46 protein-coding genes are annotated in these 49,572 nt (G+C 69.6%); 31 read left to right on the top strand and 15 right to left on the bottom strand.

The window, feature by feature from the left end; genetic code table 11:
* Positions 1-136 precede the first annotated feature (136 nt).
* Positions 137-1,624 carry an integrase gene (locus CCN37_RS09295; protein WP_143261522.1) on the bottom strand — a complete coding sequence of 496 codons (1,488 nt, stop codon included), beginning with the start codon at positions 1,622-1,624 and terminating at the stop codon, positions 137-139.
* Between the two features lie 382 nt (positions 1,625-2,006).
* On the opposite strand from CCN37_RS09295, the gene CCN37_RS09290 reads away from it, so the two are divergent.
* The 3 genes from CCN37_RS09290 (at position 2,007) to CCN37_RS09280 (ending at position 5,155) form a co-directional block, all read left to right on the top strand.
* A complete protein-coding gene (locus CCN37_RS09290) occupies positions 2,007-2,777 on the top strand; it encodes an NYN domain-containing protein (protein ID WP_246842911.1) in 771 nt (256 codons plus the stop codon).
* Between the two features lie 148 nt (positions 2,778-2,925).
* Positions 2,926-4,359: an adenylosuccinate lyase gene (purB, locus tag CCN37_RS09285; protein ID WP_086820285.1), complete on the top strand. Its 1,434-nt coding sequence runs from the start codon at positions 2,926-2,928 to the stop codon at positions 4,357-4,359.
* A 202-nt stretch (positions 4,360-4,561) separates the two neighbouring features.
* On the top strand, positions 4,562-5,155 hold the full coding sequence (locus tag CCN37_RS09280) for a TetR/AcrR family transcriptional regulator (RefSeq protein WP_086820284.1): 594 nt from the start codon (positions 4,562-4,564) through the stop codon (positions 5,153-5,155).
* Positions 5,156-5,159: 4 nt separating this feature from the next.
* On the opposite strand, the gene CCN37_RS09275 is transcribed toward CCN37_RS09280, so the two are convergent.
* Both CCN37_RS09275 and CCN37_RS09270 read right to left on the bottom strand, forming a co-directional pair.
* Positions 5,160-5,594 carry a hypothetical protein gene (locus CCN37_RS09275; protein ID WP_086820283.1) on the bottom strand — a complete coding sequence of 145 codons (435 nt, stop codon included), beginning with the start codon at positions 5,592-5,594 and terminating at the stop codon, positions 5,160-5,162.
* A 126-nt stretch (positions 5,595-5,720) separates the two neighbouring features.
* Positions 5,721-6,125, bottom strand: coding sequence for a hypothetical protein (locus tag CCN37_RS09270; RefSeq protein WP_143261521.1), 405 nt, complete (start codon positions 6,123-6,125; stop codon positions 5,721-5,723).
* 194 nt (positions 6,126-6,319) lie between these two features.
* On the opposite strand from CCN37_RS09270, the gene CCN37_RS09265 reads away from it, so the two are divergent.
* Positions 6,320-7,210, top strand: a complete 891-nt coding sequence (locus CCN37_RS09265; protein WP_086820281.1) for a phosphoribosylaminoimidazolesuccinocarboxamide synthase — start codon at positions 6,320-6,322, stop codon at positions 7,208-7,210.
* Between the two features lie 74 nt (positions 7,211-7,284).
* Complete coding sequence (locus CCN37_RS09260) at positions 7,285-7,968, top strand: hypothetical protein (protein ID WP_086820280.1); 684 nt, start codon at positions 7,285-7,287, stop codon at positions 7,966-7,968.
* Here CCN37_RS09260 and CCN37_RS09255 read toward each other — a convergent pair.
* Positions 7,910-8,545 (bottom strand): MBL fold metallo-hydrolase, encoded by a 636-nt coding sequence (locus CCN37_RS09255; protein ID WP_086820279.1) that lies wholly within the window; start codon positions 8,543-8,545, stop codon positions 7,910-7,912. The genes CCN37_RS09260 and CCN37_RS09255 overlap by 59 nt on opposite strands.
* A 51-nt stretch (positions 8,546-8,596) precedes the next feature.
* A complete protein-coding gene (locus tag CCN37_RS09250) occupies positions 8,597-9,589 on the bottom strand; it encodes an NAD-dependent epimerase/dehydratase family protein (protein WP_086820278.1) in 993 nt (330 codons plus the stop codon).
* Positions 9,590-9,777: 188 nt separating this feature from the next.
* On the opposite strand from CCN37_RS09250, the gene purS reads away from it, so the two are divergent.
* The 4 genes from purS to CCN37_RS09230 all read left to right on the top strand — a co-directional run bounded on the left by purS (position 9,778) and on the right by CCN37_RS09230 (position 13,562).
* Positions 9,778-10,017, top strand: a complete 240-nt coding sequence (gene purS / locus CCN37_RS09245; RefSeq protein WP_086820277.1) for a phosphoribosylformylglycinamidine synthase subunit PurS — start codon at positions 9,778-9,780, stop codon at positions 10,015-10,017.
* Positions 10,014-10,691 carry a phosphoribosylformylglycinamidine synthase subunit PurQ gene (purQ, locus tag CCN37_RS09240; protein ID WP_086820276.1) on the top strand — a complete coding sequence of 226 codons (678 nt, stop codon included), beginning with the start codon at positions 10,014-10,016 and terminating at the stop codon, positions 10,689-10,691. Before purS ends, purQ begins: the two co-directional genes overlap by 4 nt.
* Positions 10,688-12,979 (top strand): phosphoribosylformylglycinamidine synthase subunit PurL, encoded by a 2,292-nt coding sequence (gene purL, locus CCN37_RS09235; protein ID WP_086820275.1) that lies wholly within the window; start codon positions 10,688-10,690, stop codon positions 12,977-12,979. The genes purQ and purL overlap by 4 nt, the downstream gene beginning before the upstream one ends.
* A 64-nt stretch (positions 12,980-13,043) precedes the next feature.
* Positions 13,044-13,562: a flavoprotein gene (locus CCN37_RS09230; protein WP_086820274.1), complete on the top strand. Its 519-nt coding sequence runs from the start codon at positions 13,044-13,046 to the stop codon at positions 13,560-13,562.
* On the opposite strand, the gene CCN37_RS09225 is transcribed toward CCN37_RS09230, so the two are convergent.
* Entirely contained in the window at positions 13,552-14,547 is a 996-nt protein-coding gene (locus CCN37_RS09225; protein ID WP_086820273.1) for a hypothetical protein, read from the bottom strand. The two genes, CCN37_RS09230 and CCN37_RS09225, sit on opposite strands and share 11 nt — an antisense overlap.
* A gap of 130 nt (positions 14,548-14,677) precedes the next feature.
* On the opposite strand from CCN37_RS09225, the gene CCN37_RS09220 reads away from it, so the two are divergent.
* From CCN37_RS09220 to CCN37_RS09195, 6 genes are read left to right on the top strand one after another with little or no spacing between them, the layout of a single operon-like run.
* A complete protein-coding gene (locus tag CCN37_RS09220) occupies positions 14,678-15,490 on the top strand; it encodes an SAM-dependent methyltransferase (RefSeq protein ID WP_086820272.1) in 813 nt (270 codons plus the stop codon).
* Positions 15,491-15,505: 15 nt separating this feature from the next.
* Positions 15,506-16,321: an SAM-dependent methyltransferase gene (locus CCN37_RS09215; protein WP_086820271.1), complete on the top strand. Its 816-nt coding sequence runs from the start codon at positions 15,506-15,508 to the stop codon at positions 16,319-16,321.
* A 45-nt stretch (positions 16,322-16,366) separates the two neighbouring features.
* Positions 16,367-17,173: an SAM-dependent methyltransferase gene (locus CCN37_RS09210; protein ID WP_086820270.1), complete on the top strand. Its 807-nt coding sequence runs from the start codon at positions 16,367-16,369 to the stop codon at positions 17,171-17,173.
* Positions 17,174-17,201: 28 nt separating this feature from the next.
* Positions 17,202-18,005 carry an SAM-dependent methyltransferase gene (locus CCN37_RS09205; protein WP_210407936.1) on the top strand — a complete coding sequence of 268 codons (804 nt, stop codon included), beginning with the start codon at positions 17,202-17,204 and terminating at the stop codon, positions 18,003-18,005.
* A gap of 19 nt (positions 18,006-18,024) precedes the next feature.
* Positions 18,025-18,690 (top strand): SAM-dependent methyltransferase, encoded by a 666-nt coding sequence (locus tag CCN37_RS42305; protein WP_371503854.1) that lies wholly within the window; start codon positions 18,025-18,027, stop codon positions 18,688-18,690.
* Between the two features lie 41 nt (positions 18,691-18,731).
* Positions 18,732-20,867, top strand: coding sequence for a bifunctional diguanylate cyclase/phosphodiesterase (locus tag CCN37_RS09195; protein ID WP_246842909.1), 2,136 nt, complete (start codon positions 18,732-18,734; stop codon positions 20,865-20,867).
* Positions 20,868-20,876: 9 nt separating this feature from the next.
* Here the strand turns inward: CCN37_RS09195 and CCN37_RS09190 are convergent, their stop codons facing one another.
* The 4 genes from CCN37_RS09190 to CCN37_RS09175 all read right to left on the bottom strand — a co-directional run bounded on the left by CCN37_RS09190 (position 20,877) and on the right by CCN37_RS09175 (position 28,039).
* Positions 20,877-21,920 (bottom strand): glucose 1-dehydrogenase, encoded by a 1,044-nt coding sequence (locus CCN37_RS09190; protein ID WP_086820268.1) that lies wholly within the window; start codon positions 21,918-21,920, stop codon positions 20,877-20,879.
* A gap of 5 nt (positions 21,921-21,925) precedes the next feature.
* The gene (locus CCN37_RS09185) at positions 21,926-22,552 is read right to left on the bottom strand and encodes a superoxide dismutase (RefSeq protein ID WP_086820267.1); all 627 of its coding nucleotides are present in this window, start codon (positions 22,550-22,552) and stop codon (positions 21,926-21,928) included.
* A gap of 101 nt (positions 22,553-22,653) precedes the next feature.
* A complete protein-coding gene (locus tag CCN37_RS09180) occupies positions 22,654-25,332 on the bottom strand; it encodes an exo-beta-D-glucosaminidase (protein ID WP_143261519.1) in 2,679 nt (892 codons plus the stop codon).
* Positions 25,333-25,432: 100 nt separating this feature from the next.
* Complete coding sequence (locus CCN37_RS09175) at positions 25,433-28,039, bottom strand: glycoside hydrolase family 2 TIM barrel-domain containing protein (RefSeq protein WP_086820265.1); 2,607 nt, start codon at positions 28,037-28,039, stop codon at positions 25,433-25,435.
* A 188-nt stretch (positions 28,040-28,227) separates the two neighbouring features.
* On the opposite strand from CCN37_RS09175, the gene CCN37_RS09170 reads away from it, so the two are divergent.
* From CCN37_RS09170 to CCN37_RS09155, 4 genes are all read left to right on the top strand, one after another.
* Positions 28,228-29,877, top strand: a complete 1,650-nt coding sequence (locus tag CCN37_RS09170) for a glycosyl hydrolase family 28-related protein (RefSeq protein ID WP_086820264.1) — start codon at positions 28,228-28,230, stop codon at positions 29,875-29,877.
* A gap of 27 nt (positions 29,878-29,904) precedes the next feature.
* The gene (locus tag CCN37_RS09165; RefSeq protein ID WP_086820263.1) at positions 29,905-30,288 is read left to right on the top strand and encodes a sterol carrier family protein; all 384 of its coding nucleotides are present in this window, start codon (positions 29,905-29,907) and stop codon (positions 30,286-30,288) included.
* 46 nt (positions 30,289-30,334) lie between these two features.
* A complete protein-coding gene (locus CCN37_RS09160) occupies positions 30,335-31,630 on the top strand; it encodes an MFS transporter (protein ID WP_246842908.1) in 1,296 nt (431 codons plus the stop codon).
* 77 nt (positions 31,631-31,707) lie between these two features.
* Entirely contained in the window at positions 31,708-32,196 is a 489-nt protein-coding gene (locus tag CCN37_RS09155) for a hypothetical protein (protein WP_143261518.1), read from the top strand.
* On the opposite strand, the gene CCN37_RS09150 is transcribed toward CCN37_RS09155, so the two are convergent.
* The gene (locus tag CCN37_RS09150) at positions 32,169-32,753 is read right to left on the bottom strand and encodes a VanZ family protein (RefSeq protein ID WP_168200593.1); all 585 of its coding nucleotides are present in this window, start codon (positions 32,751-32,753) and stop codon (positions 32,169-32,171) included. The genes CCN37_RS09155 and CCN37_RS09150 overlap by 28 nt on opposite strands.
* A 174-nt stretch (positions 32,754-32,927) precedes the next feature.
* Here CCN37_RS09150 and purF point away from each other — a divergent pair, with 174 nt between their 5' ends.
* The 4 genes from purF to CCN37_RS09130 all read left to right on the top strand — a co-directional run bounded on the left by purF (position 32,928) and on the right by CCN37_RS09130 (position 37,243).
* The gene (gene purF / locus CCN37_RS09145; protein WP_086820260.1) at positions 32,928-34,478 is read left to right on the top strand and encodes an amidophosphoribosyltransferase; all 1,551 of its coding nucleotides are present in this window, start codon (positions 32,928-32,930) and stop codon (positions 34,476-34,478) included.
* A gap of 28 nt (positions 34,479-34,506) precedes the next feature.
* On the top strand, positions 34,507-35,586 hold the full coding sequence (purM, locus tag CCN37_RS09140) for a phosphoribosylformylglycinamidine cyclo-ligase (protein WP_246842907.1): 1,080 nt from the start codon (positions 34,507-34,509) through the stop codon (positions 35,584-35,586).
* Between the two features lie 260 nt (positions 35,587-35,846).
* Entirely contained in the window at positions 35,847-36,380 is a 534-nt protein-coding gene (locus CCN37_RS09135) for a SigE family RNA polymerase sigma factor (protein ID WP_256388028.1), read from the top strand.
* Positions 36,377-37,243 (top strand): hypothetical protein, encoded by an 867-nt coding sequence (locus CCN37_RS09130; protein ID WP_086820259.1) that lies wholly within the window; start codon positions 36,377-36,379, stop codon positions 37,241-37,243. The genes CCN37_RS09135 and CCN37_RS09130 overlap by 4 nt, the downstream gene beginning before the upstream one ends.
* Here the strand turns inward: CCN37_RS09130 and CCN37_RS09125 are convergent, their stop codons facing one another.
* Genes CCN37_RS09125 through CCN37_RS09115 form a run of 3 tightly spaced genes read right to left on the bottom strand, consistent with a single transcriptional unit; the run spans position 37,244 to position 40,977 of the window.
* Entirely contained in the window at positions 37,244-37,903 is a 660-nt protein-coding gene (locus CCN37_RS09125) for a response regulator (RefSeq protein ID WP_086820258.1), read from the bottom strand.
* On the bottom strand, positions 37,900-39,486 hold the full coding sequence (locus CCN37_RS09120; RefSeq protein ID WP_086820257.1) for a sensor histidine kinase: 1,587 nt from the start codon (positions 39,484-39,486) through the stop codon (positions 37,900-37,902). The genes CCN37_RS09125 and CCN37_RS09120 overlap by 4 nt, the downstream gene beginning before the upstream one ends.
* Positions 39,487-39,510: 24 nt before the next feature.
* On the bottom strand, positions 39,511-40,977 hold the full coding sequence (locus CCN37_RS09115; RefSeq protein ID WP_168200592.1) for an alpha/beta fold hydrolase: 1,467 nt from the start codon (positions 40,975-40,977) through the stop codon (positions 39,511-39,513).
* A gap of 169 nt (positions 40,978-41,146) precedes the next feature.
* Between CCN37_RS09115 and CCN37_RS09110 the strand changes: the two genes are divergently transcribed.
* The 3 genes from CCN37_RS09110 to CCN37_RS09100 all read left to right on the top strand — a co-directional run bounded on the left by CCN37_RS09110 (position 41,147) and on the right by CCN37_RS09100 (position 44,496).
* Positions 41,147-42,247: a sensor histidine kinase gene (locus CCN37_RS09110; protein ID WP_168200591.1), complete on the top strand. Its 1,101-nt coding sequence runs from the start codon at positions 41,147-41,149 to the stop codon at positions 42,245-42,247.
* Positions 42,244-42,891, top strand: a complete 648-nt coding sequence (locus CCN37_RS09105) for a response regulator transcription factor (protein ID WP_086820255.1) — start codon at positions 42,244-42,246, stop codon at positions 42,889-42,891. The genes CCN37_RS09110 and CCN37_RS09105 overlap by 4 nt, the downstream gene beginning before the upstream one ends.
* A gap of 81 nt (positions 42,892-42,972) precedes the next feature.
* Complete coding sequence (locus CCN37_RS09100; protein WP_143261515.1) at positions 42,973-44,496, top strand: GGDEF domain-containing protein; 1,524 nt, start codon at positions 42,973-42,975, stop codon at positions 44,494-44,496.
* Here CCN37_RS09100 and CCN37_RS09095 read toward each other — a convergent pair.
* Positions 44,473-45,399 carry a polyprenyl synthetase family protein gene (locus CCN37_RS09095; RefSeq protein ID WP_086820253.1) on the bottom strand — a complete coding sequence of 309 codons (927 nt, stop codon included), beginning with the start codon at positions 45,397-45,399 and terminating at the stop codon, positions 44,473-44,475. The genes CCN37_RS09100 and CCN37_RS09095 overlap by 24 nt on opposite strands.
* 278 nt (positions 45,400-45,677) lie before the next feature.
* Between CCN37_RS09095 and CCN37_RS09090 the strand changes: the two genes are divergently transcribed.
* The 5 genes from CCN37_RS09090 to CCN37_RS09070 all read left to right on the top strand — a co-directional run.
* A complete protein-coding gene (locus CCN37_RS09090; RefSeq protein WP_086820252.1) occupies positions 45,678-46,670 on the top strand; it encodes a tripartite tricarboxylate transporter substrate binding protein in 993 nt (330 codons plus the stop codon).
* The gene (locus tag CCN37_RS09085) at positions 46,667-47,161 is read left to right on the top strand and encodes a tripartite tricarboxylate transporter TctB family protein (RefSeq protein WP_086820251.1); all 495 of its coding nucleotides are present in this window, start codon (positions 46,667-46,669) and stop codon (positions 47,159-47,161) included. Before CCN37_RS09090 ends, CCN37_RS09085 begins: the two co-directional genes overlap by 4 nt.
* Positions 47,162-48,637, top strand: coding sequence for a tripartite tricarboxylate transporter permease (locus CCN37_RS09080; RefSeq protein ID WP_086820250.1), 1,476 nt, complete (start codon positions 47,162-47,164; stop codon positions 48,635-48,637).
* 78 nt (positions 48,638-48,715) lie between these two features.
* Positions 48,716-49,228, top strand: coding sequence for a SigE family RNA polymerase sigma factor (locus CCN37_RS09075; protein ID WP_086820249.1), 513 nt, complete (start codon positions 48,716-48,718; stop codon positions 49,226-49,228).
* Positions 49,225-49,572 (top strand): hypothetical protein (locus CCN37_RS09070; RefSeq protein WP_210407935.1); only part of this gene is annotated, 348 nt, incomplete at its 3' end. The genes CCN37_RS09075 and CCN37_RS09070, both read left to right, overlap by 4 nt.

Below are 49,572 nucleotides of genomic sequence, written 5' to 3'. Positions count from 1 at the left end.
CTCGGTGTGCACGTGCAGGTGGACGAACGACTCAGCTCCAGCAGTCACCGACAGAACTTATACCTGTCGGCCGGGCTACGCCAAAGATGATCAACGAAGCGGCGTGTTCGTGTGGATGCGTTGTGCCCCAACGGTTTCATGCGACTACTCCAGCAACCTCGTGACCGCTGGTCCGAGCGGGTCTCCGACCAGCGCGAGCGAGTTCTCCGCCCGCGCGGCCAGGTCGAGCGGGTCGACCCCCTTGCTCAACCGCCCGTGCACCACGCGGTCGAGTCCGGCACCGAGCAGCGGCGCGGCCGTGCGCAGTGCCGAGTGCGATGGCGGCGGTGCTGCCCCCGTGCATGACGATGTTGCGCTGTCGGTAGAGCCGCCGGAACACGCCCTGGTAGACCTGCCGCACGTCCGACAGTTGGGCGTACGGTGCCAGCAGCACCGCCTTCAGGCGCTCCGCGGCGGCGATGTCGCTGTACGAGGACGGCGCGAGCGGTGTGCCCGCCGCCAACTCCTCCGCGATCACCTCACTGCGATCGAGGTTGTGCCGACATTGCGCCAGTCGTTTCGAGGTCGGATCTGACGGCTGCGGTTTGTGCTTGTGCGACAAGGCAGTCAGCTCCGCGCGTGGCCACGAGCACGCGACGATCCCGGCGAGTCGGTCTGCGGATACGGCACGCCCTTCCTCGACATCCGCCTTGTCGCCGGGCTGGAACAGCAGCGATTCGATCGCTGCCCAGGCGCCCGCGACCGCCGAAGCCGCCACTCCGGCATTCAGCTGCGCCGCGAGCTCCAGCGCTTCGTCGAGCCGATCGCTGCGGTTGACGGCGTACATGGTCCTTTCCGTTTCCAGCGAGAGGATGTTGACGCCGCGTTCGGGCGGGAGCAGTGGCAGCGGAGTCGAGTGGCCCGCCACCCACGCTTTGCCCACGGGTTCCAAGCGCCTCCTGAAGCTTCGCGAGTACGAACGACGTGCTTCCAGGCGGCGCACGGTGTTCCCTGCCTCTCGTGCCGCTGCCACGACGTCCTTCGCGGTGAACACATAAAGGAAGGCGCCGTTGTGTCGAGGCGGATGGTCGAACTTGTGCTCAGCGAACCACTCGGCCACGCGCCCTGGCGGGCGCCATTCCGGCAGGTGCTCGGCGAGCGATTGCCGGTCAGGTACTGAGATGAAGGGCACCAGCACCTCGAAGTCACGATCTTCCTGTTCCGCCAATCGGCACGCGTCGCGCAGCAGATCGGCCAGGGTGATGTCGCGATTCGCGCCCAGTGCCCGTACCCAGCGGTGCAGGTAGCCCGAGCTGTGTCCGCAGTCCAGGAGATGCGTGGCCACCGCGCGGGCCAATCGCTCAGGGGACGGTGTCTTTGCGGAGTCCGCAGCGCTCGCCCAACGTTCGAGGTATCCGTTGGTGACCAAGGGCATCAGTTGCACCAGACGGCGCCGCTCGCGGCTGTCTGGAGCGAGTCCTGAGCGCAGGAGCGTGGTGAGCTCCTGCCGCAGGCGTGAGTCGCCGAGCCCCAGGTCCGGACCGAGTTGCCGTTCCAGCGCGCGCAGGTACCACGAGACGGCGCCCGGGGAGAGGACGCGCGAGCGGACCCAGTCACCTGCCTCCGCTGCTTCGCGCAGCGCCAACGCGCTGCTGACATCCCACAGCCGCCGAGGCCAAGGGGTGGTGTCAGCGAAGTAGTCCAGAAGTCGGGCTGTCACGTGGCGTGCGTATGGATCAGCGGATAGCGATCCTGTTGATGGAGGTGATGCGGCGGTCATGAGGTGCTATGCTTCCAGTAGCGTTCAACGCCAAACACCTAAAGCCGGGGAGCCGCCATCTGGCCGCTCTCCGGTTTTCTTTTGTGTTGATGCCCGCTGAGCTGCGGCTTTGTCGCTTTATGTGCCGGTTTGGAAAGTGTTATCAGTGATCCGGGTTCGTCTTTCTCGCGAAGTTCCGGGTGAGGTGCACGCTATTGGGCTACAGATTGCCAGGGGCGCAAATGGCGAATGTGACTATCTTGCCCGAGTGATTGATCCGAATGCTGCCCAACGGCCGACCAGGGTGGGCGTCTACGTCGACGCGTTCAACGTCTACTACGGCGCGCGTGCCCACTGCGGGAAGGGCACGGCCGGGTGGCGCTGGTTGGACATCGGCAGCCTGGCGAAGAGCCTCATCAACCCCCGGCTCTGGCCCAACCCCGTCCTCGACCGCATCGTCTACTGCACCGCGCTGCGCGACCGGGAGAACGACCCGAGTTCGCTCGCCGACCAGGAGGCCTACATCGGGGCGCTGAAGCACCATTGCGGCAACGTCCTCGTCGCCTACGGCAAGTACATGCCCCGCACCAGCACAGGCCTGCTCGTCGACAGAAGCGGCGGGCGTCCGCGTCAGCTGATCTCCCCAGGTGGTGATCAGCTGCCGGACTGGCTCACTGTGCGGGAGGTCCCCGGCCCCCAGGGGCAGCCAGGGCTACTGGCGTCGGTCGCCACCTTCGAGGAGAAGGGGTCTGACGTGAATGTCGTCAGCCACCTGTTGATCGATGTGCTGACTCATCAGGTTGACGCGGTCATGCTGTTCTCCAACGACAGTGATCTGAGCCTTCCTGTGCAGATGGCTCGGACGTTGGTTCCGGTCGCCACGGTCAACCCGCATGCGATGCCCACGGCGGGAGACCTTCGCGGTGGTGCTGCCGACGGAGTGGGTGGGCACTGGTGGCGGCGGCTCCGCGCCGACGATTACCGCGCACATCAGATGCCCGCCCAAGTCGGTCCACACACGAGGCCATCTGGGTGGTGAGACGAGATTGATGATCGTGTTGGTCAGTGCTATGGTTTAGCTACCGAACCCGGTTCTTGCGGTAACGCAGGGCCGGGTCTTTTTTTGTTCGCGACCTCACGTCGCAGGTGTTGAGCTGTGCGTTGGGGCCTCGCCTAGGCTTCTCGGCGTGAGCTCGAAGCCCCGCATCCCGAACGTGCTGGCCAACCGCTACGCCTCTGCGGCGCTGGCCCGGATCTGGTCCCCGGAACACAAGGTGGTGCTGGAGCGCAGGCTCTGGCTGGCCGTGCTGCGCGCGCAGGCGGACCTCGGCGTGGACGTGCCGTCGAGCGCGGTCGCGGACTACGAGCGGGTGGTGGAGCAGGTCGACCTGGCCTCGATCGCCGAGCGCGAGCGGGTCACCAGGCACGACGTGAAGGCCAGGATCGAGGAGTTCAACGCCCTGGCCGGGCACGAGCACGTGCACAAGGGCATGACCTCCCGCGACCTCACCGAGAACGTCGAGCAGCTCCAGGTGCGGCTGAGCCTGGAGCACGCCAGGGACCGCGCGGTGGCGCTGCTGGAGCGGCTGGCGAAGCTCGCGGCGGAGAACTCGGAGCTGGTCATCGCGGGGCGCTCGCACAACGTGGCGGCGCAGGCGACGACGCTGGGCAAGCGGTTCGCGACGGCGGCGGACGAGGTGCTGGTGGCGTTCGGGCGGGTGGAGAACCTGTTGGAGCGCTACCCGCTGCGCGGCGTGAAGGGGCCGGTCGGCACGGCGCAGGACATGCTGGACCTGCTGGGCGGTGACGCGCAGAAGCTGCTGGAGCTGGAACGCCGGGTCGCCGAGCACCTGGGCTTCGACGCGGTGTTCACCAGCGTTGGGCAGGTCTACCCGCGCTCGCTGGACTTCGAGGTGGTGACGGCGCTGGTGCAGCTCGCGGCGGGGCCGTCCTCGCTGGCGAAGACGATCAGGTTGATGGCGGGCCACGAGCTGGTGACCGAGGGCTTCCAGCCGGGCCAGGTCGGGTCGAGCGCCATGCCGCACAAGATGAACACCCGCTCCTGCGAGCGCGTGAACGGGCTCGCGGTGATCCTGCGCGGGTACGCCTCGATGGTCGGCGAGCTGGCGGGCGACCAGTGGAACGAGGGCGACGTGTCGTGCTCGGTGGTGCGCAGGGTCGCGCTGCCGGACGCGTTCTTCGCCTTCGACGGCCTGGTGGAGACCTTCCTGACGGTGCTGGACGAGTTCGGCGCGTTCCCGGCGGTGATCTCCCGCGAGCTGGACCGCTACCTGCCGTTCCTGGCAACCACGAAGATGCTGATGGCGGCGGTGCGCGCCGGGGTCGGCAGGGAGACCGGGCACGAGCTGATCAAGGAGCACGCGGTGGCCTCCGCGCTGGCCATGCGCGAGCAGGGGACCGAGCGCAACGAGCTGCTCGACCGGCTCGGGGCCGATGAGCGGTTCCCGCTGGGCCGCGCGGAGCTCGACCGGTTGCTGGCGGACCGGCTGCCCTTCACCGGGGCCGCGTCGGCTCAGGTCGGCGCCGTCGTGGAGCGGGTCCAGGAGGTCATGGACCGGCACCCCAAGGCCGTCGGGTACGCGCCGGAACCGATTCTGTAGCGCCAGGACTCAATCGCTGGGCCGAACGGCCGTCAACCGTGCGTACACCGAATGATCGAGCAGCACTGGTTCGCGTACGTGAACCTTATTCGGTTAAATCAGGACCCTGGATGCAGTGGGGTACCGCGCGGTGGAGCGACCCGACAATGTGTGCGGAGGTCAAGTTCCGCTCAAGCATCGTGGTGTCGAGGGGGTCGTCCGCGTGGTCGCTCGCTTGGAAGGCAAAGCGCGCAACCGCGCCGCCCTGCTCGACGCCGCGCGGGACGTGATCGTCGAGGAGGGCCACCGCGGCGCCTCGCTCGGCATGATCGCCGGGCGGGCCGGGCTGACCACGGGCGCCATCTACTCGATCTTCGGCAGCAAGCGCGACCTGCTGGTCGCCGTGGTGGAGGACATCCACTGGCGGGTGATCGCCGAACTGCGCCAGTTGGGTGACCCCAGGCTCGGTCTGGAACAGGTCATCGGCGTCTACGTGCACGGGCGGCTGCGCGCGGCCGGGACCAAGGAGGCCGCGCAGCTGCTGGCCTTCGAGATGGAGCTGGCCGGGCAGGCGCAGAGCGATCCGGTGGTCAGCACCCGCCTGCGCGAGATCGCCCAGCGCTCGGACCAGCAGTTCGCCGAGGCACTCGTGGGCAGGGCGGACAAGAACGGCGCGGTGATCGGGCCGGAGCGGGCGCGTCAGCTCGCGCTCGGCATCGGCGCGCTGGTGCAGGGCTTCGAACAGCGGAGGCTGCGCGGGGAGGACGTGCCGGACCAGCTGGTCGTGGACCTCTCGGTCGCGCTGGCCCGGCAGTGATCCCTCAGGCGCCGCGTCGTTCCAGCAGTGAGCCGGTGTCCAGCGCCTCGGTGTAGACGACCGGCTCGCCGGACAGCGCGCTGCGCTGACCGCCCGCGTACTCCGCCTGGACCCGCAGGTCGTAGGCGGTGTTGGGGGCGGCCCGGTCGGGGCTGAACTTCTTGCCGACCAGGATCTCGACGAACTGCTCGTCGGTGGCCTTGACGGTGCGGAAGGTCGTCGTCGGCTGCCCGGTCTTCACGACCAGCACGTGGTAGCTGACCGCGCTCTCGACCGGGGACCAACCGATCTTGTCGCTGCCGGGCAGGTGGTAGTAGTCGAAGACGGTGAACGGCGAGACCGGGGGCGGGGTCGCCGCCAGCGCGGTGGGGCCGGTCGCGATCAGGGTGAAGCCGCAGAGCAGGACGGCGAGGCTGCGGAACAGCCGACCTGATGACATGGGGCACTCCCTCGGAGATCAGATTGGTGATAGCGACGTTACTGGCGCAGGCGGAAACCTCGGCCGTCGATGCGGGGCTTCGATCGGTGGAAGTTCTGCCTTGCGCGTCGTCACCCTCTGTGGGAGCTACTTCACGATGTACACCAAGCGCTGCTTGTCGCTGTAGTCCTTGAAAGCAGCCGCCCGCGCCGAGGTCGTGCAGTGCGCGACCAGCTTGTTCCGCGCGATCTGCGCGCCCCAGACCCTGGCGACGGCGTTGTTGTGGAAGTCCATCTCGTGGCTGGCCGGGGGCGCGGGGTTCTCCTCGTGCGCGTCACCCCACCGTTTGGCGTAGGCGCTGCCGTGGTCGGCGCTGAGCAGGGACTGCCACATGCAGTGCCGCGCGGCGTCGCGCTGGGTGCCGTCGTAGGACTGCGAGGGGAACGCGGAGGTGGACTGGTCCGTGGCCACCTTGGCGACGGCGAGCGCGGCGAGGCACCGGATCGGGTTCTCCGCGCAGATCTTGCGCTCGCTCTCGTTGAGCTCGGCCATCGCCTGGGGGCTCGCGGTGGCTGGGGTTGTGAAGCCGAACACTGCGACTGCGGTCAACGCGAGGGCTGAGAGGGGTCGGCGCACGGCGATTTTCCTCCTCTGACGGGGGATTCGTGCTCAAGTCTGTTGCAGGGGAGGGTGATCCCCAAGCCTTTCGGGATCGGGTGAAGGTGTTCGCCGTCTAGGGTTGCCCCGTGCCAACGCTTGCCGAGTACCCGCAGATCGCCGCAGGTAAGGTCCGCCAGCTCCACGCCGTGGACGACGAGCACCTCCTGCTGGTCGCCTCGGACCGCATCTCCGCGTACGACCACGTGCTGGAGTCCGCCATCCCGGACAAGGGGCGCGTGCTCACGGCGATGAGCGTGTTCTGGTTCGAGCTGCTTGCCGACCTGGTGCCGAACCACCTGGTCGCGCACGACGACCCGCGCATTCCCGACGAGGTCCGCGGCCGCGCGCTGCTGGTGCGGCGCTTGACGATGGAGCCGGTGGAGTGCGTGGCGCGCGGCTACCTGACCGGCTCTGGCCTCGCCGACTACAAGCGCACGGGCGCGGTGTGCGGCGTGGAGCTGCCCGCCGGACTGGTGGAGTCCTCGCGGCTGGCTGAGCCGATCTTCACCCCGGCGACCAAGGCCGAGATCGGCGCGCACGACGAGAACGTCTCCTTCGAGGCCGTGGTGAAGGAGGTCGGGCAGGAGAAGGCCGAGCGGCTGCGCGAGCTGACGCTGAAGGTCTACGCGCGCGCGGCCGAGCACGCGCTGGAGCGCGGCGTGATCCTGGCCGACACCAAGTTCGAGTTCGGCACGGACGCCAGTGGCGCGCTGGTGCTCGGCGACGAGGTGCTGACGCCGGACTCCTCGCGGTTCTGGGGCGCCGAGGGCTACGAGCCCGGCCGGGCACAGCTGTCCTTCGACAAGCAGTTCGTGCGCGACTGGCTGACCTCGCCCGCCTCCGGGTGGGACCGCGCGAGCGACACCCCGCCGCCCGCTCTGCCCGCCGAGATCGTCGAGGCCTCCCGCGAGCGCTACCTGCGGGCCTACGAGATGATCACCGGCCGCTCGATGGCGGACTGGCCCTCACCCGCCTGAGAGTTCGCCGCACCGGGCTTCGGCGGTCACCAGGGGTAAAGCCGCTGGTCATCTCGGTCGTGCTCACTGGTGGCGTGGCTACCAGGCTCCTGGTCTCGCTCTCCGGCGTCGACCGCGGCTCGATCGAGCACTGCGCGTCCGTCGCCGACGAGCTGGACCGGCTCCGCGTCCCGTTGTCCCTGCTGGTGAACCCACTCCCTGAACCGTCCACAGTGGACTGGATCAGCTTTCGCCGGAGCACTGGGGACGCCTTGGTGCTCAACGGTTTCGGGCGCGGACCCGTGTTCGTGCCGCAGCAACGCAGAGCCAGGCGCAAGCCTTCGCTGCCCGCGCACGAGGCCGGGCTGCGGCTGATCGCGTCGACGGCGTCCTTCGAGGCGCGCGGCTTGGTGACTGACTGCTTCGCGCTGCTGGACGAGACGGTGTCGCTGGGCACGATGACAGCGTTGCGGCGCAACGGTTTCACGGTCTGCGCCGACGCCAACGGCGTGCACGACCTCAAGGTCGGGACGCACTGGCGCGGGCGCGTGCGGCGCGTCGGACAGCGTGCGGAGTTCGCGGTGATCCCGCGCCGCGCCGAGCTGGTGCGGATCACCGTCGACGCGGCCGACCTCGCCCGCCACCCGTACCGGTGGGCGTTGTTCGACGCCGTGGAGGACGCGCTGCGCGACGGCGCGATCCCGGGGACCTACGCGGAGGTCAGAGCTCCGCTGCTTCGGCGTGCTTCAGCGCACGGACCTCGGTTTTCTCCGCGCTGAGCCGGTCGAACCAGCCGTGGTACAGCTCCGGCCGGGCCAGCAGCGCCTCGTGGATCGGCACCGCGACCCGGGGACCGACCGCGTTCATGAAGTCGACGGCCTCGGCGAGCTTCAGCCAGGGCGCCTCGGTCGGCAGACCGAGCACGTCGATGTCGTGGTCAGGCACGAACAACGCGTCGCCGGGGTGGTAGAACGCGCCGTCGCCGAACACGTAGCCGATGTTCGGAATGCCTGGCAGGGAACCGTAGATCGTGGCGTGGTCACCGCCGACCGCGTCGACCCGGACGTCGCCGATGCTCAGCGTCCCGCCGGGTTCGACGACCTTCAGCGGCGCGCCGAGATCGGTGACCGAAGCGGCGGAACCCTTGTCCAGCACCAGTTCCGCGCGCGGGTTGGCCTTGAGCAGCTTCGGTAGCCGCTCCAGGTCCAGGTGGTCGAAGTGCTGGTGGGTCACCAGGACCGCGTCCAGCTCGGTCAGCTCCTCGAAGCCTGACGAGAAGGTGCCGGGGTCCAGCAGCAGCCGTGCCGACCCGGTCTCCAGCAGCACGCACGAGTGGCCGTGGTGGGTGATCCGCATGCCCGGATTCTAAGAGCGCGGCGGGCCGGCTGAGCGGCCCGCCGCACGTGGTCAGGACAGGAGCAGCAGCTCGGCCTCTTCCTCGTGGGTGAGCCCGGAACGGCGCTCGCGCTCCAGGCCGAGGCTCAGCTCGTTCTCCAGCGCGGCCCTGGTCGCATCGCCCAGCGAGCGGTGGCGGAGCCCGGCGTCGGCCGCGGGCTTCGGGTCGTGGGCGAGCATGCCGTGGTTGCCGGGCACCCACAGCGGCAGCGACCGCGCTCCCGCCCAGGGGTTCACCCCGGCCTCGGCCAGCTTCGACTCGGCGAGCGGGACCAGCTCGATGTCCTGCCCCGCGACCTCGGCGATCTCGGCGATCATCTCCGGCAACGGCGTGATCGGGCCGATCGCGTCGAAGACGCCGCCCAGCCGCTGCTCCGAGGCGTCGACCAGCCAGTTCGCCAGGTCAAGGACGTCGACGTACTGCGCGGGCTGCTCGGGGGAGTCCGGGACCACGGCCCGTCCGCCCTGGTAGAAGCGCGCGGGCCAGTAGCCGAAGCGGTCCGACCAGTCCTCCTGCCCGGTGATCAGGCCGGGGCGCGGGATGAACGCGCGCTCGCCGAGCACGTCGAGCACCCGGTTCTCGCTGGCGACCTTGATCCGCCCGTACGCCGCCGGGTTGTCCGCCGGGGTCCGCGCCTCGGTCGTCTCCAGCAGCGGTTCGAGGGTCTTGGCGGAGGTGTCTTGGCCGAGGGGGCCGTGGTCGGCGTAGACGCTGATCGAGGAGACGAAGGTCCAGTGGCCCGCGTTCGCGGCCAGCGCTTCCAGGGCCTCGTCGACCCAGGTCAGCGACATCGTGGCGACGTCGATCACGGAGTCGAAGCGCTCGCCGGCCAACGGCGCGAAGCCCTCTGGGTCGTTGCGGTCGACGCGTATCAGCTTGGCGCCCGCCGGGACCTCGCCCGAGGCGCCGCGCGCCGCGCAGAGGACGTCGTGGCCGCGCCGCACCAGCTCGGTCGCGACGGCCTTGGACAGGAACTTCGTTCCACCTAGTACGAGTACCCGCATGCGTCCAGCCTGGCTCGCGGAAGGGGGGCGGGCCATCCCTCTCGCGGAGGGCGAACGGACGGCGAACAGGTGAAATTGATCTGCGGCGCAGCTCACGCCCGTCAGCACCAACTCTGGAGAAGGTTCGAACCCGCTGGTCAGGTAGTCTGCGGCTGCCCGCCGAGCCGCAAAACCCGGGAGTGCGACCAGTGGCCCGTGTCGTCGTTGACGTCATGCCCAAGCAGGAAATCCTCGACCCTCAAGGACAGGCGGTGGCCAACGCGCTGCCGCGCCTCGGCTTCGACGGGGTCAGCTCCGTCCGCCAGGGCAAGCGATTCGAGCTGGAGGTCGACGACTCCGTCGACGACGCCGCGCTCGCCAGGATCGCCGAGACCTTGCTGACCAACACGGTGATCGAGGACTTCACCGTCCGCAGGGTCGAATCATGAGCCCACGGATCGGGGTGATCACCTTCCCCGGCACCCTCGACGACGTCGACGCGGCCCGCGCCGCCCGCTACGCCGAGGCCGAGGCGGTGCCGCTCTGGCACGCCGACCACGACCTGCGCGGGGTGGACGCCGTCATCGTCCCCGGCGGGTTCTCCTACGGCGACTACCTCCGCTGCGGGGCCATCGCCAAGTTCGCCCCGGTGATGACCGAGGTGATCGACGCCGCCAAGAAGGGCATGCCGGTTCTGGGGATCTGCAACGGTTTCCAGATCCTCTGCGAGGCGGGGTTGCTGCCGGGGGCGCTGCTGCGCAACGCCGGTCTGCACTTCGTCTGCCGCGACCAGTGGCTGAAGGTGGAGAACGCGGGGACCGCGTGGACCACCCGCTACGAGCCGGACGCGGAGATCCTGGTGCCGCTCAAGTCCGGTGAGGGCCGCTACGTGGCCGATCAGTCCACTGTGGACGAACTTGAGGCAGAGGGCCGCGTGGTCTTCCGCTACGTCGGGGGCAACCCCAACGGTTCGCGCAACGACATCGCGGGCGTCACCGACGCCCGCGGGCGCGTGGTGGGGCTCATGCCGCACCCCGAGCACGCCATCGACGCGCTGACCGGGCCGACCGACGACGGCCTCGGCATGTTCCTGTCCGTTCTCGACGCGGTGGTGAAGGCGTGACGACAACCGAACACCTCGCCGACACCGTCGAGAACGCGGCGGCGAACCCCGACACCCCCCAGCCGTTCCGCGAGCTGGGCCTGAAGGACGACGAGTACGCCAGGATCCGCGAGATCCTCGGCCGCCGCCCCACCGACGCCGAACTGGCGATGTACTCGGTGATGTGGAGCGAGCACTGCTCGTACAAGTCCTCCAAGGTGCACCTGAAGTACTTCGGTGAGACCACCACCGACGAGATGCGCGAGCACATGCTCGCGGGCATCGGCGAGAACGCCGGCGTCGTCGACATCGGCGACGGCTGGGCGGTCACGTTCAAGGTGGAGAGCCACAACCACCCGTCCTACGTGGAGCCCTACCAGGGCGCCGCGACGGGCGTCGGCGGCATCGTGCGCGACATCCTCGCGATGGGCGCGCGCCCGCTGGCCGTGATGGACCCGCTGCGCTTCGGCCCCGCCGACGCCCCGGACACCCGCAGGGTGCTGCCGGGCATCGTCGCGGGCGTCGGCGGTTACGGGAACTGCCTCGGCCTGCCGAACATCGGCGGCGAGGTGGTCTTCGACGCGACCTACGCGGGCAACCCGCTGGTCAACGCGCTGTGCGTCGGTGCGATGCGCGTGGAGGACCTGCACCTCGCGCACGCCTCCGGCACCGGCAACAAGATCATCCTGTTCGGTGCGCGCACCGGGCTGGACGGGATCGGCGGCGTGTCCGTGCTCGCGTCGGAGACCTTCTCCGGGGACGAGAGCACGGGCAAGCGCAAGAAGCTGCCCAGCGTCCAGGTCGGCGACCCGTTCACCGAGAAGGTGCTCATCGAGTGCTGTCTGGAGCTGTTCCAGTCGGGCATCGTGGTGGGCATCCAGGACCTCGGCGGCGCCGGGTTGTCCTGTGCAACCGCGGAACTGGCCTCGGCGGGCGACGGCGGCATGCACGTCGACCTCGACCTGGTCCCGCTGCGCGCCGAGGGCATGACCCCGGCCGAGGTCCTCTCCAGCGAGTCGCAGGAGCGGATGTGCGCGGTCGTCGAACCGTCCAATGTGGACGCCTTCATGAAGGTCTGCGCGAAGTGGGACGTGATCGCCACCGTCATCGGTGAGGTCACCGACGGCGACCGCCTGGTGATCGACTGGCACGGGCAGACCGTCGTCGACGTGCCGCCGCGCACCGTCGCGCACGAGGGCCCGGTGTACGACCGGCCGATCGAGCGCCCCGCCGACCAGGACGCGCTGATCGCCAACGCGCCGGACGCGCTGGCTCGACCGTCCACACCGGAGGAACTGCGCGAGACGATCCTGAAGATGATCGCCTCGCCGAACCTGTGCTCGCGCGGCTGGGTCACCGAGCAGTACGACCGCTACGTGCGTGGCAACACGGTTCTGGCGCAGCCCAACGACACCGGCGTGCTGCGCATCGACGAGGAGACCGGTCGCGGCATCGCGCTGGCGACCGACTGCAACGGCCGCTACTGCAAGCTCGACCCGTACGTGGGCGCGAAGCTCGCGCTGGCCGAGGCCTACCGCAACGTGGCCGTCTCCGGCGCCGCCCCGCTCGCGGTCACCAACTGCCTGAACTTCGGCTCGCCCGAGGACCCGGCGGTCATGTGGCAGTTCGAGCAGGCCGTTCGCGGCTTGGCCGACGGTTGCGTCGAGCTGGGCCTTCCGGTCACCGGCGGCAACGTCAGCTTCTACAACCAGACCGGCAGCACGGCGATCCTGCCGACTCCGGTCGTCGGTGTGCTCGGCGTCCTCGACGACGTCCGCAGGCGGCTGCCCTCGGGCATCGGCAACGAGGCGGGGGAGACCCTGCTGCTGCTCGGCGAGACCCGCGACGAGTTCGGCGGCAGCGAGTGGGCGCACGTGGTGCACGGCCACCTCGGCGGTCAGCCGCCCAAGGTGGACCTGGCCCGCGAGAAGCTGCTCGGCGAGATCCTGGCGGCCGGTTCCCGCGACGGCATGCTCTCCGCCGCGCACGACCTCTCCGAGGGCGGCCTCGCGCAGGCCCTCGTGGAGTCGTGCCTGCACGGGGAGACCGGCGCTCGCGTCGTCCTGCCCGAGGGCTCTGACCCGTTCGTGGCGCTGTTCTCCGAGTCGGCCGGCCGGGTGCTCGTCGCGGTGCCGCGCAGCGAGGAACTGCGCTTCACCGACATGTGCACCGTTCGCGGCCTGCCGTGGACGAAGATCGGCGTGGTCGACCCCGACGCCGCGGCCCTGGACATCCAGGACGTGGCCACGCTCGGCCTCGACGAACTGCGCACCGCTTGGGAGAGCACGCTTCCCGCGCTGTTCGACTAGCACTCGCACCACCCCACGACGGGGCCGCCTCCACCACCGGAGGCGGCCCCGACGTCGTGGTGGGATGGGGAGTGTGGCGAGGGTTCTGGGGTTGATGTGCAGCGCGACGTTCAGCGTGCTGGAGGTTCGGCAGCGCGTGGTGGTGCCCGCGGTCGCGGCGGGGTGGCGGGTGGCGATCACGTTGACGCCCAACGCTTTCACCTGGTTCGAGGCCGCGGGGGAGGTTGAGGTGCTGCGCGAGCTGACGGGGCTTCCCGTGCGGGGTGCGTCGCGGTTGCCGACGGAACCGCGCCCGCACCCCGTCGTGGACTGCTACCTCTGGGCTCCGGCGTCCGCGAACAGCGTCGCCAAGCTCGCGTTGGGGCTGGGCGACAACCAGGCGCTGACCACGGTGACGGAAGCGATCGGGTCGGACACCCCCGTTGTCGTGCTCCCGCAGGTCAGCGAGGCCAGCGCGCGGCATCCGGCGTGGGAGGGGCACCTCGCGACCCTGCGCGCGGGCGGCGTGGAGCTGCTGCACGGCGTCGGCACGGATCTGCCGTGGGAGTCGGCGTTGGCGGGCGTCGAGCGCGTCACGAGGTGACGAGCTCGCCGTCCTCGATCCGCCAGTTCTCGGGCAGTTGTTGACGGTCGAGCTTGCCGAAGCTGAGTCCTTCGTGCTGGATCTGCGGCGCGGTGACGCGGAGGTCTGCCCAACGCTCGACCAGCGCGTGCCGGATGTTCAGTTCTCGTTCGCATTTTGCGTCCAGCAAAGAGATTCCGGCGCGGAACTTCGCGTGGTGCAGTTCGGCCCTTCCCTTGAACACCGCACTCGTGAGCAGGACCTCGCCGGTGAATTCGGCGCCGTTCCACCGCGTGATGCCGTAAAAGGTCGTGTAGCGCGCGATCAGCTTGCCCACACGGCGATTGCTCAGCTCCAGGTACTCGATGTGAGCACCTGTCAGATCCAGGTCGTAGGTCGTGCCCTCGGTGTCCCGAGCCGGGAGCAGGTCGTGGATCAGCCGCTGCGCGGTCTCGCGGACCTGGCGTTCGCGGTCCGCCTCCGCGTCCTGCTCGACGTGGCGGTGCGGGTCGTCGGCCCGCCATTCGAACGAGACGTGGGTGAAGGGACGGCGGAGGTACGAGCACAGGATGTCGAGCACGGTCTGCGTGTAATCGGCCCTGGTCTTTGCCAGGCCCGCAAGCGCGTGAAGTGCGCCGACGCGCACTTGGTCGGCCTCGTTGCCGAGCATCTCCACCGATCTGGCGAAGCGTTCGTCGGACACCCGCTCGCGGTCGTGCTCGTTGCGGTCCTCCTCCGCGCGGCGCTTCCGGTCGTTGAGCCAGAGCGCGTAGAGGGCCACCACCGCGCCCCCCGCCAAGCCCCCCGTCTTGATCGCCTCGGTCAGCCCGGAACGCGGGTCCGCGATCAGCAACCAGCCTCCTACCAGGAACAACAGGCCGAGCGCCGCGAGCACGGCCCCGGTGAGCAGCAGTCCCTGGCGGTGTCGCAGCCAGCCGATGAGCACCACCGAGACCGCCGCCACCGAGATCACCGATCCGGCGATCAGAATCACCCATTTGTCCACCGGAAGATTGTCCAGATGACCGCTCGGCGGACAACAGGGCACGCTCACCTTTTGCATCGCCGCGATCCCGGTGAGTGACCGTCGAGCTGTCATATCCTCGCCACAGTGGCAAAAACGGGGAGGGGCATCGGTGGATCGTCCTACCTGGGTGTGCGGTGACATCGACCTCACGAAGCCGAGCACCGCACGCGTTTACGACTACTACCTCGGCGGCTCCCACAACTTCGCGGTGGACCGGCGGCAGGCCCGGCAGGCGATCGCGCTCTGGCCGGAGCTGCCCAAGATCATGCAGGCCAACCGCGCCTTCCTCCGCAGGGCCGTTCGGCACTGCGTCTCCCTTGGTGTGCGCCAGTTCCTGGACGTCGGCTCCGGCATTCCGACGGTGGGCAACGTGCACGAGGTCGCCCAGCGCGCCAACCCCGACTGCCGCGTCGTCTACGTGGACATCGACCCGATCGCGGTCGCGCACTCCAGGGCGCTGCTGGCCGAGTCCCGCGCGCCGCGCACCGCGACCGTGCAGGCGGACCTGCGCAAGCCGGAGCAGGTGCTCGACGACCCCGCAGTGCGCGAGCTGCTGGACTTCGACGAGCCGGTGGCGCTGCTGATGGTCTCGGCGCTGCACTTCGTCTCGCCCAACGACAACCCGGCGGCGCTGCTCGCGGAGTACTCCGAGGTGCTCGCCCCCGGCAGCCCGCTGGTCATCTCGCACGGCACCGCGGACGGCCACCCGGACCGCGCCACCGCGCACGAGCAGCTCTACCACCGCACCGGGACGCCGATCTGGATGCGCCCGGCCGCCGAGATCGCCGGGTTCTTCACCGGCTTCGACCTGGTCGAGCCCGGATTGGTCTACCTGAGCCAGTGGCGGCCGGAGTCGCCGGACGAGGAGTGGGAGCACCCGGAACGGCTCAGCGGGTACGCGGGTCTCGGAATTCGGAACTGAGTGGAGCGGCGGGAGATGACAGCGGTCTCGGTTCGGAGCACGGCGCCAGGTCAGATCGACCTGACGCGGCCGAGCTGTGCCCGGCTCTACGACTACTACCTCGGCGGCTCGCACAACTTCGCCATCGACCGCGAGTACGGCAGGCGGGCGATCGCGCAGTGGCCGCAGCTGCCCGCGATGGTGCGCGCCAACCGGGACTTCCTGCGCAGGGCGGTGCGCTGCGCGGTGCGCAACGGCATCCGCCAGTTCCTGGACATCGGCTCGGGCATCCCGACCGCGGGCAACGTGCACGAGGTCGCCCGCCGCGCCGATCCCGGGGCCCGCGTGGTCTACGTGGACATCGACCCGGTCGCCGTCGCGCACTCGCGGGCGATGCTCGCGGGCTGCGCCGGGGTCACCGTGCTGCAGGCGGACCTGCGTGACACGCAGACGATCCTGCGGGACAGCGAGGTCCGCAGGGTGATCGACTTCAGCCGCCCGGTCGCGCTGCTCACCCTCGGGGTGCTGCACCAGATCCCGGACGCGGACGACCCGAGGGGCCTGGTGCGCGAGTACCACGACGCGCTCGCCCCCGGCAGCCTGCTCGCGCTCTCCCACGGCGCCGACGACATCGAGCCGGAGCGGGCCTTCGCGCACCAGAGCCTCTACGCGGGCTTCGGCACACCGCTGTGGTTCCGGGGCCGCTCTCAGGTCTTGGATCTGTTCGGTGACTTCGAGTTGCTCGAACCAGGGGTGGTCCCACTGCCGGAGTGGCGACCAGACTCCTTCGAGGTCGACGCACTCGACCCGCACCGGATGAGCGTGTACGGGGGAGTGGGCCGCAAGGGCTGAACGCACGGGAAGCCGGAACCAACGAGTCGGAGGGACGGAGCAGCGGTGGCACTGCCGAGCTGGGCGCCAGCGGAGATCGACCTGTCGAAGCCGAGTGCCGCGCGCGTCTACGACTACTACCTCGGCGGGTCGCACAACTTCGAGGTCGACCGCAACCAGGCGGACGAGGCGATCCGCCAGTGGCCCGACCTGCCCAAGATCATGCAGGAGAACCGGGGCGTGCTCAGGCGCGCCGTGCGCTACTGCGTCTCCCAGGGCATCCGGCAGTTCCTGGACATCGGCTCCGGCATCCCCACGGTCGGCAACGTGCACGAGGTCGCCCAGCGCGCGGACCCGAGCTGCCGCACCGCCTACGTGGACATCGACTCCATCGCGGTGGCGCACTCGCGGGCCATCCTCGCCGACAACCGCAACACCACCGTGGTCCAGGCCGACATGCGCTACCCGGACCAGATCCTGCACGACCCCGACGTGCGCAGGCTCATCGACTTCGACCAGCCGGTCGCCGTGCTGATGCTCGCCGTGCTGCACTTCGTCTCCGACGAGGACGACCCGCAGGACATCACGCGCTACTACCGCGAGGCCCTCGTGCCGGGCAGCATGCTGGCCATCTCGCACGCGACGTTCGAGGGCCAGCCGGAGAAGGCGCTCAAGCACTCGGAGCTCTACCGCAGGACGGGAACGCCGATGTGGTGGCGGTCCAAGGCGGAGATCACGGCGATGTTCGGCGAGTTCGAGCTCGTCGAACCGGGACTGGTCTGGTTCGGGCGCTGGCGGCCGGACCCCGAGGACGAGGTGGACACCGATCCGCAGCGGGCGACCGGCTACGCCGGGGTGGGAGTCAAGCGTTGAGGGCAGGAAGGGAGGAGGTGTGTCGGTGATGCGGCCAACCTGGGCGCCGTCCGAGGTCGATCTGAGCAAGCCGAGCCAGGCTCGGATGTACGACTACTTCCTCGGTGGCGACAACAACTTCGCGATCGACCGCGAGGTCGCGCGGCGCGCCATCGACCTGCTCCCCGACCTGCCGATGATCATGCGGGCGAACCGGGCCTTCCTGCGCAGGGCGGTCCGCTTCTGCGTCGCGCAGGGCATCACGCAGTTCATCGACCTCGGCTCCGGCATCCCGACCGTGGCCAACGTGCACGAGGTGGCGCAGGAGCAGAACCCGGACTGCCGCGTCGTCTACGTCGACGTGGACCCGGTCGCGGTGACCCACAGCGAGGCGATGCTCGTCGGCAACGGCAGGGCGGCCGCGATCCAGGCGGACATGCGCAACCCGAGGGCCGTCCTGGTCTCGCCCGAGGTGCGCTCGCTGATCGACCTCGACCAGCCCGTCGCGCTGCTGATGCTGGCCGTTCTGCACTTCATGCCGGACGACGAACAGCCGTACAAGGTGGTCGAGCAGTACCGCGACGCCGTCGCTCCCGGGAGCTACCTCGCGATTTCGCACGCCTCGTTCACCACGAGCGACGACACCGCGCAGGATCGCGTCGAGCTGATGGAACGCGCCGGGCTCGACCTTGTTTCGCGCACTTCCGAGGAGATCTCCGAGTTCTTCTCGGGTTTCTCGCTCGTGGAACCGGGTTTGGCCAGATTGCCGCTGTGGCGTCCGGACTCGGTACGGGATCTCGCATACGAACCGGAGCGTTTTGCGGGCCTCGTCGGCGTGGGGTATAAGGTCTAGACCACAATCGGCGTGGAACGTGAGAATTGCATACCTTGTGACCTGTCTCGGCCTGACCGGGCGGGTTACGCTTCTAACCCCGAGTAACGAGGGGTGTGCGGTGGGCGAGCACGGATGGGCAACGGGTCATCATGGCTTGACGCGTTCCCCTGGCGTCCGCACTACCGGGTGTCGGCAGTTCCCCAAGGCGCACTTAGGAATACCTAGAGTCAGCAACGTGCACGAAGTAGCCCGGAAGGCTGACCCTGGCTGCCGGATTGTCCGTGCTGACGGCCACCCCGTAACCTTCGCCCACGGCCCTGCCGGGAGCCCTGGTGGTGACCGCGCGAGGCCCCCGGCGAGTGGACGCGTCGTGGCTCCGCATTTCGTTCCCGATTCCGGGGACCCCGTGGGAAGCATTCGAACTCGCCACGGGCCAGTGGTCCCTGGAAGTGTTCCGTTACAGCCGCGCAGTGCTGGGGAACACACCGCGGAAGAAGGACAAGGCGTGTCGGATCTGTACCGGTTGGATGGGCATCGGCCCTGGTCCGGTGAGTGTGGCGAGAGCGCCCTCCGCCATCCCGGCTTCGAACTTGTTGAACAGGGTGTCGTCTTTTCGGCGCTATCCCGGCCAGACTCCCAAGGGGAGGTCGGAAAAAAGCCCGAGAGATCCGGTTCGCACACCACGGTCGGGCTGAGAATATGAGTGGTTCGCACAACGAGTCATTTCCTGTCGGGAGGCTGCTGGTGACCCCGGCCGCCGAGTCCGAGCAGCCCGCGTGCGCCCGGTTCGCCCGCACCTGGGTCCGGTCCATCGCGGGCACGAGCTACGTCTCGCTGAGCCTCGCCGAGACCGAGCAGCTGCTGCTGCTCTACACCGAGCGGCTGGTGCAGGCGCTGTTCGCCGAGCCCTTCCGCTCGACGCCTGCCCGCGAGGTCGGTTTCCACCTCGTCAACGCGCACTTCACCGGGATCGAGACGTTGAGCCGCAGCGTCGCCCTGCTGGGCGATGAGCTGCTGAGCGAGCTCGGCCTGGAGGGCGACGAACGGCTCCAGGTCCGCGTCGCCGCCCTCCAGGGCGCGCTCTCCGCCGGCTACGCCCAGGCGCTGCGCGAGCGCACGCTCGACGAGCAGGAAGCCATCCGGCAGGCCGTTCTCGACGCGCGCGACGCCGCCGAGCAGGCGCGCAGGGCCAGCGAGGCCCGCTTCCGCGCGGTGTTCGCCGAGGCCGCGATCGGCATCGCCATCGGCGACGTGCGCGGCCGGATCGTCGAGGCCAACGCCTCGTTGCAGCGGATGCTCGGCTACGGCCTCGACGAGCTGCGCAAGCGCCGCGCCCGCGACTTCATGCTCTCCGACGACGCCGCCGAGGTGTGGCGCCTCTACAACGAGCTGGTGCGCGGGCACCGCGAGCACTTCCGCGTGGACAAGCGCTTCGTGCGCGGCGACGGCGCGGAGATCTGGACCAACCTCACCGTCTCGCTGATCAGGGACGAGCAGGGCGCGCCGAACTACGTCGTGGTCATGGTCGAGGACGTCACCGACCGGCACCTGTTGCAGACCCGGCTGCGGCACCAGGCGCTGCACGATCCACTGACCGGTCTGTCCAATCGTTCACTGTTCATGGACCAGCTGGCCAGGGTCTTCGAGAACGCGGACGGCGAGACCCGTGTCGGCCTCTGCTACCTGGACCTCGACGGCTTCAAGGTGATCAACGACAGCCTCGGCCACGACGTCGGCGACCAGCTGCTGGTCGCGGTGGCGCAGCGGCTGGACACCTACGTCTCCGGGCGGGGCCGGATGGTGGCCAGGATGGGCGGCGACGAGTTCGTCATCCTGATCGAGAACACCCGGTCCACCGAGGACGTCATCACCGTCGCCGACCAGGTGCTGCACGGGCTGACCAAGCCGATCAAGGTCGGCAAGCACGAGCTGACCGTCTCCGCCAGCATCGGCCTGGTCGAGCGCGAGGTGGTCGGCACGACGCCCGCCGACGTCATGCGCGACGCCGACATCACGCTGTACTGGGCCAAGGCCGACGGGCGCTCGCGCTGGGCGCAGTTCGACGCCGAGCGCAACGCCCGCGAGGTCGCCAGGTTCACCCTCTCCGCGACCATGCCCTCGGCGTTGGAGCGCGGCGAGTTCTACGTGGACTACCAGCCGCTGGTGCGCTTGGCCGACATGCGTGTCGCGGGTGTGGAGGCGCTGGTCCGCTGGCAGCACCCGGAGTTCGGCAGGCTCGCCCCTGACCGCTTCATCGAGCTGGCCGAGGAGACCGGGATGATCGTCCCGCTCGGCCTGTGGGTGCTGGAGCAGGCGTGCGCGCAGGCCAAGGACTGGGAGGAGCGCTTCGGCGCCGACGCCCCGTTCGTCAGCGTCAACCTGGCCGTGCGGCAGCTGCGCGATCCTCGGCTGGTCTACGACGTCGCGCGCATCCTGTCCAAGGTCGGGCTGCGCCCGCAGCGGCTCCAGCTGGAGCTGACCGAGAGCGCGATCATGGGCAACGCGGACGAGCCGCTGGACGCGCTGCGCTCGCTCTACGACATGGGCGTGCGGATCGCCATCGACGACTTCGGCACGGGCTACTCCAACCTCGCCTACCTGCGCAACCTCCCCGTGCACGAGCTCAAGATCGCGGGCTCGTTCGTGGAGGGCCTGCGCACGCACTCCGGGCCCGACGCGGGTGACGTGGACCAGCAGATCGTGGCGACGCTGGTGTCGCTGGCGCACACGCTCGGGCTGACCGTGACGGCGGAGAACGTGGAGACCGCGCCCCAGGCCCAGCGCCTGCGCGCGATCGGCTGCGACTCCGGCCAGGGGTGGTTCTTCGCCAGGCCGGGCCCGCCCGCGCAGATCGATGAGCTGATCACCGAGCACGCGTAGCGGGAGTCTTCACCGGCGGAGGTCGATCACGACCTTGACGTCGTCCTCGGCGCGGGTGAGCGCGTCGGTCCACGAGGACAGCGGCACGCGGCGGGTGATCAGGCGCTCCAGCCACGCCGGATCGGCGGCGGAGAGCGCCCGCGCGGCCTCGCGGTAGTGCTCGATCCCGGCGTTGACGCTGCCCACCACCGCGGTGTTGCGCAGCACCATGGCGTCGTTGATCGCCGCGCCCGGCACGGGGATCTCGTCGGTGTCGCCGGAGATCCCGGTCAGCACCATCACGGCGTTGCGCGCGGTGCGGCCGAGCACGTCGAAGACCAGTCGGGCGGCGCCCGTGCACTCGATCACCACGTCCGGCTGGACCGGGACGGCGTCGAGGTCGTGGTGGTAGGTGGCGCCGAGCTCCCGCACCAGCTCGGGCTTGCGGCCGTCCCGCACGCGGTCGAGCACGTGCACGTCCAGACCGCGCTGCGTGCCGATCATGGCTGCCAGCAAGCCGATCGGGCCCGCCCCGGTCACCAGCGCGGTGCGGGGCGCGGCCTCGATGCGTGCGCCGACGCGGTCGACCTGGTCCCACGCCTTGGCCACCACGGACGCGGGCTCGGTGAGCACCCCCAGCTCACCGAGCGCCGAGTCCACGTGCACGGCGAACTCCGGCGGCACGATCCACCGCTGCGCGCCGTAGCCGTCCAGTTCGGTGATCCCGCGCTCGGTGTACTCCCCGTTGGCGCAGAACTCCCACTGTCCGTTCGAACACGGCTCGCACGGTCGCGGGTCGGGGCGGCGCACCACGCCCACGACGTGATCTCCGATCGCGAAGCCGCTTTCCGGTGGCGCGTCGAGCACCCGGCCGAGCGATTCGTGGAAGAGCACCATCCGGTCCTTGCCCGGCGGGACGCGGCCGAAGCCGTCGTGCACGATCTCGGCGTCCGTCGCGCACACCCCGACCAGCAGTCCCGCGACCAGGAGTTCTCCTTGCGCGGCAACGGGATCGGGAAGTTCGCTGATGTCGGCCAGTTCGGGCTTGCCGGGTACAACCGTCGCCGCTCTCACACCGCTCAGGGTTCCAGCAGCAGCCCGTTCTTGCCAGCCCGTGCGGCTTCGAAGCGCTTGTTGACGTCGTTCCAGTTGATGACGTTCCAGAGCGCGTTGAAGTATTCGGCCTTCACGTTGCGGTACTGGAGGTAGTAGGCGTGCTCCCAGGCGTCGAAGGCCAGCAGTGGGGTGGTGGCGATCGACAGGTTGGAGTGGTGGTCCTTGAGCTGCTGGGTGACCAGGCGCTGACCGACCGGCTCCCAGGCGAGGATGCCCCATCCGGAGCCTTGGATGGTGGAGGCGGCGGCGTTGAGCTGGGCGCGCAGGCCGTCGAAGGAGCCGAAGAATTCATCGACTGCCGCGGCGAGCTCGCCGGTGGGCTTGTCGCCGCCGTTGGGGGAGAGGTTCTTCCACCAGACCTGGTGCAGGGCGTGTCCGGCGAGGTGGAAGGCGAGGGTGGTTTCCAGGCCGACGATGGAGCCGAAGTCTTCCTTGTCCCGGGCTTCGTCGATCTTCTCCAGCGTCTGGTTCGCGCCGGTGACGTAGGCCTGGTGGTGCTTGGAGTGGTGCAGCTCGTTGATCTCGCCGATGATCGCCGGCTCCAGAGCCGAGTAGTCGTAGTCCAGGTCGGGCAGGGTGTAGAGGGCCATTGATGATCTCCTCATCCGCGACAGCGCTGACGAGGAGATCATCGGACCTCCACCTCGCTTGAGGTCAAGCGTGACCGGGGCCACCCAACCCCGAACGGCGTTCAGCGGAGCGGGGCGGCTACCTCCCTTGCTGCGCTGTTCCATCCGGAGAGCTGGATGTGGGGAGTCCTGCCGCCCAGATCGGACATTCGGTACTCGGCGTGGATCGTGGTCTGCTCGCCGGGCCAGAGCGTGACGTAGTTGTCGCTCCACGTCGCGGGCGTCAGTTGCTCGCCACCGGTGCCCTTGCGCAGGCTTGCGCGCTGGAAGAACGCGACGGTCTTGGAGTCGTTGCGCAGGGTCACCTCGGTGACGGCCTTGTCGCCGCGCACCCGCGACCGAGCGTCCTTTGTAGACAGTTGGGTGGCCGGGAGGTCCTGGAGCCCCTTCATGTCGCCGTACTCGACGGTCGGGGAGTGCCACCAGGTGACCTTGCTGTGGTCCACCTTGTCGTCCTTTGTGGACAGTGCGTAGACGTTGCGGTCGACGACGTTCCCGCGCGCGTCCTTCATCACCAGGCGCACGAAGTACCCGCCGCTGACCGAAGCGGGCTTCGCCACGGTCATCGCCCGCACCGACGCGTTGGCCTTCGCGGTGACCTGCATGGTCTCCGACGAGAGCACGGTCCCCGCGAGGTCGAGCGCGGTCGCCTCCACGGTCAGTCCGGAGACCTCGTCGAGACCGGTGTTCACCACGGCGATCGACCTGTCGTCGTAGGAGTACTGCGCGTGCAGCGGGCGCAGCCCCTTCTTGGCGCCGAAGTACGAGCCGTTGGTGCCCAGCTCGTAGTCGTAGAGGTGCCAGTACAGCGTCGGCCACGCGTTGTTGAGCATCCAGTAGATGACGCCGGTCGCAGGCTTCTCCGCGGCGGAGAAGTCCCGCCCGTACGCCTCGAACTGCGCGCGGTTGGCCTCGTAGTTGGACAACTGGGCCTTGCGGAGGAAGTCCTCGCGGTCCTTGATCGGTCCGAACCGGTTGGTCATCGCCTTGGTGAGATCGGTCAGCTTGGAGAAGACCTCCTTCTTCGCCAGGTGGTAGTGCGCCTGGTCCGGCTTGCGCCAGAGGTCGTCGATCTCGGACTCGGTGAGGAACTTCCGCAGGCTGTCCAGCTCCGGGATCATCGGGCCGGGCCCGGTCTCGGAGGCGAAGCCGTAGTTGCCGCCGTTCTTCTTCTCGTACCAGTAGTTCGGTGGGATCCACCAGTACGGCCCGTCCATCTTCATCCCGGCCTCGCCGGTGATCGGCGGCGGCTGCTGGGAGGACGGCCTGCGCGCGGCCGACGGCATTACCGGCACCCGGAAGTCGACCTTGTGGAAGGCGTCCAGGTACAGCTTCTCGATGGCGGCGGTGGCGTAGTTGTCGCTGCCGATGAAGAACGCCAGGATGCTCGGGCTGTTGACGAACCGGCGAGCCTCGGCGGTGGCGGACTCGGCCGCGACGCGGTCGTCCTCGGCCGTCCACGGGTGCGTCGGGTTCTTCTTCGCCCACGCCTCCCACTTCGTGCAGCACTCCCAGCCCGGCATGAGCATGAGGCCCATGCTGTCGGCCAGCTCCAGCAGCTCATGGTCCTCTTCCTTGCCCTCGAGGCGGATGGTGTTCAGCCCGAGGTCCTTGACGTAGCGCAGCTGGTCGGCGAGCCGGCCGGGCTGCGTGCGCAGGAAGAGATCCGATGCCCAACCGCCACCGCGGACGCCGAAGTCCTTGCCGTTCACGGTGAACTTGCGGTAGCCCTCCGGCGTCAGGAACGAGCCGACGTCGCGGATGCCGAACTTGCGGCTGGCGCTGTCCGAGCCCGCCACGCGCAGGTTCAGCGTGTACCTGGGCTGCTCGCCGAACTGGGCCGGCCACCACACGCGCGGGTTGTCGATGCGGACGGGCTCGAACTCGACGGTCCTGGTTTCCTTGGGCGCCAAGGTGATCCGCTGCTCGAAGCGCTCGCGCTCGATGTCCCCGCCGACCGTGGTGGTGATCGGCCGGTCGGTGTTGTTGCGCACCTCGGCCTTCACCGTCACGTCGGCCCTGCGCATGTCGGGCAGCTGGAGCTTGGGCAGCGCGCGCGGGTCGAGCAGCGACACCGGCCCGGTGGAGGTGAGGTTCACGTCCCGCCAGATGCCCATGTTGTTGTCCGGCGCGAGCGGGCTCCAGTCCAGGAAGCTCACCGTGAGGTCGCGGAACGGGTCGGCGGGCATCGCCTTGATCGCCAGCGCGTTGCGGCCGGAGCGCAGCAGCTTGGTGACGTCGAACTCCTGCATCGGGTACGCGCCGACGACCTTGTCGGTGCCCGCGAGCTTGGTGCCGTTGAACCACACCTCACCGCGCGAGATCACCCCGCCGTTGAGCCGCAGGAACGTGTGCCTGCCGGGGACCGGCACGGCGATCAGGTCGCGCCGGTACCACCACGGGACCTGGAAGTCCTTGGCGTCGACCTGTTGCAGGTTGGTGGAGTGGTTGACGTCCGGGAACTTGTGGTTGGCGATCAGCCCGGCCATCACGGTGGAGCGGGCGGGCACCCGCAGCCAGCCCCGCTCCGGGAAGCCGGGCACGGAGATGTGGTCGCCCTCGACGGTGAGTCCTGCCGAGGAGCGCATGCGCCAGTCCGGCACGGTTGCCGTCTGACCGAGAGCGGTTGGCGCGCTGAAGCCGACCGCTCGCTCGTCCTGCTGCGCGAGCGCGGCGGGGACGGGCGCGAGCAGGGCGAGGCCGAGCGCGGCGGCGAGCCATGGGGCCTTGCGTCGGAACATGAGCGGCACTTTTCCCGCGTGAACCGATTTCGACAAGGCTCCTAACGAAGTAAATCTTTAACTCACCGCCGCGCGGGCTCAACCCGGGTTCAACCTGGGATCAGCGGACCTCCACCTTCGGCACGTTGTGCCCGGAGACCTGGAAGTGCGGGGTCTTGCCGCCCAGGTCGGAGGCGCGGTACTCGGCCGTGAGCGTGGTCGACTCGCCCGGCCACAGGGTCACGTAGTTGTCCGACCACGTCGTCGGGTGGACTTCCGGCCCACCGGCTCCCGCGCGCAGCGAGGCCCGCACGAAGAACGCGACCTTGGCACCATTGTTGGTGATGGTGACCTTGTTCCCGGCCGTCGTCGCGGTCACCGAGCCCTGCGGGAGGTCGTTGAGCCCCTTGAGGTCGGCGTACTCCGTCTGCGGCGTGTGGTACCAGGTCGAGTCCGCGTAGTTCAGCTTGTCGGCCTTGGTGGACAGCCAGTAGACGTTGCGGTCGACGACCTTGCCCGAAGCGTCCTTGAGCAGCAGCCGCACGAAGTACGTGCTCGACAGGCCACTCGGCTTGGGCAGCGTTCCCGTGCGCACCGACGCGTTCGCCTTCGCGGTCACCGGCTGCGAGACGTCGGCCTTCTGCGTGCCGTCCAGGTTGAACACCGTCGCCTGCACGGTCAGCCCAGTGGTGTCGCGCAGTCCGGTGTTCACGACGGCCAGCGAGTTGTCGTCGTAGGAGTACTGCACGTGCAACGGCCGCAGCGCGGTCTTCGCGCCGAAGTACGAGCCGCCCGTGGCCAGGTTGTGGTCGATCAGGTTCCAGTACAACGTCGGCCACGCGCTGTTGAGCATCCAGTAGATGACGCCGGTGGACGGCCTGTCGGCGTCGGAGAAGTTGCGGCCGAACGCCTCCAGCTGCGCGCGGTTGACCTCGTAGTTGGCCAGTTGTGCCTTGCGCACGAGGTCTTCGGTGCTCGTGGGCTTGCCGTAGCGGCCGTCGAGCGCGGTTCCCCAGAACGACAGCTTGCTGAAGGTGTCGGAGGGCGCCAGGTGGTAGTGCTTCGCGTTGTAGTCGCGGAGCGCGTCGATCTCGTTGGGCGGCAAGAACTTCCGCATGCTGTCCAGCTCGGGGATGGTCGGGCCGGGGCCGATCTCCGACGCGAAGCCGGACGCGCCGCCCTTCTGCTTGTTGTACCAGTAGTTCGGCGGGACCCACCAGTACGGCCCCTCCATCTTCATCCCGGGACTGCCGAGCTGCGGCGAGCTGAGCGCCTTGGCGGAGGAGATGATCGGCAGGTTCCACTCGGCCCGCTTCAGCGCGTCCAGGTAGATCTTCTCCTGCGCGGCGGGCGGGGCGAAGTCGCTGCCGATCAGGAAGCCGATCATGCTGGGGTGGTTGCGAATCCGCCGCGCCTCGCTCTCCGCCGACTCCCCGGCGACGCGGTTGTCCTCGGCGGTGAACGTGTCGTAGGACTCCCACTTCGAGCAGCACTCCCAGCCGGTGAGCAGCATGATGCCCATCCTGTCGGCCATGTCGTACAGCTCGTCGTTCTCCGGCTTGCCCTCAAGGCGGATGGTGTTCATCCCCATCGCCTTGGTCAGCTTCAACTGGTCCTCGATCTTGCGGAGATCCGTGCGCAGGAACAGGTCCGACGCCCAGCCGCCACCGCGCACCAGGAACGGCTGCCCGTTCACGAAGAACTGCCGACCACCCTGAATAAGCTTCGAGTCGATCTCACGAATTCCGAAGGTCGTCCTCGCAGTGTCGGATGCCGCTCCGCCGACCGTCGCGGCGACCGACGCCTCGTACAGCGGCTGCTCGCCCATCTGGAACGGCCACCAGACACGCGGCTTGTCGAGCTTCAGCGTGAACGCGGCGGTCCTGGTTTGCTTGGCGGACAAGGAGATCTGCTGCTTGAACGCCCTGCCGTCCACGGTGCCGGAGACCTCGGTGGTCTGCGGCTTGTCGGTGTTGTTGCGCGCGTCGACCTTCACGGTGACGTCAGCGCTGGCCATGCTCGGCAGCGGCAGGTCGCTGTCCACGCGGAGGTTGCGCAGCGACACGGCTCCTGAGCTGGCCAGCGTGACATCGCGGAAGATGCCCTGGTTGCGGTCGGGCGGGAACTGCGCCCAGTCGATGAAGTGGATCGTCAGGTCCCGCTGCGGGTCGACGGAGTCCGCGCGCAGGGCGATCGCGTTGTCCCCCTTGCGGATCAGGTTCGTCACGTCGAACTCGCGGATCGGGTAGGCGCCGATGACCTTGTCCGTGCCCGCGATCTTGGTGCCGTTGAGCCAGACCTCGCCCCTGGCCAGCACGCCGCCGTTGAGCTTGAGGAACGTGTGCCTGCCGGGAACCGGGTCGGCCGTGAACCCCTTGCGGTACCACCACGGCACGGCGAAGTCGGCCGCGTTGACCTGCTTCATGTTGGTGGAGTAGTTCAGGTCCGGGTACTTCCGGTTGGCGATCAGCCCGGCCATCACGGTGGAGCGCGCGGGGACCTTCAGCCAGTTCACGTCGGTGAACCCGGGGCGGGAGATCACGTCACCGCCGCCGGAGACCGAGCGCGAGGTCTGCATCCGCCAGTCGGGGATCGTGCGCACGCCGCCGGGCTGGTCCGGGGCGGCTGTGACGGTGTGCTCCTGGGCGACCGCGCTGGTCACCGGTAGTAGGGGGACGACCAGGCTCAGGCCGACGACGGCCACGAGCCAGCGGGAACGTCGGGACATCAGGACTCCTGGCAACCATGGCGGCGGTGGACAGGGGGTATCCGTTAACACCCTTGCCTGTTTCCCGGCGCTTTGACAAGACGTCTTACGAAGGACCCGCCTGCGGGAAAGCCCTTCCCAAACGCGCTCGGGTTGGGGAAACTGCCGGTCAACCAAACCGCCGCCCCGTGTTTGGGACCAGGAGACTCATGCTCTCTCGCAGGACGTTCCTCTCCGGTGGTTTGGCTGCGGCAGTCGGCTACCACCTGCTTCCCGCCCCTTCGGCGGCGGCCCCGGAATCTCCGTTGTGGCGCGAGTTCGTCAAGGCGCCGTACACCCACCCGCAGATCCCCAACGTCTCGTTCGCGGGCTACCGCTACGGCGCCGAGCCGCCGCGCGGACCCGTGCGCGCCAACGTCCTGGACTACGGCGCGAAGCGCGACGGCTCAGCCGACTCCGCGCCCGCGATCAACCGCGCGATCGCCGACGTCGGCCAGCGCGGCGGCGGTGTCGTCACGCTCCCCGCGGGCACCTACCGGATCGACGACATCGTGCAGCTCGGCTACGACAACGTGGTGCTGCGCGGCGCGGGCAGCGGCAAGACGATCTTGCACGGAACGCGCTCGCTCGAACAGATCATCGGCATCAACCGCAGCCGCTACGGCTCGGAGAACTCCGCGTGGAGCTGGGCGGGCGGCATCGTGTGGGTCTGCCACCGCGACCGCTACCGAGACTTGACGGCAGCCGTCAAGGCGAAGAAGTGGCCGATGGAGGGGTGGATCGGCAACGAGGGCGACAAGGCCTCGCTGATCACCACCGTGTCCGCTGCCGCCAAGCGCGGTGACTTCGAACTGACCGTGGCCGATGGCAGTCGCCTCGTCGCGGGACAACGGGTTCTGCTCCAGATCGACGACGACGCCGAATTCGGGCTGCTCAAGCACATGTGCGGCGACGTCCCCGGCACCGCGAGCTACACCTGGGCCGACAAGGACAAGCTGCTGTCCTATCGCCCGTTCCAGTGGCCCGTGCGCGTGGAATCCGTGCAGGGAAACAAGGTTCGGCTTCAGCAACCGCTCCCGCTCGACGCGCGCCTTGGGTGGAAGCCGCGCCTGACCACGCTCACCCCGCCCGTCGTCGGTGTCGGGGTCGAGGGTTTGACCATCCGGTTCGTGAAGACTCAGCGCCCGGTTCACTTGCAGGACAAGGGTTACAACGGCCTTGTGTTCCAGTGCGCGTGGGACTGCTGGGCCGACGACGTGTCCGTTGTGGACAGTGACAACGGCTTCCTCTTCGTGGCTTCGAAGAACGTCACGCTGCGCCGGACCAGGGTCGACGGGCGCGGCCAGCACCACTCGTACGCGTGCCGCGAGCAGGCGCACGACAACCTCGTCGAGGACTTCGCCATCGGCAAGTTCACCGAGCCCGCCCCGCCCGGCGCCGGGCACCACGGCATCAACGTGGAGGGCCTGTCCTGCGGCAACGTGTGGTCGCGCGGGCGGATGGCGGCGGGCACCTTCGACACCCACCGCGGCCTGCCGTTCCACAACGTGCGCACCGAGGTGGAGATCTTCAACGACGGCAACCACGGCGGCAGCGCCAACGCGGGCCCCTTGTACGGCGCCCGGTTCACGCACTGGAACGTCAAGGTCACCAACGAGCGCGCGGGCTGTGTGAAGATCGACCACGTCGCCCCGTGCAGCGCCACCGTCGGCATCTCCACCGTCCGCGAGTTCGGCCAGGTCGACAAGCCCGACTTCACCGGTCCCCTCAGTTCGCGCATCGAGAGCTACGGCAGCACCGCAGTCACCCCGCCCAACCTCCACCAGGCCCAACGCGCACTCCGCCTCCGCCGCCGCTGATCCGTGGAGCCGGGTTAGCCTTGGCGGGTGGCGTTGAGGAGGGCGGTCGACCCGCACGAACTGCGTGACGCGGTCGCGGCCGTGGTGCCGTGGCTGAACGGCGGACCACGGCCCGACCGCAAGGCGCTCGCGGCGGCGGTGCGGTTGAGCCTGCGCACGTTGGAGCTGGCCGCGCCGGGCAACAGCGTCGAGGTCAGGGTGCCGCCCTTCGCCGCCGTCCAGTGCGTTCTCGGGCCGCGGCACACCCGGGGCACTCCGCCGAACGTGGTCGAGACCGATCCGCAGACCTGGCTCGAACTCGTGCTGGGCCGTCTCACCTGGGGCGAAGCCCTCGAAGACGGGCGCATCGACGCCTCGGGGACCCGCGCGGACGTCTCGCAGTGGCTGCCGTTGGTGACCTTGAAACACTGATCCGGAGATCGTTGTCCTCGCGCCGCCGCTGGGGAAGAGTGGCCGCGTGGCGGAACAGGTCAGTGTGCGAAGTGATCATGGCGAGCGGCCGTCGTTCCGGCGGCTCGCCGTTGCGTGCGGGGTCGGAACCTCCTTGGAGTACTACGACTTCTTCGTCTACGGCACCGCGTCCGCGCTGGTGTTCGGGACGTTGTTCTTCCGCGCGCAGGACCCGCTGGTGGCCACGATCCTGGCGTTCTCCACGTTCGCGGTCGGCTTCCTGGTGCGCCCGCTCGGCGCGATCGTGTTCGGCCACTTCGGCGACCGCATCGGCCGGCGTCGAATGCTCGTGCTCAGCCTCAGCCTGATGGGCGTGACCACCGCGCTGATGGGCCTGCTGCCGACCTACGCGGCGATCGGCGCCGCGGCCCCGCTGCTGCTGGTGCTGCTGCGCGTCGTGCACGGGTTCTCCGTCGGCGGCGAAGCGGGTGGCGCGGCGCTGATGGCGGTCGAGCACGCGCCGCCGGGAAAGCGCGGGCTCTACGGCAGCCTCGTCACGATCGGCTCGCCGATGGGAGCCTTCCTGGCCAACGGCTCCTTCGCGCTGGTGATGTTGCTCCCCTCGGAGGACGTGCTCTCGTGGGGCTGGAGAATCCCTTTCCTGGCCGGGGTTCTCGTCGTTCTGGTCGGTGTTTTCGCCCGCCGCAAGCTGCACGAGACGCCGGTTTTCCAGGACCTGTCGGAGAACAAGGCCACCGAGCGGATGCCACTGATGACGGTGCTGCGCAAGGACGGCAAGCGCGTGCTGCTCACCGCGGGCGTGAACCTCGGCTTCAACGCCTTCGTCTTCATCCTGTTCGTCTTCCTGCTCACCTACGGCAAGGAAGCGCTGAAGCTGCCGAGCTGGGTCATGCTCGTCGCCACGCTCATCGGCTGTGTGGTCTCGGTCGCCTGCATCGTCGGGTTCTGCGCGCTCACCGACCGCATCGGCCGCAAGCCGGTCATGCTCGGCGGAGCGATCTTCTGCGTGCTGTTCCCGTTCCCGCTCTTCTGGATGGTCGACACCGCCGACCCGACGCTGATCGTGCTCGCGGTGACGATCGGCTTCGCCGGGTCCTCGGCGATCTTCGGCCCGATGCTGAGCTACTTCTCCGAGCTCTTCGGCGCCGCGCACCGCTACACCGGCGTCGGCATCGGCTACCAGCTCGGCGCGGTGCTCGGCGGCGGGTTCTCGCCGCTGATCGCCACCTCGCTGCTGAAGGCGGGCGGCGGTTCGATGGCGGTCGCCAGCTACGTCGCGGCCGCGTCGTTGATCAGCGTCGGCTGCATGCTGGCGCTGCCGGAAACTGTGCGTCGCCGATGACCGGAACGAGTTAAACCGATATTGCCCACCCGATCGCGGAGTCGCCGACGTTCGCGAGTGCCCGCATGATGATCGGTATGTCCCGACGCTTGCTGATCGTGCTCGCCGCGCTCGTCCCGTTCCTCGGTCTCGCGACGCCCGCGTTCGCCGCCGCCGAGGACCCCAAGGAGTTCTGCGCCGCCGAGTTCACCGACGAGGACCAGCAGAACGCGCGCTTCGTCGGCAGGGCGTGTCTGCTGCTCACCGACAAGAAGCTCAAGGTCGCGGTGAAGGGCACCTGCGTCTGGAACTACAGCTTCTACTGGGGAAAGCCGCTGAACTGCCGCACGGTGGACGGCAAGTACAAGCTCACCACGCCGCTCGGCGCCGCCGCCGAGGCATCGCTGAGCGGCCGAGAGAGCGGTATCGGCAAGGACCAGGTCGACGCGCTCGGCGAGGATTTCCCTTGCCTGGCAGGGAAGTACAAGCTCGACGTCTCCTACAAGGCGGAGATGATGGGGCTGTCCTTCCAGTGGTCCCGTTCCGTTTCCAAGCAGCATCAGGTGGAGATCGAAGCCACCTGCTGATGCTGGTGTGACTCCGGTGGAGTGGTCGTCCGGTGCCTCCGGCCACTCCACCGGTCTTTTCCGGTGAACAGCAACGCGATCCCCGCTGCGAGCACCCCGCCGAGGGCGTTGTTGATCATGTCCTGCGTCTCGCAGGCGCCGAGCCCGGTCAGCCCCTGGAACAGCTCGATGCCCACGGCGATGCCGACGCAGGCGAGCGCGACCGGCAGGAACCGGCGCACCGCGAGCACTCCGAAGAAGGCGAACGGCATCAGCATCACGAAGTTCAGCCGCGCCCAGGAGCCGGTGAGCGAGAAGTCGTTGTGCCTGCACATCGCCCACGCCTCGCCGAGCGAATCGGCGCCGTACCGGTTGCCGCCGCGCACGAGGGTCGCGGCCAGCACCCCGCCGAGCGAGGCGAGCGACAGCGCGCTGGCGATCTTGCGCCAGCCCAGCAGCCAGCCGAGCGCCATGCCGGCCACACCGAGCACCAGGCAGCCCACGAGCGCCGCGAAAGCGACCTTGGGATTGCCGAAGATCCGCTCGAACAGGTCGAGGTCCCGCGTCAGGTGCCGCATGCGCCACCCCCTTCCGTTAACTCGGACGTGTGGTGCCGCCGGGCGTTGCCCACGGGCCGTTCGCAGGTCGGGGGTGGCGGGGTCCACAAAGACTGAGGGTCTCCTTGGCTCGGAGCAGCGCCGCCGACACTTACACTTCAGGGGCAGTTCCACCCCGTCACGAGGGAGTTCTCGGTGCTCACCGACCCGACCCCATCGGATTCGGCCACACCCGACGCGCATCAGCACGACGATCCCGAGCGCGACATCCCGCGCGAGGAATGCGGTGTCTTCGGCGTGTGGGCCCCAGGCGAAGAGGTGGCGAAGCTCACCTTCTACGGCCTCTACGCACTTCAGCACCGCGGCCAGGAGGCGGCGGGCATTTCCGTCGGCGACGGCTCCAAGGTGGTCGTCTTCAAGGAGTTGGGCCTGGTCAGCCAGGTCTTCGACGAGCAGGTGCTGTCCTCGCTGCGCGGTCACGTCGCGGTCGGGCACACCCGCTACTCCACGACCGGCTCCACCACGTGGGAGAACGCCCAGCCCACCTTCCGCACCACCGCGACCGGCAGCGGCCTCGCGCTCGGCCACAACGGCAACCTGGTGAACACCGCCGAACTGCTGGCCAGGTGCAAGGAGCAGGGCGTCAAGGCCACGGCGGGCGCGACCAGCGACTCCGACCTGATGTGCGGCCTGCTCGCGGCGGCGGCCGCCGACACCGGCATCGAGCAGGCGGCGCTCGAACTGCTGCCCACGCTGCGCGGTGCGTTCTCGCTCTGCTTCTCCGACGAGTCGACGCTCTACGCCGCGCGCGACCCGCAGGGCGTCCGGCCGCTGTGCCTCGGCCGCCTCGAACGCGGCTGGGTGGTGGCCAGTGAGACGGCCGCGCTGGACATCGTCGGCGCGTCCTTCGTCCGCGAGGTCGAGCCCGGCGAGCTGCTGGCGATCGACGCCGACGGCCTGCGCTCGACCCGCTTCGCCAACCCCGAGCCCAAGGGTTGCATCTTCGAGTACGTCTACCTGGCGCGCCCGGACACCGCGATCTCCGGTCGCTCGGTGCACGCCACGCGCGTGGACATCGGCCGCAGGCTCGCCGAGGAGCACCCGGTCGAAGCGGACCTGGTCATCCCGGTCCCGGAGTCCGGAACCCCGGCCGCGATCGGCTACGCGCAGGCCTCCGGCATCCCCTACGGCTCCGGTCTGGTGAAGAACGCCTACGTCGGCCGCACCTTCATCCAGCCGTCGCAGACCATTCGCCAGCTCGGCATCCGGCTCAAGCTCAACCCGTTGCGCGAGGTCATCCGCGGCAAGCGCCTGGTGGTCGTGGACGACTCGATCGTGCGCGGCAACACCCAGCGCGCGCTCGTGCGGATGCTGCGCGAGGCGGGCGCGGTCGAGGTGCACGTGCGCATCGCCTCGCCGCCGGTGAAGTGGCCGTGCTTCTACGGCATCGACTTCGCCTCGCCGGCGGAGCTGGTGGCCAACGGCCTCGACCTGGACGGCGTGCGGCGCTCGATCGGCTCGGACTCGCTGGGCTACGTCTCGCTGGAGGCGCTGGTCGCCGCGACCGAGCAGCCGAGGACGCGGTTGTGCTCCGCCTGCTTCGACGGCGAGTACCCGATCCCGCTGCCGGACGACATGAAGATCGGCAAGCACCTGCTCGAAGGCATCGAGAAGGGCGTCGCCGGACCGGCGGCCCCGCTCTCACCCAGCGGCTACGGTGCCCAGGACGCACTGCAGCGCCCCTGAACACCCTCTTTGGACGGAGCTCGAAGACGTGATCGCCCACACGGACAGCCAGAAGGCCACCTACGCCGCGGCCGGGGTGGACATCGAGGCAGGTGACGAGGCAGTCGAGCAGCTCAAGCCCTGGGCGGAGAAGGCGACGAGGCCCGAGGTGCTCGACGGCATCGGCGGCTTCGCCGGGCTGTTCAAGCTGAAGCTGGACCGGTGGAAGGAGCCGGTGCTCGCCTCCTCGACGGACGGCGTCGGCACCAAGCTCGCGGTGGCGCAGGCCATGGACATCCACGACACCGTCGGCATCGACCTGGTGGCGATGGTTGTTGATGATCTTGTGGTCTGCGGTGCGGAACCGCTGTTCCTCCAGGACTACATCGCGGTCGGCAAGGTCGTTCCCGAGCGGATCGCGCAGATCGTCAAGGGCATCGCGGACGGGTGCGTGCAGGCGGGCTGCGCGCTCATGGGCGGCGAGACCGCCGAGCACCCCGGCCTGATGGCGCCCGACCACTACGACATGTCCGCGACCGGCGTCGGCGTCGTCGAGGCCGACGCGGTGCTCGGCCCGGACCGGGTGCGGCCCGGTGACGTGGTGATCGCGATGGGCGCCTCCGGCCTGCACTCCAACGGGTACTCGCTGGCCAGGCACGTGCTGCTGGACATCGCCAGGATGCCGCTGACCGGGCACGTCGAGGAGCTCGGCCGCACGCTCGGCGAGGAGCTGCTGGAGCCGACCCGGATCTACGCCAAGGACTGCCTCGCGCTGGCCGCCGAGACCGAGGTGCGCACCTTCGCGCACGTCACCGGCGGTGGGCTCGCGGGCAACCTGGCCCGGGTCATCCCGCAGGGCCTCGCCGCCGAGCTGGACCGCGGCACGTGGACCCCCGCCCCGCTCTACGCCCTCATCGCCCAGCGCGGCCGCGTCGAGCGCGAGGAGATGGAGCGCACCTTCAACATGGGCGTCGGCATGGTCGCCGTCGTCGCCGCCGAGGACACCGACCGGGCGCTCGCGGTGCTGACCGCGCGGCACGTCCCGGCCTGGGTCATCGGCGAGGTCGGCAAGACCACCGAGACCGACACCCCGCGCGCCCTCCTCCGCGGCGACCACCCCCGCTTCTGAGGCCGCTTATGTGCTGAATGAGTCATTGACCACGCTCAACCACCTCAATGACTCATTCAGCACGTTCAACCACCTGAATGACTCGTTCAGTCCGTTCAACGGACCGAACGAGTCATTGGCGTTTGGCGGGGTGCCGCTCGGTGTGCGGGGGAGGCGGTGGTGAGCGACCATGCGGCGTGTGACCGGCCTCGCTGTTGCGGGTGGTCGGCAACCTCGCGGTGGGCCGCACCGTAGTAGCAGGTGACTGGAGGGAGTGCCCAGTGGCCGCTGATCGCGACAGCGAGTTCGCCGAGTACATGGAGAGCCGGGCGAACGTCATGCGTCGCACGGCTTATCTGCTGTGCGGTGACTGGCACCGGGCCGAGGACCTCGTGCAGATCGCGCTGACGAAGATCTACGTGGCGTGGCCGAAGCTGAACCGCAACGGTTCCGTCGACGCCTATTCGCGTCAGGTCCTCGTGCGCAGCGCCATCGACGAGTCGCGCAGGGCTTTCCGCCGCCGGGAGACCCCGGTGGACGCCCTGCCCGAAGTGCCAGCCGACGCCAGGCGGATCGACGAGGCGATGGACGTGCGCAAGGCGCTGGCGGCATTGCCGGCCGGACAGCGCGCGGCCGTGGTGCTGCGCTACTGGGAGGACCTCTCCGTCGAGGAGACCGCGCGCGCGATGCGCTGCACACAGGGAACGGTGAAGAGCCAGGCGGCCAAGGGGCTCGCCGCGCTGCGAAAGCTGTTGTCCCACACCGAGGTCTTCGACAACCCTGCCGACAAGACCGTTTTCGAGGAGCAGCGATGAACCGCGAGTTCCGCGACGAGGACATCCGCGACCTCCTGGGTGGAGCGCTGGGCTCCGAGCCGCCGATGACCATCGACCGCGCGAGCGTGATCCAGGCGGGCAAGCGCTCGCTGCGCAGGCGCAGGCTGGTCGCGGGAGCCGGGGTGGCCGCGGGCGTGGTCGCCGTCGCGCTCGGCGCCACCGCGCTGGCCGGGCCGAGCGCGCTCTTCGGCGGCCCCGACCTCGGACCCGCCGGGCCGGGACCGGCGTCGACCAGCACCACCGGCCCCGCCACGCCCGAGACCACCCGCCCGCCGTACAGCACCACCACGGTCCGGACCTCGCCGTCCACCGACGCCCCCGCGCCACGGATCGCCCTGTCCCCGAGGGACCCGAAGTCGGCAGGGTTGGTGGCCCAGTACAACTCCGCCTACTCGGCCGCGAGCCCGTTGCCGCACTGGGCGGAGCCGCTGCCGCGAGCCCCGAAGTTCGAACTGGTCGACGGCGGGATGCGGCTGGCGGCGGAGTTGAAGGACTCCCAGGGGCTCGGCGAATTCCGGATCGAGGTCTTCAAGTCCGCCAGCCCCAGTGTGAGCCAGCCGTGCCGCTCGGCGAGCACCCCGGCTGTCGTGCTCAGCTGCGAACCGGTCGACATGGGCGAACTGGCCGACGGGCGGCGGGTGAACGGGTTCTTCAGCGCCATCAAGACGGGTGCGGAGATCACGCACACGCTGTCGATGTGGCGGCCCGACGGCCTTGAGATCGTCGCGACCAGCACCAACGCCCGGCTCGGCGTCCCAGGAGGGGTCAACCGGGCGGGGCCGACGCTGTCCAAGGCCAACCTGCGCCAGATCGTGCTGACCCCCGGCTTCGTGCCCTGGTGATCAGGCGCGCCACCGGTAGCGGCGTTCGGGCCGCCCGGTGGTGCCGTAGCGCAGGCCGACGTCGGCGCGGCCGGAGCTGACGAAGTGCTCCAGGTAGCGGCGCGCGCTCACCCTGGACAGCTCGGTGGCTTCGGCGCACTCCGTCGCGGACAGGTCGCCGTCGCACTCGCGCAGCACGCGCTCGACGAGCCGGGCGGTCTCCCTGGTGAGTCCCTTGGGCATGGCTGCTCCTGACGAGGGTCGACCGCCGAACATCTTGTCCACAGTGGACTGGTCCATTGTGGACTGTTGTTGGCGCACAACGGAAAGATGCTCCAGCTGTGCGCGAAGGGCCGCGTAGGTGAAGGGTTTGATCAGGTAGTGCAGCACGCCGCCGCGCATGGCCGAGCGCACCGTGTCCACATCGCGCGCCGCGCTCACGATGATCACGTCGGTGTCGCCGCCGAGCGCGCGCAGCTCCCGCAACACCTCAAGGCCGTCCACGTCCGGCAGGTAGATGTCCAGCAGCACGAGGTCCGGCCGCAGCGCCTCGACCTTGCGCACGGCGTCCTCACCGGTGTGCGCGACGCCGACCACCTCGAAGCCGGGCGTGCGGCCGACGTAGCCGCTGTGCACCTTGGCCACCATGAAGTCGTCGTCGACGACGAGCACCCTGATCACCGCGAACCTCCAGCAGCCGTGAGCCCCAGCCGTGCCGAGAAGACGGCGCCGCCATCGTTGCGCACCGAGACCTCCCCGCCCCTGCGCACGCAGATCTGCCGCGTCAGCGCCAAGCCGATCCCGCGCTTGCCCCCGTGCTCAGCGACCTTGGTGGTGAACCCGTTGCGGAACACCTCTTCGGCCAGCTCGGGAGCGACGCCAGGCCCGGAGTCGCGCACGCGCACCAGCACCTCGCCCTCGTCCTGCCGCAGGTCGACCTCCACCCAGCCGCCGCCGCTGGGCAACGCGTCCAGCGCGTTGTCGACCAGGTTGCCCACCACGGTGACGAGGTCTGCGGAGAGCGCGTCGTCCAGCTCGCCGATGTGGCTGTCCGCGCTGAGCCGCAGTCCGACCCCGTGCTCGGCGGCGAGGCTGGCCTTGGCGATCAGCAGCGCGGCGAGCGCGGTGTCGGCGACCTTGGCCACGACCTCCGCCGACCACGCCTCGTGCGCCCGGCTCGCCCGCGTCACGTAGCGCACGACCTCGTCGTGCTCGCCGAGCTCGATCAGCCCGGAGATCGTGTGCAGCTGGTTGGTGAACTCGTGCGCCTGCGCGCGCAGCGTGTCGGCGGTCTGCCGGTGCACGTCCAGCTCGTGCCGCAGCGCGGCCAGCTCGGTGCGGTCGCGCATGGTGATCACCGCGCCGATCTGCTGCCCGTGCGAGGAGATCGGCATCCGGTTCATGGTGAGCACCCGGCCGCTGCGCAGCGCGATCTCGTCCTGCCCGGACGTGCGCCCGGCGAGCACGTCGCGCAGCCGCTCGTTCAGCTCCAGCGAGTCCACCTGCCGCCCGACGCAGTCCCGCGCGAGGTCCAGCAGCCGCAGCGCCTGATCGTTGACCAGGGTGATCCGGTTCTGCTGGTCGAGGCCGAGCACGCCCTCCTTGACCCCGCGCAGCATGGCCTCGCGGTGCTCGACGAGTCCGGTGATCTCCCTCGGCTCCAGCCCGAGCGTCTGCCGCTTGATCCACCACGACACCACCAGCGAGCCGCCGAGCCCGATCGCCGCCGCGATGCCCAGGTAGACCAGCAGGTCGCCGGGGGAAGAGGTGATCGTCTCCCAGGTGCTCGGCCGCGCCCGGCCCGCCGCGACCACACCGACCACCCGCCCGGCGTCGCTGATCACCGGCACGTGCGCGACCACCGCGTCGCCGACCGAGGCGTAGTCGAGGACGCCGACCCAGGACCGGCCGGAGAGCGCGGTGGAGTCGGCCAGCTTCTCGCCGATCTGCGCGGGGTCCGGCGAGGTCAGCACGGTCCCGGTGGCATCGGTGATGATCACGAAGTCCGCGCCGGAGAGCGCGCGGGCGCTCTCCGCGAACGGCGGCAGCAACCAGGACCGCCGCACCTCGTCCTCGACACCCGTGCGCACACCCGCGGTCGCCGCCACGTCCTCGGCCACCGAGAGCAGCCTGCCGCCCTCGGTGTCGCGGAACGTGGCGTGCGACTGCGCGATCGTGACCGCGGCGACCGCCCCGAGGAGAGCGAGCACGATCAGCAGCTGCAGTCCGAACAGCTGCCGGGCGAGCGATCCTCGGAAACCCACCTGGCCACGGTAGTGCGCGACGGCTCAGCCAGCGGGCCGGTCGGGGATCTGCTTGATCAGCTCGCCCGCGCAGCGCTGGCCGACCGGCGGCAGCGCGCCCTCGGTCAGGTAGCGGTTCACATGCGTCCGCAGGCAGGTGTTGCCGTGCAGGTAGGCCGCGTGACCGTCACCGTGCCAGAGCGTGCGCGAGCCCGGGAGCTGAGCGGCCACCGCCGCCGCGCCGATGTTGTTGGTGTTGTTGTCCAGCTCGCCGATGCCGACGAGCACGGGAGCCAGCTTCACGGGCCGCAGCGGCTTCGGCGGGTAGCTGGGCTGGCCGGGGATGCCGAGGCAGCGGCCGACCTCGAAGCGCCCCTCGATCCAGCCGAAGCGCGGCGCCACGGCCTGCAAGCGCTTCTCGATGCCCAGGAACTCCTGGTAGCTCGGGACCTTCGGCAGGAAGTCGTGGCACAGGATCTCCGCCTGAACGCTGCCGAACCCCTCGATCGGCGCGTTCTTCAGGTCGGTCAGGAATCGCCCGGCGTCACCGGCGCGGGCCTCGGCGAGCGCCCTGGTCAGCCGCGGCCAGACCGGCGGGGCGAGCCCGATGAGAGCCCCTGCGTAGAGGTCCTTGACGGTGACCGTCAAGCCCGGCCCGGCGCCGGGAGCGGGCAGTGGCGCGCGGGCGATCAGCTCGTCCCAGACCTGGGAAGGCTTGGCGCCCTTGACCATGCAGCCCGCACGCTCGGCGCACCACGAGTCGAGGTGATCCCAGTGCTTCTCCTGGGCGACGGCGTAGTTGCGCAGCCACGTCTCCAGCTGGGGCTGCGTGTGGTCAGCGACGCCGTCCAAGTACATCCGGTCAACGCGCTGCGGGAACAGGTCGATGTAGGCCTGGCCGTACGCGGTGCCGTAGGAGTTGCCGAAGTAGCGCAGCTTCTCGTCGCCGAGGGCCGCCCGGAGCGCGTCGATGTCGTGGGCGACCTGCCACGAGGTCAGGCCCTCGAAGGCGGGACCGGCGGCCTTGCGGCAGCTGGCGTCGTACTTCGCGTTGGCCTCCGCGTGCGCGTTCCACTGCGCCTCGTTCTCGGCGCGGACGAGGCCGTTGACCGGCGGCGGCACCGCATCGCACTTCACGAAGGCGTTCCCGGGAGGTCTGCCAAGGCCCCGGGGGTCGAACATCACCACGTCGAGGCGTTCGGTCAGTTGGTCGAGCATCGACTTCACCGGCGGCATGCCGGAGAGCGGGAAGGACGTGGTGTTGCCCGAGCCGAAGTTGGCCAGCAGCGAGCCGACCCGGCGCCCGGGGTCCTTGGCCCGCGCTCGCACGAGGTCGAGCGGGACCTTGGGGCCGCCGGGTTTCCTCCAGTCGGCGGGGACGTCGAACGTGGCGCACTGCAAGCCCTGTTCGCAGTCGCGCCACTGGATTCCCGTTGCTGCCTCTGCGTTCGGCGCGGTCACGCTCGCCGCGGCGAACACCGCGACAGCGAGGGCGCGGATACCTCGTGCCATGAACCTCTTCTCCCCCGGACTGTCTGTCCATAGTGGACTCCTTGCTGTGCAAGGATTTCTGTCGCTAACGTGGGAACGGGCCTCGGGAAAGCCTGTCACGACAAGGTTGGTGCCGCGCGGCGCTGCCGCCATCTGCCTTTCGGCATATATTTCCCGGGAGAGGTGTGTCATGGCTCCAGGAAGCCGGTTGTCGCCGTGGACCCGCGATGTCGTGCTCGCGGTGCTCGTCCTGGCGCTCACCCTCGGCCTGCCCGCGCTGGACTTCGTCGTCGGCGTGGACGACAGGATCTGGAAGCAGGTGCCCCGCGACGGCCTGTGGCTGCTGCTCGTGTTCGCCGCGTGCGCGCCGATCGCGCTGTGCAGGCGGTTCCCGTTGCCCGCGATCACCGTTTCCGCCCTGATCACCCTCGTGTCGGTGCCCCTTGAGCACCACGTGCCCCCGTGGCCGGTGGTGATCGGCGCCTACCTGGTCGCCTACCACTGCGAACGCCGTTGGTTGCCGCTGTTCGCGATGGGCGCGGTCGGGTGGAACCTGGGCCTGATGGCGGTGTTCGGCGGACGACTGCTGCCGTCTGACGTGCTCGTCAGCACGGGGCTCGCGCTGATGCCGGTGTCCTTCGGCTACGCGCTGCGCGTGCACCGCGACCACGCGCGCCAGCTCCAGCGGTTGCACGTCGCCGAGCAGCAGCGCGCGCGGGCGGAGGAGCGGGCGCGGATCGCGCGGGACGTGCACGACGTCGCCGGGCACCACCTGAGCGCGATCCGGTTGCGGGCCATGGGCGGGCGCCGCGAAGCCGACGGCGAGGACGCGCTGCGCACGATCGCCGAGCTGTCCGCTGAAGCGCTCGGCGAGATCCGCGGCCTCATCGAGGTGCTGCGCGAGGACGAACCCCGGCTGAGCGAGCTGCCCGCGCTGGTGGAGCGGCTGAGCTGCCCGGACTTGACGGTGACCGTCAAGCTCGACGACCTGCCGAACCTGCCGGAGAAGGTGCAGGGGTGCGGCTACCGGATCGTGCAGGAGGCGCTGACCAACGTCGTCCGGCACTCCGGCGCGCACAACGCGGCTGTCCGCGTGCGCGTGGCCGGTGCGAACTTGCTGATCACCGTGGAGGACGACGGCGTGGGCACCGATACGGTGCCTGAGGGGAACGGTCTGCGCGGCATGCGCGAGCGCGCCGAGCACCTGGGCGGCTCGGTGGTCGCGGGGCCGCGCGATCCTCGGGGATGGCTGGTCGAGGCCACCCTGCCGGTGAATCGAGGACTGGGATGATTCGCGTGCTGGTCGCCGACGACCAGGCCGCCGCGCGCACGGGGCTCCGGCTGCTGCTCGACGGCGAACCGGACATCGAGGTGATCGGCGAGGCCGCTGACGGGCACGACGTCGTCGCCCTGACCGAGCGCCGCCGCCCCGACGTGGTCTTCACCGACCTGCGGATGCCGAGGATGGACGGGCTCACCGCGATCAGCAGGGTCTGCGCGCTCACCCCCGCGCCCTCGGTGATCGCGCTGACCACCTTCGACACCGACGAGTACCTCTTCGGAGCGCTCCAGGCCGGGGCGGTCGGGTTCGTGCTCAAGGACAGCGAGCCCGCGCTCTTCGTCGACGCCGTCCGGGCCGCCCACCGGGGCCAGGGGCTGATCGACCCGCAGGTCACGCGGCGGGTGGTGCGCCGTTTCGCGCAGACCTCCCCTCGCCCGGCCACCCCCGAGCTGGCCGAGCTGACGCCGAGGGAGGTCGACGTGCTGCTCAGCCTCGCGCGGGGGCTCAGCAACGCCGAGATCGCCGAGGAGCTGTTCATCAGCGCGGGCACGGTGAAGATCCACATCGCCAAGGTGCTCGCCAAGCTCGGGGTGTCCACCAGGGTCCAGGCGGTGATCTACGCGCACCGGCACGGCCTCGTCACCTGGGACTGAGTCCAGTGTCGGCCGGTCGGCTGATTGTCGGCCCGGCGGGGGATTACTACTGTGCGGGACGACCCGACGCGCGGAGGGCTCGTGAGGAACCTGAAGGCCTTCGCGCTCGTGCTGCTCGCGTCCCTGGTGGCGCTGATGGTCGCACTGCGCTTCTCCGGGCTGCCCGACGTCGTGGTGTGGCGCGCGGACAAGGTGCTGGAGATCCTGGCCAACCTGGCCGCCGTCGCCGGGTTCGTGATCACCGCCCGCCGCGCGCCCGGCACCGACCGCCGCTGGCGGGTGCTGCTCGCGGTCGCCGCCCTGTTCCGGCTGTCGTTCTGCGTCATCTACTTCTGGGTCGACCTCTCCGGCGGGAGCCTGCGGGCCGCGCTCAGCTCGGCCCCGGCGATCTTCACCGCGAGCACCCTGCTCACCTTGGCCGCCGTGCTGGTGCTGGCCCGCCGCAACGGTCCGACGCCGCGCCGCTCCAGCTCGCGCGACCGGCTGCTGTTCTGGTTGGACGGTCTGATCGTCACCAGCTCGGCCGTCGTGCTCAGCTGGGTCACCGCGCTGCAACCGGCGCTGATGGACGACCAGCGCACGCTGAGCCCCGCGATCCTGATCAGCAGGCCGATCGAGTTCCTGGTGCTGCTGGTGATCCTGATGGCGCTCTCGCGCAAGCGGCAGGAAGAGCGCCAGATCGCGATGTTGTTGGTGTGCATGGGTTTCTTCGCCCAGATCTGCGGATCGTGGGGCCTGGGCTACCTGATCCCCAAGGGCGTTCCGTTCGAGACCGTGCGCTTCCTGGCCGACATCACCTTCGTCTGCGCGGGCGTGTTCTACGCGCTGACGCCGTGGGTTCCGGTGCGCAGCCGCGACAGCGGCCCCAGGCGCAAGGCGGGCCTCGCCGACCACATGCACTTCGTCGCGCCGTACCTGCCGGTGCTGGCCACGCTGATGTTCATCGGCCTGTCCACGGCGGTCGGCGCCAAGCTGAGCCCCGGCGAGACCTACGTCGAACTCGGCGTGGTCGCGATCGTGCTGGTCCGCCAGTTCGTCACGATGGTCGACAACGAGCGCCTGGTCCGCCGCCTCTGGGACCACCAGCGGCGCCTGCGCTACCAGGCCTACCACGACGCGCTCACCGGACTGCCGAACCGCATCGCCTTCCGCGAGCAGCTGGAACGCCTGCTGGCGCACCCCGGCACGGAGCCAGCCGTGCTCTTCGTGGACCTGGACGACTTCAAGATGATCAACGACCGGCACGGGCACGCCGTGGGGGACCGGGTGCTCGCCGGGATCGCGGCCCGGTTGCGCGCGGTGGTGCGGTCACCGGACCTCGCCGCCCGGCTCGGCGGCGACGAGTTCGGAGTGATCATCGTCGAGCCCGGCCGGCGCTGCCACGACATCGGCGCGAAGCTGCTCGCCGAGCTGTCCAAGCCCTACAGCGTCGACGGCGTCGAGCACACGGTGCGCGCGAGCGTCGGCCTCGCCAGCGCCGCTGACGCGCGAGACCTGGAGGGCTCAGCCGACGCGGCGGATCAGCTGCTGCGCTTGGCGGACAGCGCGATGTACCAGGCCAAGAACCGCGGCAAGGGAACGCTAGCCGTCCACATGGCGACGTGATGCCGGGATGAGCGCGTTCAGCGTCGAGGTCATCCCGGCGAGGCGCACGCGGTGGCCGCTCGGCGGGAGCGCGGTGAGCACCGTCCGCGCGTGAGCCGCGTGCTGCTCCGCCATTCGCATCGCGGTGCCGCACGCATCGGTGCGCCGCACGATCTCCACGAGCTGGGGTAAGCGGTCCGGAGCGGATCGCTTCGCGAGCAACCGCTCGATCCGCGCGCGGTCACGCGGGCTCGCGGCGTCGTGGGCGAGCAGCACTGGCAGCGAGAGCCTGCGCACGCGGATGTCGGCGCGCCCGTCCCGGGTCACTGCCTCGACGTTGCGCTCATAGGTCTTGAGGTCCTCGCGGATCTGGTAGGCGAGGCCGAGCCCGTCGCCGAACTCCGCCAGCGCGTTGGTCTGCGCCGGAGTCGCCCCGCTGAGCACCGCGCCGACCCGGCACGCGGCGGTCAGCGGTGCGGCCGTCTTCAGCCGCGCCATCCTGAGGTAGCCGTCGAGTCCACTCTGGAGGGTGTGTGCCAGCTCCAGCTCCGTGCCCCGGCACGAGTCGAGCCCGGTGCTGGCCTGAATGCGCATCGCCTCGGTCACCCGCTCCGGCGGCACGCCCCGGTCGACGCACTCGCTGAGCGCGCGGAACCACTCGAAGAGCAACGCGTTGCTGGCGACGATCGCGTCAGCGGCAGGACCGGCGGCGCGGTGGATGATCTCCTCCTGCACCAGGCCGCCCACGTGCGAGCACTCGAAGCCGACCGCAGCGGGCAGGATGCGCACCGGATCACCGCCGACCGCCATGGCCGACTCCAGCACCAGCATCGGCCGCAGCAGCCTGCCCGGCGGCTGCGTCGCGCCCCGTGGCCAGCGCCGCCCGCACTCCCGCACCACCATCTCAGCCAGGTCGGCGTTCATCGCCGTCCCGGGGGCAGGAGCAGGGTGGGGGTTGGCTCGGCGGAGCGAAGCACAGCGCCAACGTGGTGTGCCCCGCGCGCCCGGTCAATCCTCGAGCAGGGGCTTTCACCCGAAACGGTGGGCTTTTTTCGCGTTCCGGTCCGCTCACCGGACGGTCCACTATGGATTTCCGGGTTGTGAACACAACGACCACAACGATCGCTGCGCACGCAAGCGCGACGCCGAGGCGGGGTTCGCCCCAGGATGTCGGTGCTCGTGACTCAACGACAGAGGCGGGGATGACCGTGCGGGTCCGCAACTGGCTGGCCGCGGTGGGAGCTGTGGCCGCCGCGCTGCTGGTGCCACCGCTGCTCACCTCCGGCACGGACGGTGACGCGGGCGCACAGCTGCGCGGGCTGCGGGTGCTCGTGCCCAACGCCCCGGGCGGCGGCTACGACACCACCGCGCGCACGGCGGCCAAGGCGATGGAGGACGCGGAGCTCATCCGCAACGCCGAGGTCTTCAACCTGCCCGGCGCGGGCGGGACGGTCGGGCTCGGCAGGATCGTGAACGAGCGCGGCAACGGCAAGCTGGTGATGTCGATGGGCCTCGGGGTCGTCGGCAGCGTCTACACCAACAGGTCGCCGTCCTCGCTGCAGGACACCACGCCGATCGCGAAGCTCACCGAAGAGCCCGACATCGTCGTGGTGAGCAAGGATTCCCCGTACCAGAACATCGGCCAGCTCATCGCGGACTGGAAGGCGAACCCCGGCGCCGTTCCGGTCGGCGGTGGCTCGTCGCCAGGAGGCCCCGACCACCTCGCGCCCATGCTCATGGCGAAGGCGGTCGGACTTGCCCCGAGGACCGTGACCTACGTGCAGTTCGACGGTGGCGGAGAACTGCTCGCCGCGGTCCTCGGGCGCAAGATCTCCTTCGGTGTCTCCGGAGTCGGTGAGTACGCCGACCAGATCAAGGCCGGTTCGCTGCGCGTGCTCGCGGTGACCGGGCCGAACCGCATCCCCGGCGTCGACGCCCCGACGCTGAGCGAGGCCGGGATCGACGTGAAGTTCACCAACTGGCGCGGAATCGTTGCCCCGCCGGGCATTTCCGACAAGGAGCGCGCCGCGCTGGTCGAGCTCTTCCGTCAGCTGCACGACACCCCGCAGTGGCGGGAGGCGGTGGCGCGCAACGGCTGGACCGACGCCTACGCCCCCGCCGAGGAGTTCGGCTCGTTCCTCACCGCCGAGAACGTCCGCGTCGCCGCCGTGCTCAAGGAACTGGGGCTCGCATGACCGAGAGGCTGAAGCAGCACTCCGAGCTGTGGGTGTGCGCTTTTCTCCTGCTGCTCGGCGGTTTGGTGCTCGTCGACGCGATCAGCATCCCCGCCGACTTCACCCAGCGCGGTCCGGTCGGACCGAAGGCCGTGCCGTTCCTCGTCGGCGGCCTGCTCGTGCTCGTGTCGGTGCTGCTCGCGGTGGACGTGCTGCGCGGCGGCAAGGGCGAGGCCGAGGCGGGGGAGGACGTCGACCTCGACGCCCCGGCCGACTGGCGCACCGTCCTGCTGCTCGCCGCCGCGTTCCTGGCGAACATCGTGCTGATCAACCTCGTCGGGTTCCCGGTCTCCGGCATGGTGCTGTTCTGGGGCTCGGCCTACGCGCTGGGCAGCCGCAACTTCGTGCGCGACCCCCTTGTGGCAGCGGGGCTTTCGATCGTCACCTACGTGGTCTTCAACAACCTGCTGGGAGTGCACCTGCCCGGTGGCCCGCTGATGGGGGTGCTCTGAGTGGACACCTTGACCCAGCTGCTCAACGGTTTCGGCACGGCGCTGACCCCGATCAACCTGCTGTACGCGGTGATCGGCGTGCTGCTCGGCACCGCGATCGGCGTCCTGCCGGGGATCGGGCCCGCCATGGCGGTGGCGCTGCTGCTGCCGGTGACCTACGGCCTCGACCCGACCGGCTCCTTCATCATGTTCGCCGGGATCTACTACGGCGGCATGTTCGGCGGCTCCACCACCTCGATCCTGCTGAACACCCCCGGTGAGACCGCGGCGGTGGTGACGGCCATCGAGGGCAATCCCATGGCGCGCAAGGGAAGGGGCGCCCAGGCCCTGGCCACCGCCGCCATCGGGCACTTCGTCGGCGGGCTCGTCGGCACCACCCTGCTCGTGCTGCTCGCGCCGTTCGTCGCCTCGGTGGCGGTGGACATCGGCGCCCCCGACTACTTCGCGATCATGCTGCTGGCGTTCATCGCGGTCACCTCGGTGCTCGGCGGCTCCAGGATTCGCGGCTTCGCGTCGCTGCTGATCGGCCTGGCCATCGGGCTCGTCGGCCTCGACGAGATGACCGGCCAGCAGCGGCTGACCTTCGGCGCGCTCCAGCTCGCCGACGGCATCGACGTCGTGGTGGTCGCGGTCGGCCTGTTCGCGATCGGCGAGTCCCTGTGGGTGGCCGCGCACCTGCGCCGCAAGCTGGCCCAGCCGATCCCGGTCGGGCGCCCGTGGCTCGGCCGCGAGGACCTCCGGCGGTCGTGGAAGCCCTGGCTGCGCGGACCGCTGATCGGCTTCCCGTTCGGCGCGATTCCCGCTGGTGGAGCCGAGATCCCGACGTTCCTGTCGTACGTGACCGAGCGCAAGCTCTCCAAGCGCAAGGACGAGTGGGGCAAGGGCGCCATCGAGGGCGTCGCCGGTCCCGAGGCCACCGCGAGCGCCTCGGCCGCGGGCACGATGGTCTCGATGCTGACGCTCGGTCTGCCGACCACGGCCACCGCCGCGGTCATGCTCGTCGCGTTCCAGCAGTTCGGCATCCAGCCGGGACCGCTGCTGTTCCAACGGGAGTCCGCGCTCGTGTGGGCACTCATCGCGAGCATGTTCATCGGCACCGTGCTGCTGCTCGTGCTCAACCTGCCGCTGGCTCCGGTGTGGGCGAAGCTGCTGCGGCTGCCCAGGCCCTACCTCTACGCGGGCATCCTGTTCTTCGCCAGCGTCGGTGCCTACGCCGTCGGCGGCGAGGTGCTGGACCTGGTGATCCTCTTCGTGATCGGGCTGGTCGGGTTCATGATGCGGCGCTTCGGGCTGCCGGTGTTGCCCGCGGTGCTCGGCGTGATCCTCGGCCCCAACGCCGAGCAGCAGATGCGGCGCGCGCTGCAGATCAGCGACGGCCACCTCTCCGGCCTGGTCAACACCACGTTCTCGGTGGTCGTCTACGCCGTCATCGCGCTGATCCTGTGCTGGCCGCTGCTGCGCAAGCTCCGCAGGTGACCGCGATCACTTTCTGAACCGGGCAACCCCTGGCGCGTCCCGTCTCGTATCGAGGGGCGAGACCGTTTTGGAGGCCCAGTGACCGATCGCGACGCCGAGTTCGTCGAGTTCGTCCAAGCCCGTGGTGTCGCTCTGCGGCGAACCGCGTTCCTGCTGTGCGGTGATTGGCACCGCGCGGAGGACTTGGTGCAGGCAGCTCTGATCAAGCTGTTCAAGTCGTGGCACAAGATCCAGAAAGACGGGTCTGTCGATGCCTACGCGCGCCAGGTGCTTGTGCGAACCACGATCGACGAGTCGCGGAGGTTCTGGCGTCGGCGGGAGCGCGCGTCCGCCGAGCTGCCGGAGGTGGCCGTACCCGCGGTCAGCAGTGAGGAGGCCCTCGATCTGCGGAGGGCGCTCGCCCAGCTGCCAGCCAGGCAGCGGGCCGTTGTGGTGCTGCGGTTCTGGGAGGACCAGTCCGTCGAGGAGGTCGCGAACCTGCTCGGCTGCGCCCAGGGAACCGTGAAGAGCCAGGCGTCCAAGGGCCTGGCCGCACTGCGAAAAGTGCTTGCTGACCAGCGGGACTACGCGGTTTTGGAGGTACAGCGGTGAGCCATGAGGAGCTGACCGACATGAACGAGTTCGCCGAGGCCCGCTCACTGCTGGGTCGCGCGCTCGGAGAGGAACCCACTGTGAACTTCCACCCCACGACCGTTCTCGCTGCCGCCAAGCGCAGCGTCGCCCGAGGCCGCGCGTGGGCCGCCGGCGGTATCGCGGCGGGTGTCGCTGTCATCGGCATCGGCGGGGCCGCGCTGGCCTCGCCCTTCGGTGCCTCGGAGGCCCCGCCCGCCGGCGGAGTGCCGACCACCAGCCAGGTGCAGCCCACGATCACGGTCAGCCCGACCGGCATCCCCACCACGCCGAACCCCACCACCACGCGCCCCACCGTCACGGTG

This window comes from Allokutzneria sp. NRRL B-24872 (assembly GCF_002155965.1).
Lineage (GTDB): Bacteria > Actinomycetota > Actinomycetes > Mycobacteriales > Pseudonocardiaceae > Allokutzneria.
Note: the sequence above shows the minus strand (reverse complement) of the source record. Positions and strands in the feature narration are given on the sequence as shown.

Bases quoted from the DNA above. Each gene is read 5' to 3' on its own strand.
- CCN37_RS09275 (WP_086820283.1), bottom strand. From the start codon at position 5,594: ATGTCATCAGGTCGGCTGTTCCGCAGCCTCGCCGTCCTGCTCTGCGGC.
- CCN37_RS09270 (WP_143261521.1), bottom strand. From the start codon at position 6,125: ATGGCCGAGCTCAACGAGAGCGAGCGCAAGATCTGCGCGGAGAACCCG.
- CCN37_RS09255 (WP_086820279.1), bottom strand. From the start codon at position 8,545: ATGCGGATCACCCACCACGGCCACTCGTGCGTGCTGCTGGAGACCGGG.
- CCN37_RS09250 (WP_086820278.1), bottom strand. From the start codon at position 9,589: ATGCGGGTACTCGTACTAGGTGGAACGAAGTTCCTGTCCAAGGCCGTC.
- purQ (WP_086820276.1), top strand. From the start codon at position 10,014: ATGAGCCCACGGATCGGGGTGATCACCTTCCCCGGCACCCTCGACGAC.
- CCN37_RS09230 (WP_086820274.1), top strand. From the start codon at position 13,044: ATGGGGAGTGTGGCGAGGGTTCTGGGGTTGATGTGCAGCGCGACGTTC.
- CCN37_RS09215 (WP_086820271.1), top strand. From the start codon at position 15,506: ATGACAGCGGTCTCGGTTCGGAGCACGGCGCCAGGTCAGATCGACCTG.
- CCN37_RS09205 (WP_210407936.1), top strand. From the start codon at position 17,202: ATGCGGCCAACCTGGGCGCCGTCCGAGGTCGATCTGAGCAAGCCGAGC.
- CCN37_RS09185 (WP_086820267.1), bottom strand. From the start codon at position 22,552: ATGGCCCTCTACACCCTGCCCGACCTGGACTACGACTACTCGGCTCTG.
- CCN37_RS09180 (WP_143261519.1), bottom strand. From the start codon at position 25,332: ATGTTCCGACGCAAGGCCCCATGGCTCGCCGCCGCGCTCGGCCTCGCC.
- CCN37_RS09175 (WP_086820265.1), bottom strand. From the start codon at position 28,039: ATGTCCCGACGTTCCCGCTGGCTCGTGGCCGTCGTCGGCCTGAGCCTG.
- CCN37_RS09170 (WP_086820264.1), top strand. From the start codon at position 28,228: ATGCTCTCTCGCAGGACGTTCCTCTCCGGTGGTTTGGCTGCGGCAGTC.
- CCN37_RS09155 (WP_143261518.1), top strand. From the start codon at position 31,708: ATGTCCCGACGCTTGCTGATCGTGCTCGCCGCGCTCGTCCCGTTCCTC.
- CCN37_RS09150 (WP_168200593.1), bottom strand. From the start codon at position 32,753: ATGCGGCACCTGACGCGGGACCTCGACCTGTTCGAGCGGATCTTCGGC.
- CCN37_RS09130 (WP_086820259.1), top strand. From the start codon at position 36,377: ATGAACCGCGAGTTCCGCGACGAGGACATCCGCGACCTCCTGGGTGGA.
- CCN37_RS09115 (WP_168200592.1), bottom strand. From the start codon at position 40,977: ATGGCACGAGGTATCCGCGCCCTCGCTGTCGCGGTGTTCGCCGCGGCG.
- CCN37_RS09110 (WP_168200591.1), top strand. From the start codon at position 41,147: ATGGCTCCAGGAAGCCGGTTGTCGCCGTGGACCCGCGATGTCGTGCTC.
- CCN37_RS09105 (WP_086820255.1), top strand. From the start codon at position 42,244: ATGATTCGCGTGCTGGTCGCCGACGACCAGGCCGCCGCGCGCACGGGG.
- CCN37_RS09095 (WP_086820253.1), bottom strand. From the start codon at position 45,399: ATGAACGCCGACCTGGCTGAGATGGTGGTGCGGGAGTGCGGGCGGCGC.
- CCN37_RS09090 (WP_086820252.1), top strand. From the start codon at position 45,678: ATGACCGTGCGGGTCCGCAACTGGCTGGCCGCGGTGGGAGCTGTGGCC.
- CCN37_RS09085 (WP_086820251.1), top strand. From the start codon at position 46,667: ATGACCGAGAGGCTGAAGCAGCACTCCGAGCTGTGGGTGTGCGCTTTT.